The organism is Streptomyces sp. NPDC053048 (assembly GCF_044547045.1).
In the GTDB taxonomy this organism is placed as follows: domain Bacteria; phylum Actinomycetota; class Actinomycetes; order Streptomycetales; family Streptomycetaceae; genus Streptomyces.
Genome location: NZ_JBITZS010000001.1, coordinates 335,975 through 393,492 on the forward strand (window position 1 = coordinate 335,975; position 57,518 = coordinate 393,492).

General features: G+C 71.3%; 50 protein-coding genes and 2 tRNA genes (2 of these 52 running past the window's edge). 35 read left to right on the forward strand and 17 right to left on the reverse strand.

Annotated features, from left to right (window positions below):
- On the forward strand, window positions 1-513 hold the 3' end of the coding sequence (gene eccCa / locus ACIG36_RS01690; protein ID WP_399920180.1) for a type VII secretion protein EccCa. Its footprint begins 3,486 nt before the window's first position; only the last 513 of its 3,999 coding nucleotides appear in the window; the start codon falls outside the window, past its left edge; its stop codon occupies window positions 511-513.
- 3 nt (window positions 514-516) lie between these two features.
- Complete coding sequence (locus tag ACIG36_RS01695) at window positions 517-1,944, forward strand: DUF6177 family protein (protein WP_399920183.1); 1,428 nt, start codon at window positions 517-519, stop codon at window positions 1,942-1,944.
- An 87-nt stretch (window positions 1,945-2,031) separates the two neighbouring features.
- Here the strand turns inward: ACIG36_RS01695 and ACIG36_RS01700 are convergent, their stop codons facing one another.
- Entirely contained in the window at window positions 2,032-3,105 is a 1,074-nt protein-coding gene (locus tag ACIG36_RS01700; protein WP_399920186.1) for an acyltransferase family protein, read from the reverse strand.
- 326 nt (window positions 3,106-3,431) lie between these two features.
- Between ACIG36_RS01700 and ACIG36_RS01705 the strand changes: the two genes are divergently transcribed.
- Entirely contained in the window at window positions 3,432-3,626 is a 195-nt protein-coding gene (locus tag ACIG36_RS01705) for a hypothetical protein (RefSeq protein WP_399920189.1), read from the forward strand.
- 62 nt (window positions 3,627-3,688) lie between these two features.
- Here the strand turns inward: ACIG36_RS01705 and ACIG36_RS01710 are convergent.
- A tRNA-Gly gene (locus ACIG36_RS01710) sits at window positions 3,689-3,762 on the reverse strand.
- Between the two features lie 256 nt (window positions 3,763-4,018).
- Here ACIG36_RS01710 and ACIG36_RS01715 point away from each other — a divergent pair.
- The 5 genes from ACIG36_RS01715 (at window position 4,019) to clpX (ending at window position 8,924) form a co-directional block, all read left to right on the forward strand.
- A tRNA-Pro gene (locus ACIG36_RS01715) sits at window positions 4,019-4,095 on the forward strand.
- Between the two features lie 131 nt (window positions 4,096-4,226).
- Complete coding sequence (gene tig / locus ACIG36_RS01720; RefSeq protein WP_399920192.1) at window positions 4,227-5,600, forward strand: trigger factor; 1,374 nt, start codon at window positions 4,227-4,229, stop codon at window positions 5,598-5,600.
- Window positions 5,601-5,988: 388 nt separating this feature from the next.
- Complete coding sequence (locus ACIG36_RS01725) at window positions 5,989-6,594, forward strand: ATP-dependent Clp protease proteolytic subunit (protein WP_399922119.1); 606 nt, start codon at window positions 5,989-5,991, stop codon at window positions 6,592-6,594.
- A 156-nt stretch (window positions 6,595-6,750) separates the two neighbouring features.
- Window positions 6,751-7,446: an ATP-dependent Clp protease proteolytic subunit gene (locus ACIG36_RS01730; RefSeq protein WP_399920196.1), complete on the forward strand. Its 696-nt coding sequence runs from the start codon at window positions 6,751-6,753 to the stop codon at window positions 7,444-7,446.
- A 191-nt stretch (window positions 7,447-7,637) separates the two neighbouring features.
- A complete protein-coding gene (clpX, locus tag ACIG36_RS01735) occupies window positions 7,638-8,924 on the forward strand; it encodes an ATP-dependent Clp protease ATP-binding subunit ClpX (RefSeq protein ID WP_086566545.1) in 1,287 nt (428 codons plus the stop codon).
- A gap of 66 nt (window positions 8,925-8,990) precedes the next feature.
- Here clpX and ACIG36_RS01740 read toward each other — a convergent pair whose 3' ends face one another.
- Both ACIG36_RS01740 and ACIG36_RS01745 read right to left on the reverse strand, forming a co-directional pair.
- Entirely contained in the window at window positions 8,991-9,893 is a 903-nt protein-coding gene (locus tag ACIG36_RS01740) for a hypothetical protein (protein ID WP_399920199.1), read from the reverse strand.
- Window positions 9,894-9,944: 51 nt separating this feature from the next.
- Window positions 9,945-10,859 (reverse strand): S41 family peptidase, encoded by a 915-nt coding sequence (locus ACIG36_RS01745; protein WP_399920202.1) that lies wholly within the window; start codon window positions 10,857-10,859, stop codon window positions 9,945-9,947.
- A gap of 338 nt (window positions 10,860-11,197) precedes the next feature.
- Here ACIG36_RS01745 and ACIG36_RS01750 point away from each other — a divergent pair, with 338 nt between their 5' ends.
- On the forward strand, window positions 11,198-11,776 hold the full coding sequence (locus tag ACIG36_RS01750; protein WP_399920205.1) for a hypothetical protein: 579 nt from the start codon (window positions 11,198-11,200) through the stop codon (window positions 11,774-11,776).
- A gap of 7 nt (window positions 11,777-11,783) precedes the next feature.
- On the opposite strand, the gene ACIG36_RS01755 is transcribed toward ACIG36_RS01750, so the two are convergent.
- Window positions 11,784-12,401 carry a hypothetical protein gene (locus ACIG36_RS01755; protein WP_399920208.1) on the reverse strand — a complete coding sequence of 206 codons (618 nt, stop codon included), beginning with the start codon at window positions 12,399-12,401 and terminating at the stop codon, window positions 11,784-11,786.
- A gap of 146 nt (window positions 12,402-12,547) precedes the next feature.
- A complete protein-coding gene (locus tag ACIG36_RS01760; protein WP_399922121.1) occupies window positions 12,548-12,784 on the reverse strand; it encodes a GntR family transcriptional regulator in 237 nt (78 codons plus the stop codon).
- Window positions 12,785-12,952: 168 nt separating this feature from the next.
- Between ACIG36_RS01760 and ACIG36_RS01765 the strand changes: the two genes are divergently transcribed.
- Window positions 12,953-13,336, forward strand: a complete 384-nt coding sequence (locus ACIG36_RS01765) for a hypothetical protein (RefSeq protein ID WP_399920211.1) — start codon at window positions 12,953-12,955, stop codon at window positions 13,334-13,336.
- Window positions 13,333-13,569 carry a hypothetical protein gene (locus ACIG36_RS01770; RefSeq protein WP_399920214.1) on the forward strand — a complete coding sequence of 79 codons (237 nt, stop codon included), beginning with the start codon at window positions 13,333-13,335 and terminating at the stop codon, window positions 13,567-13,569. Before ACIG36_RS01765 ends, ACIG36_RS01770 begins: the two co-directional genes overlap by 4 nt.
- 627 nt (window positions 13,570-14,196) lie before the next feature.
- Here the strand turns inward: ACIG36_RS01770 and ACIG36_RS01775 are convergent.
- From ACIG36_RS01775 to ACIG36_RS01790, 4 genes are all read right to left on the reverse strand, one after another.
- Window positions 14,197-15,069 carry a hypothetical protein gene (locus tag ACIG36_RS01775; RefSeq protein ID WP_399920217.1) on the reverse strand — a complete coding sequence of 291 codons (873 nt, stop codon included), beginning with the start codon at window positions 15,067-15,069 and terminating at the stop codon, window positions 14,197-14,199.
- Between the two features lie 37 nt (window positions 15,070-15,106).
- Entirely contained in the window at window positions 15,107-16,078 is a 972-nt protein-coding gene (locus ACIG36_RS01780; RefSeq protein ID WP_399920220.1) for a hypothetical protein, read from the reverse strand.
- A gap of 135 nt (window positions 16,079-16,213) precedes the next feature.
- Window positions 16,214-17,239, reverse strand: coding sequence for a hypothetical protein (locus ACIG36_RS01785; RefSeq protein ID WP_399920223.1), 1,026 nt, complete (start codon window positions 17,237-17,239; stop codon window positions 16,214-16,216).
- Window positions 17,240-17,323: 84 nt separating this feature from the next.
- A complete protein-coding gene (locus ACIG36_RS01790) occupies window positions 17,324-18,250 on the reverse strand; it encodes a hypothetical protein (RefSeq protein WP_399920226.1) in 927 nt (308 codons plus the stop codon).
- A 175-nt stretch (window positions 18,251-18,425) separates the two neighbouring features.
- Here ACIG36_RS01790 and ACIG36_RS01795 point away from each other — a divergent pair, with 175 nt between their 5' ends.
- Window positions 18,426-21,074: a valine--tRNA ligase gene (locus ACIG36_RS01795; protein ID WP_399920229.1), complete on the forward strand. Its 2,649-nt coding sequence runs from the start codon at window positions 18,426-18,428 to the stop codon at window positions 21,072-21,074.
- 124 nt (window positions 21,075-21,198) lie between these two features.
- On the opposite strand, the gene ACIG36_RS01800 is transcribed toward ACIG36_RS01795, so the two are convergent.
- The 5 genes from ACIG36_RS01800 to ACIG36_RS01820 all read right to left on the reverse strand — a co-directional run bounded on the left by ACIG36_RS01800 (window position 21,199) and on the right by ACIG36_RS01820 (window position 27,120).
- Window positions 21,199-22,386 carry a hypothetical protein gene (locus ACIG36_RS01800; protein WP_399922125.1) on the reverse strand — a complete coding sequence of 396 codons (1,188 nt, stop codon included), beginning with the start codon at window positions 22,384-22,386 and terminating at the stop codon, window positions 21,199-21,201.
- A 154-nt stretch (window positions 22,387-22,540) separates the two neighbouring features.
- Entirely contained in the window at window positions 22,541-23,905 is a 1,365-nt protein-coding gene (locus ACIG36_RS01805) for a glycosyltransferase (protein ID WP_399920232.1), read from the reverse strand.
- 134 nt (window positions 23,906-24,039) lie between these two features.
- Window positions 24,040-25,170: a non-hydrolyzing UDP-N-acetylglucosamine 2-epimerase gene (gene wecB, locus ACIG36_RS01810; RefSeq protein ID WP_399920236.1), complete on the reverse strand. Its 1,131-nt coding sequence runs from the start codon at window positions 25,168-25,170 to the stop codon at window positions 24,040-24,042.
- A gap of 130 nt (window positions 25,171-25,300) precedes the next feature.
- Window positions 25,301-26,017 (reverse strand): response regulator transcription factor, encoded by a 717-nt coding sequence (locus ACIG36_RS01815; RefSeq protein WP_399920239.1) that lies wholly within the window; start codon window positions 26,015-26,017, stop codon window positions 25,301-25,303.
- The gene (locus ACIG36_RS01820) at window positions 26,014-27,120 is read right to left on the reverse strand and encodes a sensor histidine kinase (RefSeq protein WP_399920242.1); all 1,107 of its coding nucleotides are present in this window, start codon (window positions 27,118-27,120) and stop codon (window positions 26,014-26,016) included. The genes ACIG36_RS01815 and ACIG36_RS01820 overlap by 4 nt, the downstream gene beginning before the upstream one ends.
- A gap of 143 nt (window positions 27,121-27,263) precedes the next feature.
- Between ACIG36_RS01820 and ACIG36_RS01825 the strand changes: the two genes are divergently transcribed.
- From ACIG36_RS01825 to obgE, 15 genes are all read left to right on the forward strand, one after another.
- Window positions 27,264-28,820 carry a bifunctional folylpolyglutamate synthase/dihydrofolate synthase gene (locus ACIG36_RS01825; RefSeq protein WP_399920245.1) on the forward strand — a complete coding sequence of 519 codons (1,557 nt, stop codon included), beginning with the start codon at window positions 27,264-27,266 and terminating at the stop codon, window positions 28,818-28,820.
- A gap of 1 nt (window position 28,821) precedes the next feature.
- Window positions 28,822-29,163, forward strand: coding sequence for a DUF4233 domain-containing protein (locus tag ACIG36_RS01830; RefSeq protein ID WP_399920248.1), 342 nt, complete (start codon window positions 28,822-28,824; stop codon window positions 29,161-29,163).
- Window positions 29,164-29,304: 141 nt separating this feature from the next.
- The gene (gene ndk / locus ACIG36_RS01835) at window positions 29,305-29,718 is read left to right on the forward strand and encodes a nucleoside-diphosphate kinase (protein ID WP_399920251.1); all 414 of its coding nucleotides are present in this window, start codon (window positions 29,305-29,307) and stop codon (window positions 29,716-29,718) included.
- Window positions 29,719-30,004: 286 nt separating this feature from the next.
- The gene (locus tag ACIG36_RS01840) at window positions 30,005-31,024 is read left to right on the forward strand and encodes a rod shape-determining protein (RefSeq protein ID WP_004950903.1); all 1,020 of its coding nucleotides are present in this window, start codon (window positions 30,005-30,007) and stop codon (window positions 31,022-31,024) included.
- 135 nt (window positions 31,025-31,159) lie between these two features.
- Entirely contained in the window at window positions 31,160-32,092 is a 933-nt protein-coding gene (gene mreC, locus ACIG36_RS01845; RefSeq protein WP_399920254.1) for a rod shape-determining protein MreC, read from the forward strand.
- A gap of 3 nt (window positions 32,093-32,095) precedes the next feature.
- Window positions 32,096-32,794 (forward strand): rod shape-determining protein MreD, encoded by a 699-nt coding sequence (gene mreD, locus ACIG36_RS01850; protein ID WP_399920257.1) that lies wholly within the window; start codon window positions 32,096-32,098, stop codon window positions 32,792-32,794.
- On the forward strand, window positions 32,791-34,995 hold the full coding sequence (gene mrdA, locus ACIG36_RS01855) for a penicillin-binding protein 2 (RefSeq protein ID WP_399920260.1): 2,205 nt from the start codon (window positions 32,791-32,793) through the stop codon (window positions 34,993-34,995). The genes mreD and mrdA overlap by 4 nt, the downstream gene beginning before the upstream one ends.
- A complete protein-coding gene (rodA, locus tag ACIG36_RS01860; protein ID WP_399920263.1) occupies window positions 34,992-36,191 on the forward strand; it encodes a rod shape-determining protein RodA in 1,200 nt (399 codons plus the stop codon). The genes mrdA and rodA overlap by 4 nt, the downstream gene beginning before the upstream one ends.
- Window positions 36,192-36,283: 92 nt before the next feature.
- A complete protein-coding gene (locus ACIG36_RS01865) occupies window positions 36,284-37,819 on the forward strand; it encodes a CHAD domain-containing protein (RefSeq protein WP_399920267.1) in 1,536 nt (511 codons plus the stop codon).
- 99 nt (window positions 37,820-37,918) lie between these two features.
- Window positions 37,919-39,844, forward strand: a complete 1,926-nt coding sequence (locus ACIG36_RS01870; RefSeq protein ID WP_399920270.1) for a TIGR03960 family B12-binding radical SAM protein — start codon at window positions 37,919-37,921, stop codon at window positions 39,842-39,844.
- Window positions 39,845-39,990: 146 nt separating this feature from the next.
- Window positions 39,991-40,767, forward strand: a complete 777-nt coding sequence (locus ACIG36_RS01875; RefSeq protein WP_399920273.1) for a TIGR03936 family radical SAM-associated protein — start codon at window positions 39,991-39,993, stop codon at window positions 40,765-40,767.
- Between the two features lie 224 nt (window positions 40,768-40,991).
- Complete coding sequence (locus ACIG36_RS01880; RefSeq protein ID WP_399920276.1) at window positions 40,992-45,152, forward strand: ribonuclease E/G; 4,161 nt, start codon at window positions 40,992-40,994, stop codon at window positions 45,150-45,152.
- Window positions 45,153-45,406: 254 nt separating this feature from the next.
- Window positions 45,407-45,727 (forward strand): 50S ribosomal protein L21, encoded by a 321-nt coding sequence (rplU, locus tag ACIG36_RS01885; RefSeq protein WP_399920279.1) that lies wholly within the window; start codon window positions 45,407-45,409, stop codon window positions 45,725-45,727.
- Between the two features lie 14 nt (window positions 45,728-45,741).
- Entirely contained in the window at window positions 45,742-45,996 is a 255-nt protein-coding gene (gene rpmA, locus ACIG36_RS01890) for a 50S ribosomal protein L27 (protein WP_004950923.1), read from the forward strand.
- A 127-nt stretch (window positions 45,997-46,123) separates the two neighbouring features.
- Complete coding sequence (obgE, locus tag ACIG36_RS01895) at window positions 46,124-47,563, forward strand: GTPase ObgE (RefSeq protein WP_399920283.1); 1,440 nt, start codon at window positions 46,124-46,126, stop codon at window positions 47,561-47,563.
- A 116-nt stretch (window positions 47,564-47,679) separates the two neighbouring features.
- Here the strand turns inward: obgE and ACIG36_RS01900 are convergent, their stop codons facing one another.
- Entirely contained in the window at window positions 47,680-49,725 is a 2,046-nt protein-coding gene (locus tag ACIG36_RS01900) for a hypothetical protein (protein WP_399920286.1), read from the reverse strand.
- 304 nt (window positions 49,726-50,029) lie between these two features.
- Between ACIG36_RS01900 and proB the strand changes: the two genes are divergently transcribed.
- From proB to ACIG36_RS01925, 5 genes are all read left to right on the forward strand, one after another.
- On the forward strand, window positions 50,030-51,109 hold the full coding sequence (gene proB / locus ACIG36_RS01905) for a glutamate 5-kinase (RefSeq protein WP_399922128.1): 1,080 nt from the start codon (window positions 50,030-50,032) through the stop codon (window positions 51,107-51,109).
- Between the two features lie 186 nt (window positions 51,110-51,295).
- Window positions 51,296-51,748: a hypothetical protein gene (locus ACIG36_RS01910; protein ID WP_399920289.1), complete on the forward strand. Its 453-nt coding sequence runs from the start codon at window positions 51,296-51,298 to the stop codon at window positions 51,746-51,748.
- Between the two features lie 94 nt (window positions 51,749-51,842).
- Window positions 51,843-53,153, forward strand: a complete 1,311-nt coding sequence (locus ACIG36_RS01915; protein WP_399920292.1) for a glutamate-5-semialdehyde dehydrogenase — start codon at window positions 51,843-51,845, stop codon at window positions 53,151-53,153.
- A gap of 92 nt (window positions 53,154-53,245) precedes the next feature.
- Entirely contained in the window at window positions 53,246-53,872 is a 627-nt protein-coding gene (locus ACIG36_RS01920; RefSeq protein ID WP_399920295.1) for a hypothetical protein, read from the forward strand.
- 227 nt (window positions 53,873-54,099) lie between these two features.
- The gene (locus tag ACIG36_RS01925) at window positions 54,100-55,182 is read left to right on the forward strand and encodes a hypothetical protein (RefSeq protein WP_399920298.1); all 1,083 of its coding nucleotides are present in this window, start codon (window positions 54,100-54,102) and stop codon (window positions 55,180-55,182) included.
- 22 nt (window positions 55,183-55,204) lie between these two features.
- Here the strand turns inward: ACIG36_RS01925 and ACIG36_RS01930 are convergent, their stop codons facing one another.
- Complete coding sequence (locus ACIG36_RS01930; protein ID WP_399920301.1) at window positions 55,205-56,362, reverse strand: M48 family metallopeptidase; 1,158 nt, start codon at window positions 56,360-56,362, stop codon at window positions 55,205-55,207.
- Window positions 56,363-56,453: 91 nt separating this feature from the next.
- On the opposite strand from ACIG36_RS01930, the gene ACIG36_RS01935 reads away from it, so the two are divergent.
- The 3 genes from ACIG36_RS01935 to nadD form a co-directional block, all read left to right on the forward strand.
- Entirely contained in the window at window positions 56,454-56,624 is a 171-nt protein-coding gene (locus ACIG36_RS01935) for a hypothetical protein (protein ID WP_399920304.1), read from the forward strand.
- 143 nt (window positions 56,625-56,767) lie between these two features.
- Window positions 56,768-56,929: a hypothetical protein gene (locus tag ACIG36_RS01940; RefSeq protein ID WP_399920307.1), complete on the forward strand. Its 162-nt coding sequence runs from the start codon at window positions 56,768-56,770 to the stop codon at window positions 56,927-56,929.
- A gap of 55 nt (window positions 56,930-56,984) precedes the next feature.
- Window positions 56,985-57,518 carry the 5' portion of a nicotinate-nucleotide adenylyltransferase gene (gene nadD, locus ACIG36_RS01945; RefSeq protein WP_399920310.1) on the forward strand. Its footprint extends 78 nt past the window's final position, so the window shows 534 of its 612 coding nt (coding positions 1-534); the start codon lies at window positions 56,985-56,987; its stop codon lies off the right edge, out of view.

Here is a 57,518-nt window from a genome sequence, read left to right on the forward strand (position 1 = left end):
CTGCGCACGCTGGTGCCCGAGGAGTACCGCGGCGGCTACGCCCACAACTCCCGGCTCTGCGGCGCCCTGGCCACCGGCATCGCCACCGAGCTCGAGAAGCGCATGCCGGACGACACCCAGGACGCCCTGGCGTCCGGCACCTGGTACTCCGGTCCGCGCATCGTCATCCTCATCGACGACTACGACATCCTCACCACCGCCGGCCAGCAACCGCTCGCGCCCTTCCTGCCGTTCATCCCCTCCGCACAGGACATCGGCCTGCACTTCGTGGTCACCCGCCGCGTGGCCGGCGCCTCACGGGCGCTGTACGAGCCGTTCCTGATGACGCTCCGGGAGAGCGGCACCACCGCCGTCGTCATGACCGGCGACCGGCAGGAGGGCCAGCTCTTCCCCGGCGTCTACGCCGCGTACCAGCCCCCCGGCCGGGGCACGCTCGTACGCCGCGGCGAGCCGGTCCGGCTGATCCAGACGGCGCTGGCGGCCGACGACGACACCGACACCACGGGGGCGTAACCCATGACCAAGGACGTGATCGCGCTCACCGAGCGCATGCCGGACGCCTGGAGCGTCCTGGCCGGACTGCTCGCCGGCGGCCCGGACCTGCGGATCCACACCACCGCCGACGACGCCGTGGTCCAGCTCTGCGGCGAAGAGGGCCGGCCGCTGGTCTCCATCGAGGCCCCCTTGCTGCTGCGCGTCCCCGGTGAGGCCGCCCGCCTGCTCGGCGTCGACGAGCGGGAACTCGGCGACGGCCCCCTGTGGTGGATCGAGGCCCGCGCCTCCACGGCCGTACCGCAGGCCGAGCCCCTGGCCGGCGTGTTCGCCGCGCGTCTGGCCCACCTGCTCGGCGGCCGCGTCTGGCCGCCCGGAGCCCCCGGCACGGACGACGCGGGCACGCCCGTCGACACCTCGGGCATCACCGCCGTCCCCGGGCCCGCCGCCGCCCAGCCGGCCGTCGACGTGCTCACCGACCGGACGGCCGTCGTCCTGCAGGATCGTCCGGTCATCGCCATGACCACATGGCTCTCCGAGGCCCTGCGGGCCGCCACCGCCAGCGACCGGGGCCTGCAGATCGTCACCCCCGGCCACTGCCGACTCTCTCTGGCCACGCGCGCGTTGCTGACCGCACCGCCCTCGCGGTGGGTCGTGCAGGACGAGCGCATCGGCTACTACGACGGGCTGTCCGGCGCGGTGCTGCGCTGGCAGGACGGCGCCTTCGCCCCGGCCCGTGACGAGAACGGCGAGACGCCCGTCGCCCCCGCCTTCGGTGAGGTCGGCCCCACCGACGAGCGCCAGCTCCTGCTGTCCTTCCGCACCCGCCACCAGCCCGACGACGAGCTCGTCCTCGGCGGCGCCCTGGAGACCGCCTGGCAGGCCCTGACCGGCGGGCCGCCCGCCGGCTGGGGCACCGCCGAGCCCGCGAACCTGCCCTGGTCCCGCCGGCAGCTGACCCGACTGGCCCACGAGCGCGCCCCCCAGCCCACCTGGACGGTGGCCGTCGGCACCCCCGAGCGCCCCGCCCACGCGACCCTGCGCGTGGTGCGCACGGCCGAGGGTGTCGAGGAGGACGTCACCCTCGCGGTGGGCTACGGCCCCGGCGAGGCGCCGCCGCTCGAGGAGCTGCGGAAGCTGGCCGAGGTGCTGGTGACCGGGCACGGCGTGGAGTCCATGCTGTGCCAGCTGCGCGAGGCGCGGCGCGACCTGAGCGTCCCGCCCCGCTTCGAGCGGCCGCCGGTGCCGTTCGCGTTCGTCCTGGGCCCGGGGGAGGTCCGCACGGTGGGCCGCGACCACGCGAGCCGCACCCCGCTGGAGGAGCCCCCGGTGCGGCTCGGCCCGAGCACCCGGCCGGGCTTCTACTACCCGCTGGGCGACGGCTCCTCCGCTGCGGGCTGGACGGCCTTCGAGCAGCTGGTGCGCTACCTGCGGACGTCCGAGGAGAGCTGAGAAGACGGGAGGAGGCCCCGGCGTCGTCCGACGCCGGGGCCTCCTCCGCTTCCGCACACCTCTACTTCTTCACTTCTTCCGGCTTCGTCACTTCTTCCGGAACGCCCACTCCATCCGCGGCTCCATCACGAACCGGAACACCCGCCGCACCGGCTGGGTGCACAGCAGCGTCATCATCGCGATCGCCAGGACGGTCACCAGGACCTCGCCGACCGGCTTGCGGATCCAGTCGGCGGCGTCGTACCACTCCCACCACCGCGACAGCTTGATCAGGAAGCCGTGCAGCAGGAAGCCGTACAGGGTGCCGCCGCCCAGCGCGGTGAACCACATCTTCCGGCGGGGCACCCAGGCCAGGAAGCAGGCCGTGAGCACGGCGGCGACGGCGAAGAGGGCCAGGAGGACGAGCGGGGCGGTCCAGGCGGACTCGTGCAGGCCCTGGGCGCTGTCGTTGTGGAAGAACCACTCGGTGTTCAACTGCGGCGGGCTCCAGTACGCCACCGCGATCGCCGCGGCGAAGACCGGCACGGCCGCGATCCGCACCCAGCGCCGCCGCACCAGCTCGAAGTGCTCGCGCCGCATGTGCAGGCCCAGCACGAAGAACGGCAGGAACTGCAGCACCCGCTGCAGGTCGAAGTCGTTGCCGACCTCGGGGGAGACCGCGGCGAGCACGGCGATCACGCACGCGACCGGCACCGGCCAGCGGATCACCTTCCAGAGGGGCGTGGTCAGCCGCCAGACGAACAGCGCCGCCAGGAACCAGTTCAGGTACCAGGGGTTGGTCAGCGAGACGGGCTCCGGCGGGGCGTCGTCCTCCGCCCAGTGCTGGAAGTACGTGTAGCCGAACTCGAAGATCAGATACGGCACCACCACGCCCGTGATCAGGCGTTTCACCTTGGCGGGGCTCATGTCGAAGCTGCGCGAGAAGTAGCCCGATATGAGGATGAAGGCCGGCATGTGGAACGCGTAGACCGTGTAGTACAGCGCGGTCGCCGCCTGACTGGTGTACGTCAGCGGCTGCCATGCGTGCCCGAGGGCGACCAGGACGATCGCCAGGTACTTCGCGTTGTCGAAGAACGGGTCGCGCCCGGCCGGGGCGCCGGCCGCCGCGACCGGTGGCGTGGGAGCGGGGGCCACTGTGACAGGTGAGGCGGTGGGGGACATTCGAGGCACCCTAGCGGCGGATGCGGAGCCCGTAAAACCCCTGGCCGCCAGGCCCTACCCACGGCCGGACCTGCAGTTGCACCTCCAGCCGGAGCTTCAACCGGAACCAAACCGGAGCTTCAGCCGGAACCCTGCCGGGCCTTTAGTCGGACTTTTGCTCCGAACGCATGGAATCCGCCACTCCGCGCTGCCTGCGATTCCTGTCCACGTCGCTGACAGCGTCCCTGGTCCGAGCCGACGAATCGTCACGGCATCGCACCGGAGCGTGAGTTGATGGCACGATGGTGGTGAGCGGGCCGGTCGTCCTACCGAAGGTGTGATCAGTTGTGGCCATTTCGCTGTCAGTGGTGCTGCTTCTGGCGATCATCCTGGTGGTGATGATCCGCAGCAACAACATCAAGGCGGGGCCCGCGATCGTCGCCATCCTCTTCGGCTTCTTCCTGGCCTCCACGGGCATGGCGCCGTCCATCCAGCGGTTCCTGGACTCGATCGCCCAGACCATAAACGGCATCAAGTTCTGAGGGCACGCGGGGAAAATGCGAAACGCCTCCGGCGGAGCCGGAGGCGTCGTGACGCGCAAGCGTGGAGCGGGCGACGGGAATCGAACCCGCGTAGCCAGTTTGGAAGACTGGGGCTCTACCATTGAGCTACGCCCGCGTGCGCCGCCGAACGCCCGATCGCGTGGCGGCACGCAGTGCATCGTAGCGGGTCGGGGCCGTGCGCCGCACGCCACCCCCGCGACCGGGTCCCTGGCCCCCGTCGGCGACCCCGTCCGTGCCCCGTCGGTCATCACGTCCGTCATCCCGCCCGCGCGCCCCCGCGCCCCGGTCCGTGCTCCGCCCGCGCCCCGTCCGTACTCCGCTCAAGCGGCATCCGACACCCCCGGGGGCATGTACCCTACGTCTCGCACCGACGGGGTGTGGCGCAGCTTGGTAGCGCGTCCGCTTTGGGAGCGGAAGGTCGTCGGTTCGAATCCGGCCACCCCGACCAGCAAGATCACATTGTGGGGCCCATCCTGCTTGCGGTTACTATGCAAGCTGCGCGTCTGTGTGTCTCTCTACCGGGCGCGATCCGCTGAACATCAGCAGAATCCAAGAAGTCAGCCCCAAGGAGACCGAACCGTGAAGAGCGCCGTGGAGACCCTGAACCCGACTCGGGTTCGGCTCACTGTCGAGGTGCCCTTCGAGGAGCTCAAGGCCAGCCTCGACGCGGCGTACAAGAAGATCAACAAGCAGGTCACGGTGAAGGGCTTCCGCCAGGGCAAGATCCCGGCCCGTGTCATCGACCAGCGCTTCGGCCGCGGTGCGGTGCTGGAGGAGGCCGTCAACGACGCCCTTCCGAAGTTCTACACCGAGGCGGTCAACGAGGCCGACCTGAACCCGCTGGGCCAGCCCGAGGTCGACATCACCGAGCTGAAGGACGGCGAGCTGCTCTCCTTCACCGCCGAGGTCGACGTCCGCCCGACCCTGGAGATCCCGGACTACTCCGGTATCGAGGTCACCGTCGACGCCGTCGAGGTCAGCGACGAGGACGTCGAGAAGTCCGTCGAGCAGCTGCGCGACCGCTTCGCCACCACCTCCCCGGTCGAGCGCGCCGCCGCCGAGGGCGACATCGTCACCGTGGACCTCGAGGCCAAGGTCGACGGCGAGGTGCTCGAGGACGGCGTCGCCTCCGACGTCGACTACACCATCGGCTCCGGCCAGCTGCTCGAGGGCATCGACGACGCGGTCAAGGGCCTGGAGGCCGGCGGCTCCGCCACCTTCACCTCCCAGCTCAAGGGCGGCAGCGCCGAGGGCAAGGACGCCGAGATCAAGGTCGACGTCAAGGCCGTCAAGGCCCGCGAACTGCCCGAGCTGGACGACGACTTCGCCCAGCTGGCGAGCGAGTTCGACACCCTCGAGGAGCTCAAGGCGGACAGCCGCAAGCGCCTCGAGCGGATGAAGAAGTTCGACCAGGCCACCCAGGCCCAGGAGAAGGTCCTCGACGAGCTGATCAAGCTGGTCGAGGTGCCGATGCCCGAGAAGCTGCTCGAGGACGAGGTCAATACCCGCAAGCACAACCTCGAGCACCACCAGCTCGGCCAGATCGGCATGACGCTGGACAAGTACCTGGAGATGCAGGGCAAGTCCGCCGAGGAGTTCGAGGCCGAGCTCAAGGAGCAGGCCGAGAAGGGCATCAAGACCCAGTTCATCCTCGACGAGATCGTCAACAAGGAGAAGGTCTCGGTCGGCCAGGAGGAGCTCACCGAGCACCTCATGCGCCGTGCCCAGTCCTCCGGCATGAGCCCCGACCAGTTCGCGCAGGCCGTCGTCGAGCAGGGCCAGGTCCCGATGCTCGTCGGTGAGGTCGCCCGCGGCAAGGCCCTCGCGACCGTCGTCGAGGCCGCCACGGTCAAGGACTCCAACGGCGAGGTCGTCGACCTCGAGGACGAGGACGAGGCCGCCGAGGCCGTCGTCGAGGCCGCCGAGGCCGGCGACGAGAAGACCGAGGCCTGAGCCGAGCCGATCGGCCTCAGCTGATCCGCAGGGGGGCGTGAGGAATCCTCGCGCCCGCCCGGACGGAGCCTTTACGGACGGGCCCGGACGCCGTCCCCAGCCGCCACCCGGCGGAAGGGGACGGCGACCGGGCCCGCCGTGCTCCACGGGGGCGGCGGGCGTGGTGCCGCAGGGCTGTGGCCCCCGTCGAACCTGCGCTCAGAGCGAACAGTTCCTGATGCGGGATGGCGCCTGCCGACCAGCGCGTTAGGGTCCGTAGATACGAGGGCAGGGGAAGACTTGGCAGTGCGCCGGACGCGGTCCGGCCGTGCCGGCCCCGGTCCCCAGAGAAGACGCGGAGACGGCCCGTTGCCGTCAGAGACGAGCAGGTGGATACGTGACGAATCTGATGCCTTCCGCCGCCGGTGAGATCGCCATCGGTGGTGGCCTCGGCGACCAGGTCTACAACCGGCTGCTCGGGGAGCGGATCATCTTCCTCGGCCAGCAGGTCGACGACGACATCGCCAACAAGATCACCGCGCAGATGCTCCTCCTGGCCGCGGACCCGGCCAAGGACATCTACCTCTACATCAACAGCCCCGGCGGCTCGGTGACGGCCGGCATGGCGGTCTACGACACCATGCAGTACATCCCGAACGACGTCGTCACCATCGGCATGGGCCTCGCCGCCTCCATGGGCCAGTTCCTGCTGACCGGTGGCACCCCGGGCAAGCGCTTCGCGCTGCCCAACACCGACATCCTCATGCACCAGGGCTCCGCGGGCCTCGGCGGCACCGCCTCGGACATCAAGATCCAGGCCGAGCAGCTGCTGCGCACCAAGAAGCGCATGGCCGAGATCACGGCTCACCACACCGGCCAGACCGTGGAGACGATCATCCGCGACGGTGACCGCGACCGCTGGTTCACCGCCGAGGAGGCCAAGGAGTACGGGATCATCGACGAGATCATCACGCACGCCTCCGGCGTTCCGGGCGGCGGCGGCACCGGGGCCTGATCCCCGCGTTCCGGGCCTCGTCCCGGGCCCAGGGGCCCTTCAGGGGCCGCAAGGCCCTTCCAGGGCCCGCGCGGGGCTCCTTCCCGGGCCCGCGCGGACCCTCGTCCCGGCAGTACCGCCGTTCAGCCGTACCCCAGCCCACAGACCGCCACCAGGATGGTGAACACCCGCATGAACATCTCGTCCCCCAGCGGCCTCTACACCGGCCCCCAGGCCCAGGCCCAGTTCTCCGGCCTGCCGGCCGAGGGCCGCTACGTGGTCCCGCGCTTCGTCGAGCGCACCTCGCAGGGCGTGCGCGAGTACGACCCGTACGCGAAGCTCTTCGAGGAGCGCGTGATCTTCCTCGGCGTCCAGATCGACGACGCCTCTGCCAACGACGTCATGGCGCAGCTGCTGTGCCTGGAGTCGATGGACCCCGACCGCGACATCTCGATCTACATCAACAGCCCCGGTGGCTCGTTCACGGCCCTGACGGCCATCTACGACACGATGCAGTTCGTGAAGCCGGACATCCAGACCGTCTGCATGGGCCAGGCCGCCTCCGCCGCCGCGATCCTGCTGGCTGCCGGTACCCCCGGCAAGCGGATGGCCCTGCCGAACGCCCGCGTGCTCATCCACCAGCCCTCCAGCCAGACGGGCCGGGAGCAGCTCTCCGACCTGGAGATCGCCGCTCAGGAGATCATGCGCATGCGTACGCAGCTGGAGGAGATGCTGGCCAAGCACTCCACCCAGCCGATCGAGAAGATCCGCGACGACATCGAGCGCGACAAGATCCTCACCGCTGAGGACGCGCTGGCGTACGGTCTCGTCGACCAGATCGTCTCGACGCGCAAGTCGTCCGTGTCGGTCTGATCCGGATCCGGCCGGTCGGGCGTCGCCCACCGGCCGGAACGGTCTCGGCCACCGTGCCGCCGACGACGGGTTCTCCCTTGGCCGAGTAGGGCCAAGGGGGGCCCGCACGGGGGGCCCGGCAAGGTACCGTCGATAGGCAAGCACCCGGGTCCGCAGAGCAAGGCGGATCCCAGGCGAAGGGGAAGCACCTCGTGGCACGCATCGGTGACGGCGGCGACCTGCTCAAGTGCTCGTTCTGCGGCAAGAGCCAGAAGCAGGTGAAGAAGCTCATCGCGGGTCCTGGTGTGTACATCTGCGACGAGTGCATCGACCTCTGCAACGAGATCATCGAGGAAGAGCTCGCGGAGACCTCCGAGGTGCGCTGGGAGGAGCTGCCCAAGCCCCGGGAGATCTACGAGTTCCTCGAGGGCTATGTGGTGGGCCAGGAAGCGGCCAAGAAGGCCCTGTCCGTGGCGGTCTACAACCACTACAAGCGTGTCCAGGCCGGCGAGAACGGCGGCCACAACCGCGACGACGGCATCGAGCTCGCCAAGTCCAACATCCTGCTGCTCGGCCCCACGGGTTCCGGCAAGACGTTGCTCGCGCAGACGCTGGCCCGCATGCTGAACGTCCCCTTCGCCATCGCCGACGCCACGGCCCTGACGGAGGCCGGCTACGTCGGCGAGGACGTCGAGAACATCCTGCTGAAGCTGATCCAGGCCGCCGACTACGACGTCAAGAAGGCCGAGACCGGCATCATCTACATCGACGAGATCGACAAGGTCGCCCGTAAGAGCGAAAATCCGTCGATCACACGGGACGTGTCGGGCGAGGGCGTCCAGCAGGCCCTGCTCAAGATCCTGGAAGGCACGACGGCCTCCGTCCCGCCGCAGGGCGGCCGCAAGCACCCGCACCAGGAGTTCATCCAGATCGACACGACGAACGTCCTGTTCATCGTGGGCGGCGCCTTCTCCGGCCTCGAGAAGATCATCGAGTCGCGGGCGGGCGCGAAGGGCATCGGCTTCGGCGCGACCATCCGCTCCAAGCGCGAGATCGAGGCCAGCGACCAGTTCCAGGAGGTCATGCCGGAGGACCTGGTGAAGTTCGGGATGATCCCGGAGTTCATCGGCCGGCTGCCCGTCATCACCTCCGTCCACAACCTCGACCGCGAGGCGCTGCTCCAGATCCTCGTCGAGCCGCGTAACGCCCTGGTGAAGCAGTACCAGAGGCTCTTCGAACTCGACGGTGTGGAGCTGGACTTCGACCGCCCGGCCCTCGAGGCCATCGCCGACCAGGCGATCCTGCGCGGCACGGGCGCGCGCGGCCTGCGCGCCATCATGGAAGAGGTCCTGATGTCGGTGATGTACGAGGTCCCGTCGCGCAAGGACGTCGCGCGGGTCGTCATCACGGCGGACGTGGTGCAGTCGAACGTCAACCCGACCCTGGTGCCGCGCACGCGCGGGAACGAGCCGGGGGAGCGGCACGAGAAGAGCGCGTAGGTTTCTTACGAACTGAGGGGGCGCCCGGCCTGTTGGCGGGGCGCCCCCTCTTATGGTGCCGGTGTGTCAGAGCTCGTCGTTGAAGATGTCTTCGGCCTTGGAAACGACGAAGGCACGATCCATCCAGTCCGCCAGGATATCGAGGTAGGTGCAGGACGTGACGCGCTCTCGGATCTCATCAGGCACGGGGATCCCCCGCTTCTCCAGGACGTGCAGCACCATCTGCGCACGTTCTTCCACCCGTCCCTCTGCTCGTCCCTTGGCTTCGCCGTCCAGGAAGGTCTTCTCGATGAGGGTGCCACGTCCGGGGAAGTAGCTGCGGGGCATGAGGTTCCTCCAGATGTCTCCTGCCGGGGTTTCTCCCAGGCCGATTTCCAACAGTTCCGCGTAGTAAGCGACGGACTCCTCGTCGGCCATTGCCAGGGCACGTGCCAGCGCCTCCAGTATGGTCGGAGCTTCCTTACTGCGGGCGTGAGTCATGGCCGAGAACGTCGCCAGCGCCAGGTTCCGGGCGGCCCGCTCCGGGTCGGTGATGACCGGAACGTTCACGGGTCCAAGAACCAGAGGGTGTACGGACAGCGCGGTCCAGCCCTCGGGGCCGAGCCGGAAGGGACCGGCCGCCCAATTGGCCGTCGCCTTGTCGTGGCAGACCACGAGAAGGAGCGCGGGACAGGCGTACTTCGCCATCAGAAAGGACAGGTAGTACGCCCAGCTGACCGCCTTGGCCGGGTCGCGGCGCCCCTGTGCCTCGATGGCCAGGAGGAAACCGCTGCTGCCGTCGGGTGGCTCGATGCGCAGCACGCTGTCCACGCGCCGCTCCAGCGGTCTGATCTCGGTGGCATCCGCCGTGAGCACCTCCACTGATGCCTTCGCCGGAAACGGTACGTCCAGGAGCCGGAACACCGGCGCGAGCAGCTCCGGACAGTCCTGGAAGATCCGGTGCGCTGCCTCGTGGTGCGAAGTAACCATGGCCTGACGGTAGGACTGCCCGCGGAGGGCCGTCCGGCGGTCAGGGGGCGTTCACTCGTTCGAGTGCCCGATGTGTCGCAGAGCCTCGCTGTGTGCCGAGTCGAGCGCTTGGTCGGCGGGAACGGGGAGATCCGGTGCGACGCCGACGCCCTCCCAGTTGGTCCCGGTGACGGTGCTGATGGTGCGGGCGCTGGGAACGGTGACGGTGATGTGTTCCGTGACGGGGTAGCGGGCGGTGGGGTGGGCGCCGCCGCGGGTCGTCTCGCCGACGAGGACGGCGCGGCCGTGGGCCTGCAGGGTGTACGCGATGTCCTCGCCGGCGGAGAAGGTGGTGGCGCTGGTGAGGACGTACACGGGCCGGTCGAGGTAGCGCGGCGCGGGGAGGTGGGAGGAGGTCCAGTACTGGCGGGTGGTGCCGCCGGCGCGTTCGTAAATGTCGTTGAGGTGCGTCGAGTCGTCGGGGAAGAAGTAGCTGCACCACATGGCGGCGCCCTCGGGCGCGCCACCGCGGCACTCGCGCAGGTCGAGGACGAGCGCCCGGGTGCCCGCCACCATCTCCATGGCGGCGCCGATCGTCCGGGCCCCTTCGCTGGGATAGGCGACGCGCCGGACGTCGATGTACCCGACGCCCCCGTCCAGGAACTCGAAGCGCCGCACGCCCTGGTTCTCGTTCCGCATCAGCGCGAGAAAGGCGGCCTTCCCGTCGTCCTCGTCGACGGGGTCCATCGACTGCGGCTCGTCCTGCCACAGCAGCCGCAGGTGCCGGTCGGGGCAGGCCTGCTGGAGGTCGGCGGTGACGGTCTCGCAGAGGGCGGGGCCGGAGAGCCCGTCGTACGCCCCGGCGGCGAGGCGGGTGCGGAGGGCGGTGTCGATGGCGTCGACGCGGTCGGGGAAGACGTATCCGGCGGCTATGCGGTCGAGGGCGCGGTCGACTATGTGGGCGGGGGATGGGGCATCGGTAGGCATGGCCGGTGATCGTAGCTGGCCGGTCGGCCAGTGGGCTCGGGAATTTCTGCCAGGTCGCGGCCGCTGCCCTGGGTGCCTACCTACCAGTCGGCGGGCCACGGGAAAGCTGAGTAGTGGCCTGAGTAGGAGTGCTCAGGGCGGGGGACGGGGTCGGCGGGGATGCTGGGGGCATGACGACGCCCGCTCCCGCCCCTGCTCCTGCCCCCGCTCCCGTGTGCCCGCCGTCGTACCCGCCGCAGCCCGGGTACGCGCCCGGCTTCGGGCCCGCGTTCCCGTCCCCGTTCCCGCCGCCGGTTGCGGCACCGGTTCAGGCGGCGCGGCCAGGGAATCGCCGGGCGGTGGTCGCCGGTGTCGTGGCGGTGGTCGTTCTCGTGCTGGCGGCTGCCGGGGTGGGCGGCTGGTGGCTGACGCGCGGCGAGGACGGCCCGCTGGCCGGGCGGCCGCGGGTGACGGACGAGGCGGCAGGCCTCTCCTACGCGATACCCGATGGGTGGAAGCACGACGAGGGGAAGAAGCTCATCAATGCCTTCACGTCGTCGATCACGAGGAAGGGCGGGGACGAGAAGGGCGGGGACGAGAAGGGCGGCGCCGTGGTCCTCGCCGGCCGGGCCGGCGGGATCCCCGAAACGGACCTGCAGCGGCAGGCCGAGCGGGCGGCCCGCTCGAACGCCGAGTTCTTCTACCCGGACGGCAGCTCGACGAGGGAGGCGTCCCGGCCGACGGCCGTGAGCGGCCGCCCCGCGCACACCGTGGTGCTGAAGGTGAACGACGGCAGGGGCGGCGTCGCCCACCTCCGCATGACCCTCATCGCGGTCTCCGACAGCCGCTCCGCCTTCCTCCTCGGACTCACCCAGCCGGCCGGACCGGCCGAGCGCGAGCAGGTCGACGCGGTGCTGGAGAGCGCGGCGGTGAAGTGAAGGCGCCCTACTTCAGCGGCCCTTTGGCCTTGAGGTCGTAACCGCCCGCGATCACTGCCGCGTCGGGGGCCGGCGCCATGCACTTGGTGAGCTGCTCGCCCTTCCTGGCCCCGGACAGCCCGATCCGGCTCGGCTCGCCGCCCTTGCCGGCGACGTAGAAGCTGACGCCCATGCGGACGTTCGGGTCGAGCTCCTTCTGCCAGGGGTGATCGGGGCTGGTACGTACGAGCGTGCCGGTGACGGTCGCGTTGGGGCCGCCGGACGTCATGCAGTCCACCTTGAAGTCACCCCAGTAGACCTTCGGCCGCTCGCCGTTGAGCGGGTCCACCTTGTGGTAGATGCGGAACGTGCCCGAGGACTCGCTCGGGAGGGTATGGCCCGCTGAGGGGAACGTGCTGCGGGCGTCGACGGTGATCCTGATGTCGTGGCCGGGCGCGGGGAAGGCCATGCGGGCCGAGCCCTTGATGGAGGCGGTGGTGGTGGCCGTGGCCGGAACCGTGGCCGTGACGGCGGCCGGGGTGTCGCGGGCGGGGTCGGCCGACACGGCGGGGGCGACGCCCACGGTTGCCGTCACGGCGGCCGCTGCGGCGAGGAGGGTGGCGAGGCGAAGGGTCGTTCTGTTCACGTGGATGGCTCCGATCCGGGAGGCGTGCGCTGCTGAGAGATCAGTCGCCTTCGATCCTGGTCGTCGCCCCAAGTCACCTCATCCGTCGGCCGAATGACGTGCGTGGGTGGTCCTCCTCCGGATGGGGGAGCGTTGCCGCCTTGGCGCTAGGTGGTGGAGTCCTGGGCGGTGACGAACGATCCCATGCCGGGAGTCGTGACGATCAGGCCTTCCTTCCGAAGGGCTGCGGTCACCTTTCGAATCGTCACCCGAGCAACGTCGAACTCCTGCTCCATCCGCACCTCGGAGATCAGGTGGTTCGGCGGGTACTCGCCAGTGCTGATACGCCGTCGGATGACGTCGGCGATCTGAATCCACTTGGGACGCGTCGGGTCGTACTCCATCACGGCAGGGACTGTATATGTTCGCACTCAATCGAACATATAGACCCGAACGGGTAGCTGGCTATATATAGGGGCCTCAAGGTGGCTACCGTGGCACTCGTCACAGGACCCCCGCGACCGTCCGACCGGCCCGGGGGCATGGCCACCAGTTTCCAAGGAGCTGATGACATGCGGGACTCTATCGCTCGCCTCTTCCGCCGGGTAAGGGTCGCGTTGGCGCCCACACCGGCGGCAACGGTCGAGGTTCCAGCCGCAGCGCCGCCGCCGCAATCGTCGGCGGTCCACGTCCTGGTCACCGCCCACGGCATCGACGTCCGGCGCCGCCGCGCCGAACCGGTCGTCTGCCGCTGCCCTGCCCCCGAGCGTCAAACCGCCCTCGAGCTGGGTGCGTTCGTCGTGGACGCGCGCCGCGACAAGGTCGGCCAGGTCATGGGGCACGAGGGGCCGCGGCTGCAACTTCGTCCGCCGCGGGGTGGACTGGAGTGGGAGGCGGCACCCGAGGACGTGCGGCCCGTGACCCTCGTGGAGATGGCCGGAAGGTGGGAGAAGTGAGCGCTCACACCGTGATCCGGTGGGCCGACTGGACGATCGGCCCGGACGTGGCGCCGGAGGCCCCGGCCGTCGACTTCGAGATGCAGTGCATCGCGTGCGGCGCCTCGTCCGGGCCGGGGGAGGAGTTCGAGGCCGCGCGGGACTGGGCCTTCCGACACGTCGGCCGCAGCCCCTCCCACACGGCGTTCCGCGAGGTCATCCACCGGCCCTGGCGGGCGACGCTCGTCAGGTGAAGCGAACGGCCGCCGCGACCACGTGATCGTGGTCGCGGCGGCCGTCCGGCCTATTTCTCCTTGCGGACTGCTGCTGCAAACTCGGCAGTCGCCTACGTGGCGGAGGAGACGAACTACTGAGGCTTAGTGATACCGGCAAGCGAAAATCACGTCGTCGTACTTGACTCCGAGCAGTCTCAGGCCCTCTTGGCAGTGCATGTTGCTCTGTATCACGTCATCCATGGGACTGTTGGAGGCTGAAGCGCATGCGGCTTTGATGTTGGGGCCGACGATGTAGCCCTCTGACTGCAAATACGACCGACACTGCGCGGGCGTGGCCTGGGCTTCAGCGGTCACAACGAGCTGTAGCGCCCCTGCAGCCAATATCGTGCCTGCAGCTACTGCCATTCGACGTATTCCCCTGCGCATCTGCGGCACCCTCGCTTCTGTCCATCTGCGCCCAGCCTGACGGTATCGCCAGGTCGACGAAGAACTTGATCAACCCGGAGGAAGCTACTTGCGCCTGGTAAAGGCGGCCAGTAGTGATTGAGCCAATTGATGGCTGTTGGTGGTGAGTGGCTCGTGCAGCAGCGGCTGCGGGTAACGGCCGTTGCGACGGCAGGTTGGCTGCCGCAACGGCCGTGACGGTCACTTCTCCTTGCGGACCGCGTTGCGGATCTTGGCGGCGGCCTCGGAGAGTTCCTTGGCGGACATGACGTTGCCGCTCGCCGAGGTGGCCGTGCCGGCGAAGCCGCCCGTGGTCTTGGTGACCTGGTGCTCGACGATGCCGATCGCGCTGCTGTCACCCCAGATGCACGTGCTGACCTCGGTGTGCGTCGACGTGCTGCTGTAGGACTTCTCCGCCTTCTGCGTCAGGCACTTCATGACCGCACCGTCGAAGTCGCCCGGGTGGTACACGGCGGTCGGGGAGACGAGGACGGGCTTCATCCCATACGTGGACGCGCTCCGCGACTGGTTCTCGTCCATCTTCGCCAGCATGGCGTCGACCGACTTGTTGGGATCGGCGACCTCACCATAGACGCCCGTCACCCGCAGCTTCTGCTTCTCGGGGTTGGCGTACGAGCCCTTCACGCCCGTCCCGTTGACGATGCCCATTTCCTTGATCTTGGCATCGTTGCTGAGGTTCTCGGGCGACCGGGATCCCGTCTTCGACTTCGTGTACTTGCCGTCGAACAGCGTCTCCGGCATCTCCATCGTGTACGGCTTCACCTTGCCGTCACCGTCGCCACCGGACGTGAAGAACAGGATTCCGCCCACAAGCGCGCCGACCACGACGACCGCGCCCACCGCGATGCCGATCGCCCTGCCCTTGCCGCCGCCCTGCGGCGGCACCGGCGGCGGATACGGGCCCGGCATGCCCGGGTACTGACCCGGCATCCCCGGCTGCTGGCCGTAGTACGGCGCCGGCTGCTGCTGCGGGCCCCAGGCTCCCGCCTGCGGTTGCTGAGGCGGTATCGGCGGTTGCGGCGGGCCGTACGGACCCGGCTGGTTGTAGCTCATTTCAGACCCCCGTCTGTCTTTCTCGAGACCCTCAGGCCTACTTCTCCTTGCGGACCTCGTTGCGGACCTTGGCCGCTGCCTCGGAGAGTTCCTTGGCCGACATGACGTTGCCGGTGGGCGAGCCCGCGCCGCCGGTGAGGCCGCCCGAGCTCTTCGAGACCAGGTGCCGGACCATGCCCACAGCGCTCTTGTCACCCCAGATGCAGACGCTGACCTCGGCGGAGCTGGTCATGGTGCCCACGGAAACGGTGGACTTCTTGGTCTCGCACTTCATGACAGCGCCGTCGAAGCCGCTCGGGGTGAAGGCGGTCCACGGAGTGACGGTTTCGACCTGTGCCTTGAACTGGGACTCGTTCTTCTTCGCGCCCTCGTCCATCTTCGCGATCATGGCGTCGACCGTCTTGTTGGGGTCGGAGAGCTCGCCGTACGCACCCACCACGCCAAGGATCTGCTTCTGGCCGTTGGTGTAGGTGCCCTTGACGCCGATGCCGTTGGAGATGCCCATCTCCTTGGCCGTCTTGTCGTTGGTGATGTCCTCGGTGTCCTTGGCGGTGTCGGCGCCGGGAGCGGTGTTCTTGGAGTACTGGCCATCCAAGAGCTTTTCCGGCAGCACCATCGTGTACGGCTTCACATCACCGTCACTGCCCCCGCCGCCCATGAAGAACACGATCCCGCCCACGATCGCGCCCACCACGACCAGCGCGCCCACCGCGATCCCGATCGCCTTGCCCTTGCCGCCGCCCTGCGGCGGCACCGGCGGCGGGTACTGGCCCGGCATCTGGCCCGGCATCTGGCCCGGCATGCCGGGGCCCGGCTGCTGGCCGTACGGGCCGGGGGGCTGCGGCTGGCCCCAGCCGCCCGGCTGCGGCTGCTGCGGCGGGGCGCCGTACGGCGCCGTCGGCGCCGGGGGCTGCTGCGGGTAGCCGTAACCGGGGGCGCCGGGCTGGCCGTACGGGTTCGGCTGCTGTGGGGGCTGGCCGTAGGGGCCCGGCTGCTGGGGGTAGCTCATCGTGTCCTCTTCGGATGGGGGTGTGCGCGACAGTGGTGGGGGCTCACGCGACAGATGGGCAACATCCTTCCCGATGGCTTATCCCAGCCTTACCTCGGGGCGGCAACGGTTTCGGAACAGTCCGGTCCGCGGCCGCTACGGAATCTCCACCCGCGTCTCGCGGCGCAGCTTCGCCGTCGTCTCGGCGGCGTCGGTGAGCGGAATGTCCTCGTTGTTGAGGACCTTCGACGCGTCGACCACGAAGACGCTGCCGACCGTGCTGTGGTCGGCCCAGATGCACAGCGGCATCCTGACCGCCCTGGTCGCCGACGCGCTCTCCTTGAACTCCGTCTTCTGGCACTTCATCACGGCGCCGTCGTCGAGCCCCGACGGGGTGACCTTCTCCGGCTTGCCCTCGAGCTTGGTCTTGCTGTCGTCCTTCGACGCGAGCGAGACGCTCAGGAACATGCTGTCGACGGTGGACTCGGGGTTGTCCACCTGACCCCAAATTCCGCTCAGCCGAAGCGCCTTGCGGGTGAGGGCGGTGCCGTCGTTCTTCCACGCGCCCGCCATGCTCTGCGCGTCCTTGATGCCGACGATGGCCAGGCTGCTCTTGTCCTTGCCCGCGAAGCCGTCGTTGCTGCCGCTGGCGTCGTACTTGTACTCGCCGAGCACCGTGTCCGGCGTGGTGAGCTTGTAGCGCTTGCCCGCCGCCGGAGTCGCCGACGGGGCGGCGCTGCTCGCGCTCGCCGACGGGCTGTTGCTGCCCTTGGCCTTGGGGTCGTCGGAGCCCTTGTCGTCCTTGTCGCCCAGCAGGACGAAGCCGCCGCCCACGATCGCGCCGACCAGGACGACCGCGCCGATCGCGATGCCGATCGCCTTGCCCTTGTTGCCGCCGCCGCCCTGCGGCGGCATCGGCATCGGCGGCGGGTACTGGCCCGGCATCTGGCCCGGCATGCCGGGGCCCGGCTGCTGGGCGTACGGGTTGGGGGTCGCGCCCGGCTGCCCGTACGGGTTCGGCTGCGGCTGCCCGAAGCCGCCCGGCTGCGGCTGGCCGTAACCGCCGCCCGGCTGCTGCCCGTACGGGTTCGGCTGCTGCGGCGGCATCGGGGGCTGCTGCGGCGGTTGCTGGGGCTGCTGGGGAGGTATGCCGTCGTACGGGTTCGGCTGCTGATCGGTCATCGTTGCCTTCACGCTCTCCCCGCCACGAGGGTCGCGGCGGAATGTTGCGCGCCATCCTCTCCGATGGCGCGGCCCTTTACCGCATCACTTCTTCGGGATCTCCACGCGCACGTCCTGGCGGACCCTGGCGGCGAGCGCGGCCGCCTCGTCCATCGAGACCTCCCTGCCCCCCATCGCGGCCCCCATGTCGACGGAGAACACGGTCGCCGTGGTGCTGTGGTCGGCCCAGACACACAGGTGCATCACCAGCGGCTTGCCGGTCGGCGTACTGGCGGAGACCGCGCGGGCCTTCTGGCACTTCATCACGGCGTTCTCCAGACCACTGGGGGAGACCGCCTGCGGGCTGCCGGTGAGCTCCAGTGTGGCGTCCTTCTTGGCGTTCGCCACGCGCATGGATGTGAACATGTTGTCCACCACGGCTTCCGGCTTCTTGATCCGGCCCCAGGCGCCCATGAACCGCATCTGCTTTCCGGTGAGTTTGGAGCCTGATGTCTGGTATGCGGCCGAGAGGGGCTCGGCGTTGGCCACGCCCATCGTCCGCAGGTCCGCCTCCGCTTCCGAGCCGAGCACCGGCAGCCGCGCGTCGGGGTCCTTGCGGTACTCCCCGGCGGCCACGTCCGGCGCCGTCAGCTTGTACCGCTTGCCGTCGTCGGGGACCGAGCTGCCGCCCGCGAAGAAGAGGAAGCCGCCGATCACGACCGCGCCCACGACGATGACTGCGCCGAGTGCGATGCCGATGGCCTTGCCCTTGCCGGAGCCGTTCGGCGGGATGGGTGGCGGGTAGGGGGCCGGGTGCGGAGCCGGGTGCCCCGCCGCCGGGTAGCCGTACGCCCCGGGCTGCTGACCGTACGCCCCCGGCTGCTGACCGTAGGGCCCCGGCTGCTGGGGTACCCCGTACGGACCAGCCTGCGCCGGATAGCCGTACGCGGGGGCGCCGGCCTGCCCGTAGGGGTTCGGCTGCTGCTGCGGCAGCGGCGGCTGGCCGTACGGGCCCGGCTGCTGGTGGCTCATCGTTGCCTCTGCGTCTCGATGCGTCTCGACTGACATGGGACTGACGTGGGACCGACATGGGACAGATATGGGTACGCCATCCTTCACGATCGTTTGCGCGCGCTGCGCGGCGGGGCGCGGGCGGGCTGGGAAACGGGTTCGTGAGCTGTCACCCCTGCCCCGTAGAATTCCGTCCGTGACCGAGAACACTCAGCAGACGCCAGACAGCACCCCCGGACTGCCGACCCAGTACGCGCCGGCCGCGGTAGAGGGACCGCTGTACGAGCGCTGGGTAGAGCGGGGCTACTTCGAGGCCGATGCGAAGAGCGACAAAGAGCCGTACACCATCGTCATCCCCCCGCCGAACGTCACAGGCTCCCTCCACCTGGGCCACGCCTTCGAGCACACGCTGATCGACGCCCTCACCCGGCGTAAGCGCATGCAGGGCTACGAGGTCCTGTGGCAGCCCGGCATGGACCACGCCGGTATCGCCACGCAGAACGTGGTCGAGCGCGAGCTGGCCAAGGAGGGCAAGTCCCGCCACGACCTCGGCCGCGAGGCGTTCGTCGAGCGCGTCTGGCAGTGGAAGGCCGAGTCCGGTGGTCAGATCTCCGGGCAGATGCGTCGTCTGGGTGATGGTGTCGCCTGGTCGCGCGAGCGGTTCACCATGGACGAGGGCCTGTCCAAGGCCGTCCAGACGATCTTCAAGAAGCTCTACGACGACGAGCTGATCTACCGCGCCGAGCGCATCATCAACTGGTGCCCGCGCTGCCTGACCGCCATCTCCGACATCGAGGTGGAGTACCAGGACGACGACGGCGAGCTCGTCTCCATCCGCTACGGCGAGGGTGACGCCTCCATCGTCGTCGCCACGACCCGCGCCGAGACGATGCTCGGCGACACCGCCGTGGCCGTCCACCCCGAGGACGAGCGCTACAAGCACCTCGTCGGCACCGAGATCGAGCTGCCGCTGACCGGCCGCCGCATCCCGGTCGTCGCCGACGAGCACGTCGACCCCGAGTTCGGCACGGGTGCCGTCAAGGTCACCCCGGCCCACGACCCGAACGACTTCGAGATCGGGCGGCGGCATGATCTGCCGTCGATCACCGTTCTCGACGAGCACGGTGTCATCACCGCCCACGGGCCCTTCCTCGGCCTGGACCGCTTCGAGGCCCGTTCCGCGATCGTCGGCGCCCTGCGCGCCGAGAGCCGGATCGTCGCCGAGAAGCGCCCGTACACCCACTCCGTCGGCCACTGCTCGCGCTGCAAGACGACGCTGGAGCCGCGTCAGTCCATGCAGTGGTGGGTGAAGACCGCCCCGCTGGCCAAGGCCGCCGCCGACGCCGTCCGCGACGGCAAGGTCAAGATCCACCCGCAGGAGATGGAGAAGCGGTACTTCGACTGGGTCGACAACCTCCACGACTGGTGCATCTCGCGCCAGCTGTGGTGGGGCCACCGCATCCCGGTCTGGTACGGCCCGGACGGCGAGATGGTCTGCGTCGGCCCGGACGAGCAGCCGCCGGCCGGCGAGGGCTGGCACCAGGAGACCGACGTCCTCGACACCTGGTTCTCCTCCGGCCTGTGGCCGTTCTCCACGCTCGGCTGGCCCGAGAAGACCGAGAGCGTCGAGAAGTTCTACCCGAACTCCGTCCTCGTCACCGGCTACGACATCCTCTTCTTCTGGGTCGTCCGGATGATGATGTTCGGCCTGTACGCGATGGACGGCACCCCGCCGTTCCACACCATCGCCTTGCACGGCATGGTCCGTGACCAGTTCGGCAAGAAGATGTCGAAGTCCTTCGGCAACGCGGTCAACCCGCTGGACTGGATGGACAAGTACGGCTCCGACGCCGTCCGCTTCACGCTCGCCCGTGGCGCCAACCCCGGCGTCGACGTGCCGATCGGCGAGGACTGGGTCCAGGGCTCGCGCAACTTCGCCAACAAGATCTGGAACGCCACGCGCTTCGCGATGATGAACGGCGCGACGGTCGAGGGCGAGCTGCCGCCGGTCGAGCAGATGTCGGCCACCGACCGCTGGATCATGTCGCGCCTCAACGCGACGGTCGCCGAGGTCGACGCCCACTACGACGACTACCAGTTCGCCAAGCTGTCCGACGCCCTCTTCCACTTCGCGTGGGACGAGGTCTTCGACTGGTACGTCGAGCTGTCGAAGACGACCTTCATGGCGGGCGGTGAGCAGGCCAAGGTCTCCGCGCGCGTGCTCGGCGAGGTCCTGGACGTCACCCTGAAGCTCCTCCACCCGGTCGTGCCCTTCGTCACCGAGACGCTGTGGACCACGCTCACCGGCAAGGAGTCGGTCGTCATCGCCGACTGGCCGAAGGCTGTGTCTGTTCCTGGGGCTGAAGCCCCGGGCGGTTTCCGTGACACCGCCGCCGAGGCGGAGATCGAGCAGCTGCAGCAGGTCATCACCGAGGTCCGCCGCTTCCGCGCCGACCAGGGCCTCCAGCCCGGCCAGCGCGTCCCGGCCCGGCTCGACCTGGCGGGCACGACGCTCGCGGCCCACGAGGACGCGATCCGCCAGCTGCTGCGTCTGCAGCCGGCCGAGGACGGCTTCCAGGCCACCGCGACCCTTCCGATCGCCGGTGCCACGGTCGCCCTCGACCTGTCCGGCACGATCGACGTCGAGGCCGAGCGCAAGCGCCTGACCAAGGCGCTGGCCGCGGCCGAGAAGGAGAAGGCGCAGGCCACGGCCAAGCTGGGCAACGAGGCCTTCCTGGCCAAGGCCGCCGAGGTCGCCGTGGAGAAGATCCGCACGCGCCTGGCGACGGCCGAGTCCGACATCGAGCGGATCAGCGCTCAGCTCGCATCGCTCCCGGGCGCCTGAGGCCCCGAGGCCTGACGCCCGACCACTGATACAGCTGATACAGCGCGGCCGGGTCGTCCCCACACTGGTGGGGACAACCCGGCCGCGGCTGTATTCCGGCAGATCGGGCCGTGTCAGCGCTCCCTCATCGGCCGCGCCGCGCCTCCCACGGCTTCGTACGCCCCGGATCCCACATGGGCCCCCACGGCCCCTCCACCGGCTCCTCCTCCACCCGGTCGAGGGGCCTGTGCTGGTTCCGGTCCCGGCGGTCGCGTACGGGCGCGAAGAGCACGTACGCCGTGGAGACCACCACGAACCCCAGCCGGATCAGGCCCTTGGCGGACTCGTCGGGCACCACGAACACGCTGCCGTAGAGCACGATCAGCGCGATCCAGCTCCACCACGGCACCAGCCGCCGCTGGCCGCACACGTCCCACAGCAGGGTGCCCAGCAGCACGGAGGCCGTGTAGTAGGTGTAGACGCTGGGGTCGAGGACGATGCGGGCGTTGGCGCCCAGCAGCACCACCGCCGCCCACCGGCCGCGCCAGACGGCGATCGCGCCCAGCCCCAGGCCGAGCGCGGCCTGCGCGGGCCGGGCCCAGTCGGGGGTCTCGGGGGTGTTGCCGCCCAGCCAGCGCAGCGCGGACGCCGGGCTGTTGGGGATGGTGAACTTCGCGGCGGCGAAGGACTGCGGGTCGACGAGGAAGAACGGCAGCCAGGCGACGGCCACCAGGCCCACGCACCACAGGCCCGCGCGCAGCCAGCGGTCCCTGGGCAGGGCGAGCAGCAGCGGCAGGAAGGCCAGCGCGGTCGGCTTGGAGTCCAGGGCGAGGGCCATGCAGATGCCGGTGGCGGCGGCGTTGCAGCGCGTCAGGTAGCGGACGGCGAGCGCGGTGAAGAACAGCGCGAGGACGTCGTCCAGGTGCGCGAAGCGGACCGAGACCTCGATCCACATGGGGATGAAGGCCAGGCCCGCGATCAGGACGCGCTGCCGCAGCCGCTGGTGGTTGGTGCCGGTGCCCAGGAAGTGGCGGGCGGCGCTGCGGCCGGCGAGGACCAGGATCACCAGGCCCAGCGCCGACATGAACGCCTCGGCCAGCACCTGCCCGACCTCGGCCGGGAAGGGGTTGAACAGCCCGGCCACCAGGAAGCTGACGGGCCCCATCTGCAGCTCGGGGTGGCGGGCGTAGAGGTTGAGCCCGCCGTCGCCCGAGGAGCCGCCCTCGTAGATCAGCTCGCCGCCCGTGCGCAGGTAGTGCCAGGAGAAGCCGCCGCTGGGCTCGACCACGACGAACCAGAGCGCCGCCCACGCGGTGAGCAGCAGCAAGTGCATCCGCGAGCTGAGTTCCGGTATTCGCACAACGCTCCGTTCCGCCACCCGGAACCGTTCCGGGCATGGATATCACCGGCGGTCAGATGGCGGAAGCGGACGTAAAGTTGTGCGATCGGACGTTTCTGTGATGGATCTCATCGGGCCCCGCGGGGCGTCAGGCCTCGATGGCGACCGGGCCCGACTCCACGTGCTCGGCGTTGCGCCGGGTCTTGGCCCAGCCGTTGCGGCCGCGCAGCATCCGGACGAAGCCGCGCGCGGACGCCGGGAAGAGGTGGTACGCGTACAGCCACAGCGCCAGCCCCCACAGCAGGGCGGTCAGCATCGAGCGGTCGGACGCGCGCTCGCGCCGGTAGACCGGACCCCAGAGCACGAACGGCAGCACCGACACCACGGCCAGCGCCAGCACCAGCGGCCACAGGGCCAGCATGCCGCCGAAGGCCTCGCCCACGCCGTCCCGGGCGGCACTCAGGCCGAGGAGGACGAACATCACCGCGCACAGCGCCAGGGTGACGAGATGGGCGACGGGCTGCAGGAAGGTGTAGAGCGTCTCCAGGACGCCCTTGCCGCCGTAGTGGCGGGAGGAGACGATGCGCGGCGCGTAGCGGACGCACTGCAGGTTGCCCTGCGCCCAGCGGGTGCGCTGGGTCAGGAAGCGGCGGCCGTGCGGCAGGCCCTCCTGGGAGACCCAGGTGTCGGCTATGTGGGCTATCCGGTCGCCGGTGAGGATCATGTGCAGGCCCAGCTCGTAGTCCTCCAGCAGCGCGCCGCGCTGCCAGGGGCGGCGCTCGGCGGCGGCGATGCGGTCCAGGGAGGCGAGGCGGGTGAACTGGCCGTTGCCGCCCAGGCCGACGGAGCCGGTGCGGCCGCGCAGCAGCTGCATGCCGGCGTTGGAGACGGAGAACTCCATGTCCTGCATGCGCACCAGCAGCCGGGCGAAGGCGTTGCGCACCCGGCCCCGGTCGGCCAGCGGCCGCGGGTCCTCGGTGTTGCGCATCCGGACGCTGACCTGCACCCCGCCGATCTCCGGGTCGCCGAAGCCCTGCGGGCCGCCGACGCGGGCCAGGGCGTGCGGGTCGAGCTGCCCGTCGGCGTCGATGACGCACACGACGACGCGCTCGCGGTCGGTGTCCTTGGACAGGAACTGGTTCAGCTCGTCGTAGGCGGCGTTCAGCGCGGCGCCCTTGCCCTGACGGGCGTTGGGGCGGTGGCGGCGCACCAGGTGCACGCGGCGGTCCTCGTCGGCGAGGCGGGCGACGATGGCGCCGGTGGCGTCGTCGCTGTCGTCGTCGATGACCCACACGTGGGCGGCGGGGTGGTCGGCCCGCAGCCGTTCCACGGTCGTGCCGACGACGGCCTCCTCGTCCCGGCACGGGACGAAGAAGTGCCAGTCGAACGCGTCGGGGTTGCCGTTCTCGACGGCGGGGCGACGCGTGTACGCGTGCCGGGCGCCGGCCCAGTAGAGCAGGAAGCAGAGGAGGAGGAAGAAGGGGAAGGCGAGGAGGAGGGGGTGGGAGAACATGAGGGTAGCTCCGTGGGCGGGCTTCAGAACACAGCAGCCCGTCCGGCGTTCGAGGACCGGGGTCCGGGGCGGAGCCCCGCCACGCGGCGGAGCCGCACATTGTCACTGCGGGAAGGGGCGGGGTGGGGGAAGAATCAGGCGGCGGCAACCAGCCGCTGCGGCGCGGTGATCGCGGCCAGCAGCCCGGCGATCCGCTCCGACGCCAGCCCGTCCCCGAAGGGGCTCGGCAGCGACGCCAGCCGGGCCAGGCCCGCAGGGCCGGCGGCGAGCCGGCGCCGCGCCGCCTCCCCGATGGCGGGCCCCGGCTCCACCAGGTCCGCGAAGTCCCCCATCGCCTCCGGCCGCTCCGTCGAGCGCCGTACGACCACCAGCGGCCGGCCCAGCACCGTGCACTCCTCCTGGATGCCGCCGGAGTCGGACACCAGCAGCGCGGAGTGCCGGGCCAGGGCCAGGAACTCGGAGTAGCCCAGCGGGGCGCTCACCGTCAGGGGGGCCAGCAGGTCCGTCAGGCCCGCCGCCTCGATGCGGGCGCGGGTGCGCGGGTGCAGCGGCAGCACGACCGGCCGCTCGGCGGTGGCCAGGGCGGCCAGCTCGGTCAGGATGGCGCGCAGGGCCTCGGGGGAGTCGGTGTTCTCGGGGCGGTGCACGGTGGCCAGGACGTAGCCGTCGGCCGCCAGGCCGTGCCGTGCCAGGAGCGCCGCGCGCTCGTCCGCGCCGGGCAGCTGGTTGCGTACGGCCTCGACGACGGTGTTGCCGGTCACGGCGATGCGGGTGTCGTCGGTGCCCTCGGCGAGCAGGTTGGCCCGGTTGTCCCCGGTGGCGGCGCACAGCACGTCGGCGATGCGGTCGATCAGGACGCGGTTGTGCTCCTCGGGCATGTCGCGGTCGTGGCTGCGCAGCCCGGCCTCGACGTGCAGCAGGGGTATGCCGCGGGCGTTGGCGGCCAGGGCGCCGGCGAGGGCGGCGTTGGTGTCGCCCTGGACGACGACGGCCAGCGGCGGCTCGGCGGTGAACAGCTCGTCCAGCTGTGCGAGGGCGGCGGAGATCTGCACGGCGCGCGGCTGCCCGCCGACGCCGGTGAGGAAGGTCGGCTCGGGCAGGCCCAGCTCGGTCAGGAAGCGGCCCGACAGCTCCTCGTCGTAGTGCTGCCCGGTGTGCACCAGGTGGGCCGCGGGGCCCAGCAGGCGCACGAGGTCGGTGAGCTTGACCAGCTCGGGACGGGTACCGAGGACGATCGCGACACTGCGCGGGGGCAGGGGCTGCACGGGGGACTCCTGGGGCTGCTGGCATGCGGTGACAGCACCAGAGCCTGGGGTGCCTCGGTTGCACCCGTGGGGGGCCTTCGGTTGCCGGACGGTTGCGACCCGATGATCGGTGACCTAGGTCCCGGCCGGGTCAGGGACCTTCGTCCCGCGCGCCGCCGTCCTCCCCGCCCCGGTAGCGGTAACCCAGGCCGCGCACGGCCTCCAGCGGGTCGGCGGCCTCGTCCCCGGCGGCCTGGCGCAGCTTGCGCCGCAGCCGCAGCACCGCGAACTTCACCCGCTCCCGCCCCGTGCCCTCCGGGTCGTCCCACACCCGGTCCAGCAACTGGTCGGTGGTGATCACCCTGCCCCGGTTGCGGACGAGCACCTGCAGCAGCCGGTACTCGATGTCGCTGAGCCGTGCCTCGTGGCCCTGCCAGACCGCCGAGCGCCGCTCGGGCACCAGGCGCAGCCCGTCGCCGCCGTAGGTCTCGCCCGCCCAGCGGGTGGGGGCGCTGCGGCGCAGCAGCGCCTCGACGCGGGCCAGCAGCTCGTCGTTGCCGAACGGCTTGGGCAGGTAGTCGTCCGCGCCGGCGCGCAGGCCGCGCACGCGGTCGCTCTCGGCGCCGCGCGCGGTGAGCAGCAGGACGGGCAGGTCGCTCATGTCCCGGGTGCGCTCGAGCACCTCCCAGCCGTCGAGGCCGGGCAGGCCGATGTCGAGCAGCATCAGGCCCGGTCGTTCGGCGAACAGCAGCCGCAGGGCCTCGCGGCCGTCGTCGGCGAGCGTCACCTCGTAGCCGGCGCGGGTGAGCAGCACGCGCAGGGCCAGCCCGAGGTCCGGGTCGTCCTCGACGACGAGGACGCGCGTCACGGCGCGGCCTCCCCGCCGGAGGGTGCGTCTTCGGCCGGGGCCCGGCCACCGGCCGCCGCGTCCCCGGACGGGCCCGCCACCGGCCCCCCGATCGGCAGCCGGATGCGGAAGACCGCCCCTTCGCCCTCCCGGCCGCCGGCCGAGATGGTGCCGCCGTGCTGCTCGACGACGCTGCGGCCGATGGCCAGGCCCAGGCCCGTGCCGGGGTAGCCGCCGGAGCGGGCGTTGGACGCCCGGACGAAGCCGGTGAAGATCTCGTGGCGGGCCTCCTCGGGGATGCCGATGCCGGTGTCGGCGACCTCGATGTCCCAGTGCGCGCCGCGAGGCGCGGCTGTGACGGTGACGCGGCCGCCTGCGGGCGTGAACTTGGCGGCGTTCTCCAGCAGATTGCCCAGCACGTGCTGGAGGCGGTGCCGGTCGCCGCGCAGGGCGGGGCCGCGCTCGCAGTCCAGTACGGCGAACAGGCCGGCGCGCTCGATGGCGCCCATGTGGTCCAGGAGGGTGTCCTCCAGCATGTCCGGCACGTCCACGGGCGCGAACTCCAGCTCGGGCCCGGTGGCCCGCAGGCGGGTGGTCAGCAGCAGGTCGGAGATCACCCGCTGCATGCGCTGGGCGTTGCGCCGGATGGCGTCGAGGAAGGAGGTCTGCTCGGCGGTCAGCGTGCCGAAGGCGGGGTCGGCGAGGAGTTCGCCGAAGCTGCTGATGGAGGAGAGCGGGGTGCGCAGCTCGTGCGAGGCGGCGGCGGTGAAGGTGTTGCGCTGCCGGGCCAGCTCCGTCAGCGCCCGGTTGTCGCGCTCGAGGTCCCGCTCGCGCCGTTTGGCGTCGCTGATGTCCGTGAACATCCACAGGGCGCCCAGATACTCGTTCCCCTTGCGCAGCGGCTCCACCTCGCGGCGCAGGACGCGCCCGTCGTCCAGCGCGATCTCGGCCACCCGGTGGACGTGCCGGCCGGGGGAGAGGCCGGGCCGGCCGTCCGTGCCGAACATCGCCTCGAACTTCCGGTTGACCGCGAGCACCTCGTCGGACGGGCTCTGCAGCAGCGCTCCCGCGGGCAGCGCCTCCAGGACCGCCTGGAGCCGGTCCCGGTCCTCGGAGGACGTCATGGCTCTCACCCGCCGAAACCTCGCTCAACGGACTCTTCCCGGAAAGGACAACAAAACCGTATGCCACGGTGGACGCACGCGCTCCCGGTGTCGTGGCGGGTGCCCCGGGCCTCCCCGCGCCCCCGGTCCGTAGACTGGGCGGCGTGAGCGAGCGCCCCCTGAACGACGACAACGGCGATACCGGCCCCGACGAATTCGCCGAAACCGGTGCAAACGGTCCGGCGGACCGCTTCGACGAGATCGTCGAGGCCGAGACCGACCGCGACCCCGACCTCGCCGTGATCGAGGCCGGCAGCCGCACCCTGCGCACCCAGGCCGGGCCCCCGCAGGGCGACGGCGTGCCCGCCCGCCCGGAGGACCCCGAGGTCGACCGGGCGCTGCGCGAGGTGGAGGCCGAGCTGGCCGACCGCTGGGGCGAGACGAAGATCGACCCGTCGCTGGCACGCGTCGAGGCCCTGATGGACATCCTGGGCCAGCCGCAGCGCTCGTACCCCGCGATCCACATCACCGGCACCAACGGCAAGACGAGCACCGCGCGCATGGTCGAGGCCCTGCTGGCCGCCTTCGACCTGCGCACCGGCCGCTACACCAGCCCGCACGTGCAGTCGATCACCGAGCGGATCAGCCTGGACGGCGCCCCCATCGCGGCCGAGCGCTTCATCGAGACCTACCGCGACATCGAGCCGTACGTCCGGATGGTCGACGAGCGCGAGGAGCACCGGCTCTCCTTCTTCGAGGTGCTCACCGGCATGGCCTACGCGGCCTTCGCCGACGCCCCCGTCGACGTGGCCGTCGTCGAGGTCGGCATGGGCGGCACCTGGGACGCCACCAACGTCGTCGACGGCAGCGTCGCCGTCGTCACCCCGATCGCGCTCGACCACACCGACCGGCTCGGCTCCACCCCCGGCGACATCGCCGCCGAGAAGGCCGGGATCATCAAGTCGGGCGCCACCGTCGTGCTCGCCCAGCAGCCGGTGGACGCCGCGCAGGTGCTGCTCAAGCACTCCGTCGAGGTCGACGCCACCGTCGCCCGCGAGGGCATGGAGTTCGGCGTCACCGGCCGCGAGGTCGCCGTCGGCGGCCAGCTGCTGACGCTGCGCGGCCTGGGTGGCGAGTACGAGGAGGTCTTCCTCCCGCTGTACGGCGCCCACCAGGCGCACAACGCCGCCGTCGCGCTGGCCGCGGTCGAGGCGTTCTTCGGTATCGGCTCGCAGCACGCCCGCACGCTCGACATCGACACCGTCCGCCGTGCCTTCGCCTCGGTCACCTCCCCCGGCCGCCTCGAGGTCGTCCGCCGCAGCCCCACCGTGGTGCTGGACGCCGCGCACAACCCGGCGGGCGCCGCCGCCACCGCCGACGGCGTCACCGAGGCCTTCGGCTTCAGCCGCCTGATCGGCGTGGTCGGCACCAGCGCCGAGAAGGACGTCCGCGGCGTGCTCGAGGCCTTCGAGCCGATCTTCGCCGAGGTCGTCGTCACCCGGAACTCCACCCCGCGCGCCATGGACGTGGACGAGCTGGCGGCGCTGGCCGTGGAGGTCTTCGGCTCCGAGCGCGTCCAGGTCGAGCCGCGCCTGGACGACGCCCTCGAGGCCGCGATCACCCTCGCGGAGGAGGAGGGCGAGTACGCGGGCGCCGGTGTGCTGGTGACCGGTTCGGTCTTCACGGTCGGCGAGGCCCGGCTGCTGCTGGGAAGGGGCTGACATGAGGACGCTGTGCGCGAGCACCCTGATCGGTGAATTCTTCGTCATCGGCTTCGCGGGCCTGGTCGCCATGCAGACCTCGGACCTGTCCACGGGCACGGTGTGGGCCGTCAGCGGCACGGCGATGGTGCTCAGCGTGCTGCTGTGCGGGATGCTCACCCGGCCCGGCGGCGTCCAGCTGGGCTGGCTGCTGCAGATCGGCCTGATCGCCAGTGGCCTCGTCGTCCCGATGATGTTCATCCTCGGCGCGGTCTTCGCCGGCCTGTGGTGGGCGTCGGTCCACTTCGGCCGCAAGATCGACGAGGCGAAGGCCCGCTTCGCCGCAGCGGCTGACGCCGCCTAGGGCCTGTCGTCACATTGCCGTCGTCGCCCGCGGGGCAGACGGGAATGTGACGACAGGTCCTAGTCCTGGTTGTGGGTGGGCGGGGGCACCCCTGTACCCTTCGCCCACCGCATCTTTTGCCTGCCTGCAAGGAGCCGCAGTATGAGCCAGCGCACCCTCGTCCTCCTCAAGCCCGACGCGGTCAAGCGGTCGCTGGTCGGCGAGATCGTCGGCCGCATCGAGCGGAAGGCCGGCTGGACGATCGCGGCACTGGAGCTGCGCACCCTGGACCGGGCCACGCTCGAGCAGCACTACGCCGAGCACGTCGGCCGTGAGTTCTACGAACCGCTGATGGGCTTCATGTCCTCCGGCCCCGTTGTGGCCATGGTCGTCGAGGGCGAGCGCGTCATCGAGGGCGTGCGCGCGCTGGCCGGGCCGACCGACCCCATCTCGGCCGCTCCCGGTTCCATCCGTGGTGACTTCGGCACCATCACGCGCGAGAACCTCATCCACGCCTCGGACTCCGAGGAGTCCGCCCAGCGGGAAATCAAGATTTTCTTTCCCGGCCTCGCCTGATAGCCGATCAGCCGAACGTCCATTCTGATCAGGGGCGACCGATTTTCTTTTCGGTCGCCCTCTGGCATATGCGCGCCGAACGAGGGAACCTCTCACTCCGACACGACGTCACCATTACTGGGGCCAGCTCGTGTTCCGCCGACAATGGCGGAGGAACCCTCGCACCGCGTTCGAGTGGGCGAGACTACGATGAAGCTTCCGCGCCCCGCAGCGCACCACACCTGCCGACCTCAAGTAAGCAATCGCTCAAACTGGGAAGGCCAGACGTATCCTCATGGGGAACAACATGTCGTTCATCGGCCGTGACATGGCTGTCGACCTCGGGACCGCCAACACGCTGGTGTACGTCAGAGGCCGCGGGATCGTCCTCAACGAGCCGTCAGTCGTCGCGATCAATACCAACACCGGTGGGATCCTCGCGGTAGGTGCCGAGGCCAAGAAGATGATCGGCCGAACCCCGGGGAACATCGTCGCGGTCCGCCCGCTCAAGGACGGCGTGATCGCGGACTTCGAGATCACCGAGCGGATGCTCCGCTACTTCATCCTCAAAATCCACAAGCGCCGCTGGATGGCCCGCCCGCGCGTCGTCGTCTGCGTGCCCTCCGGCATCACCGGCGTCGAGCGCCGCGCCGTGATCGAGGCCTCCACCCAGGCCGGCGCCCGCCAGGTGCACATCATCGAGGAGCCGATGGCCGCGGCCATCGGCTCGGGCCTGCCCGTCCACGAGGCCACCGGCAACATGGTCGTCGACATCGGCGGCGGCACCACCGAGGTCGCCGTGATCTCCCTCGGCGGCATCGTCACCGCGCAGTCCATCCGGGTGGCCGGCGACGAGCTCGACAACGCGATCATCCAGCACATCAAGAAGGAGTACAGCCTCCTGCTGGGCGAACGCACCGCCGAACAAATCAAGATCACCATCGGCTCGGCCTACGACCTGGAACAGGACGAGCACACCGAGATCCGCGGCCGTGACCTGGTCAGCGGACTGCCCAAGACCGTCGTCATCTCCGCCGCCGAGGTCCGCAAGGCCATCGAGGAGCCCGTCAACTCCATCGTCGACGCGGTCAAGACCACCCTCGACAAGTGCCCGCCGGAGCTCTCCGGTGACGTCATGGACCGCGGCATCGTTCTCACCGGCGGCGGCGCTTTGCTGCGCGGCCTCGACGAGCGGCTGCGCCGGGAGACCGGCATGCCGATCCACATCGCCGAGGACCCGCTGGACTCCGTCGCGCTGGGTTCCGGCAAGTGCGTGGAGGAGTTCGAGGCCCTCCAGCAGGTGCTGGACGCCCAGCCCCGCCGCTAGCCGGCAAGGGGGCGCACGCCCCCGGCTCCCGGCGCGCCGAAGGCGCCCGGACAACCTGATATACAGGCAGAACGCTTCCGACGACCGCCCGGTCCCGCAGCCGGGCGGTCCCACGAGAAGGGCCCGCCGCCGCACGTGAGGGACACACGAGAGAGCCGGCTGCTGCTGGTGCTGCTGATCGCGATCGCCTTCGCGCTGATCACGGTCGACATCCGCGGCGGTGAGCAGTCCCCGCTCGACGGCGCCCGGCACGCGGCGGCGTCCGTCCTCGGCCCGGTGGAGGAGGGCGTGGCCGCCGCCGTCGACCCGGTGGGCGACGCCGTCGCCGCCGTCCGCGACTCCGGCGACCGCAGCAGCCGCATCTCCGAGCTCGAGCGCGAGAACACCGCCCTCAAGCAGCGCCTGGGCAGCGACGACCGCAACCGCGGCCGGCTGCGCGAGCTCGACGCCATGCTCAAGACCGCCGGCCGCGGCCAGTACGGCATCAAGGGCGCCCAGGTCATCGCCATAGGAGCCGCGCAGGGCTTCTCCTGGACCGTCACCATCGACATCGGCAGCAACGACGGCATCCACCGCGACATGACCGTCCTCAACGGCGACGGCCTCGTCGGCCGCGTCACCACCGTCGGCCCCTCCACGGCCACCGTGCTGCTCGCCAGCGACCCCAAGTTCACCGTCGGCACCCGCATGGAGAAGAGCGGCGAACTCGGCTTCGCCAACGGCCAGGGCGACCGCTCCCTGCGCGTCGAACTCCTCAACGGCAAGGCCTCCGTCCACGAGGGCGACCGGCTGGTCACCTTCGGCTCCAGCAGGGACAAGCCGTTCGTCGCCGGCGTCCCCGTCGGCGTCGTCACCCGCGTCGACCCCGCCGGCGGCGGCCTGACCCGCACCCTGCAGGTCCGTCCCTTCGTCGGCTTCAGCAAGCTCGACATCGTCGGCGTCGTCGTCGAGGCCCCCCGCGAGGACCCGCGCGACACCGTCCTGCCGCCCAAGCCAGAGGCCCCCAGACCCGCCCCCACCGTGACCGTGACCGTCACCCCCTCCCCGAGCGCCAAACCCCAGGACTGACCGATGCGCCTGAACCGGATCCTGCTCTCGGCCGCGCTCGTGATGGTGGCCCTCGTCGTACAGGTCAGCGTCTTCGCCCGGCTCCACCTCCCCGGCGCCGTCCCCGACCTGCTCCTGCTCGTCGTCGTCGGCCTCGCCCTCGTCTACGGGCACACCGCCGGCGCCCTCGTCGGCTTCGGGGCCGGCCTGCTCGCCGACCTCGCGCCGCCCGCCGACCACGCCACCGGCCGCTACGCCCTGGTGCTGTGCCTCATCGGCTACCTCGTCGGCCTGGTCCGGCCGGACAACGGGCAACTGCGCTCGGTCGCCGTACCCATGCTGGCCGTCGTGGGCGCCGCCATCACCTCCACGCTGCTGTACGCGGGCGTGGGCTCCCTCGTCGGCGACACGGCGGCCCGTCATGTGGGCCTGACCGGACTGGTGTTCACCGCCGCGCTCTACGACCTGCTGCTCGCGCCGTTCACCGTGCCGCTGATCATGGCCCTGGCCCGGCGCACCGTCGCCGACCCGCTCACCGGGGACGGCACGGCCGTCGCGACCGCCGGCGAGGGCGCGTACAACCGGATGTCGGGCGGCAACTTCCGCATGGGCCGCTTCGGCCGCAAGGGGCGCCTGGGCGGCCGCACCAGCCGGATGGGCGCACAGCGCACCGGGCTGCTGCCGAGGCCGGCGAAGAAGCTCAAGGGGGTCAAGCGGCTTTGACCAATCTCCCCGAGACCGGCCGGGCCTCGCGCATCACCATCCGGCTGGTCGTCATCCAGATCCTGGTCTTCTCGCTCCTGCTCACGCTCGGCGGGCGCCTGTGGTACCTGCAGATCCGCAACGGCGACCAGTACACCGCCGAGGCCGCCGACAACCACATCCAGCAGGTCGTCGCCCCCGCCACCCGCGGCTCGATCCTCGACGCCCGCGGCGTGCCGCTCGCCGACAACGAGACCCGCCTGGTGGTCTCCGCCAGCCGCACCGACCTGATGAAGATGAAGGACAAGGGCCGGACCGTCCTCGCCCGGCTGGCCGGGGTCCTCGCCATGAAGCCCGAGGACGTCGCCGCCAAGGTCCGGCTGTGCGACGCCAAGACCCCCAAGCCCTGCTGGGCCGGCTCGCCGTACCAGCCCATCCCCATCACCGACGAGGCCACCACCCAGCAGGCCCTGCAGATCCGCGAGCGCCAGGAGGACTTCCCCGGCATCACCGCCGAGCCCACGGCGGTGCGCCGCTACGCCGGGCCCGGCGGCTCCAACACCGCCCAGGTCCTCGGCTACCTCTCGCCCGTCACCGACGAGGAGATCGCCAAGGCCAAGACGTCCCGCTCCCCGCTGCTGCGCTCCGATCAGATCGGCCGCTCGGGCCTCGAGCGGCAGTACGACGCGGAGCTGCGCGGCAAGGCGGGCGTCACCCGCTACGAGGTGGACAACCTGGGCCGCGTCATCGGCAAGGCCAGGAGCGACAAGGCCGTCCCCGGCGCCAACATCGTCACCAGCATCGACGCCCGCGTGCAGGCCATAGCGGAACGCGAGCTGGACCAGGCGATGAAGGACGCCCGCAAGGAGATGGACCGCAACACCGGCGTCCCCTACAAGGCCGACGCCGGCGCCGTGGTCGTCCTGGAGTCCAGGACCGGGCGCGTGGTCGCCATGGCCTCCAACCCCACCTACGACCCCAACGCCTGGGTCGGCGGCATCTCCGGCAAGGACTACAAGGAACTCACCGGCAAGGACTCCAACTACCCGCTGCTCAACCGCGCCATCCAGGGCCAGGCGGCCCCCGGCTCCATCTTCAAGGTCATCACCACCACGGCCGCGGTCAACGCCGGGTACGCCTTCGACGACGGCTACAACTGCTCCAGCTCGTACAGCATCGGCAACCAGGTCTTCAAGAACTTCGAGTCCCAGAGCCACGGCTCCATCAACCTCGGCCGGGCGCTGGAGGTCTCCTGCGACACCGTCTTCTACGACCTGGCCTACCGCCAGTGGCAGAAGGACGGCGGCAACAAGCCCAAGAACCCCGCCGACTGGTTCTACAGGACCGCCCACCAGTTCGGCCTCGCCAAGGAGACCGGCATCGACCTCCCCAACGAGGTCCGCGGCCGCGTCCCCGACCGCGAGTGGAAGAAGAAGTACTGGGAGGCCAACAAGGACGCCTGGTGCAAGCAGGGCGGCAAGGACGACAGCTACGCCGGGAAGATCGCCAAGGAGAACTGCGAGTCCGGCATGCGCATGCGCGCCGGTGACTCCGTCAACTACTCCATCGGCCAGGGCGACACCCTCGTCACCCCCATCCAGATGGCCACCATCTACGCCGCCATCAGCAACGGCGGCACCCTGTGGAACCCCACCGTCGGCAAGGCCGTCGTCAGCCCCGACGGCCGGAGCGTCCACACGATCAAGCCCGTCTCCCACGGCAAACTGCCGTTCGACGGCAGGACCCGTGACCAGATCGACGCGGCCCTCGAGGGCGTCGCCACCCGGGGCACCGCCGCCTGGCGGTTCGAGGGCTGGCCGCAAAAAGAGATCCCCATGCACGCCAAGACCGGCACCGCCGAGGTCTACGGCAAGCAGACCACCTCGTGGTTCGCCACCTACACCTCGGACTACACGATCGTGATGACGATCTCCCAGGGCGGCACCGGCTCCGGCGCCTCCGGACCGGCCGTACGCAAGATCTACAACGGCCTCTACGGGGTCGACGAGAAGGGCAGGATCGACAAGGAGAAGGCGCTGCTGCCGCGCCCCGAGGCCGGGCTGCCGAAGATCGAGAAGGACGGCACCATCGAGGCCCAGCCCATCGCCTCGCCCACGCCCAGCCCCTCGGCGTCCGCCTCGGACGGCTCCTCGGCCCCGCCCTCGGACGCACCGGCCTCGCCCGAGCAGTCCCCGTCCCGGAAGGAGGACGAGGACCGGTGAGTACCGCCGGCGGCTACCGCGTCCGCCGCTTCAGCCCCGAGCGCGGAGCCTGGTCCAGGCTCACCGCCCGCGACTCCGTCCTGCGCCGGCTCGACTGGGTCATGCTGCTGGCCGCCCTCGCCCTGTCCGGCATCGGCACCCTGCTCGTCTACTCCGCCACCCGCAACCGCACCGAGCTCAACCAGGGCGACCCGTACTACTTCCTCCTCCGCAACCTCCTCAACACCGGCATCGGCCTCGCCCTCGCCGTCGGCGCGGTCTGGCTCGGCCACCGGGCACTGCGCGGCGCCGTGCCGATCCTGTACGCGATCTCCGTGCTCTTCACCCTCGCCGTGCTCACCCCGCTCGGCGCGACCATCAACGGCGCCCGCTCCTGGATCCAGCTCGGCGGCGGCTTCTCCATCCAGCCCTCCGAGTTCACGAAGATCACCATCACCCTCGGCATGGCGATGCTGCTGGCAGGCAAGGTCGACGCGGGCGACCGCCGCCAGCCCGACCACCGCACCGTCATGGAGGCCCTCGGCCTCGCCGCCCTGCCCATCGTGATCATCCTGCTGATGCCGGACCTCGGCTCGGTCATGGTCCTCGTCGTCATCGTGCTCGCCGTGCTGCTGGCCTCCGGCGCGTCCAACCGCTGGATCCTGGGCCTGGTCGGCACCGGCGTCCTCGGCTGCGTCCTCGTCTGGCAGCTCGGGGTCCTCGACGAGTACCAGATCAACCGCTTCGCCGCCTTCGCCAACCCCGCCCTCGACCCCGCCGGCGTCGGCTACAACACCAACCAGGCGCGCATCGCCATCGGCTCCGGCGGCCTGATGGGCGCCGGCCTCTTCCACGGCTCCCAGACCACCGGCCAGTTCGTCCCCGAGCAGCAGACCGACTTCATCTTCACCGTGGCCGGCGAGGAACTGGGCTTCGTCGGCGCGGGCGCCATCATCGTCCTGCTCGGCGTGGTCCTCTGGCGCGCCTGCCGCATCGCCCGCGAGACCACCGAGCTCTACGGGACCATCGTGGCCGCCGGGATCATCGCCTGGTTCGCCTTCCAGAGCTTCGAGAACATCGGCATGACCCTCGGGATCATGCCCGTGACCGGCCTCCCGCTGCCGTTCGTCTCCTACGGGGGATCGTCGATGTTCGCCGCCTGGATGGCGGTCGGCCTGCTCCAGTCGATCAAGGCCCAGCGCCCGATGTCGGCCTGACCGGACGGGGCCGGACGGGGCCGGACGGGGGGCCGCGACCAGGCCGGGAAACCACCTGGTCGGCCCCCGGATCGCGCACTAGATTCGGCTGTATGGCGGACACCCTGAGGGAGATCGAGCGGAAGTACGAAGCCAGGGGCGACGCGGGCGGCACGGCCCGGCTGCCCGACCTGAGCGGGGTGGCGACCGTCGCCACCGTCACCGACCAGGGCACGGCCGAACTCGACGCCGTCTACTACGACACCGCCGACCTCCGCCTCGCCGCGGCCGGCATCACCCTGCGCCGCCGGACCGGCGGCAGCGACCCCGGCTGGCACGTCAAACTGCCGGTCGCCCCCGGCGTACGGGACGAATTCCACGCCCCGCTGAGCAACGGCCTGCCCCGCTCCCTCGCCGCCCTCGTCCGCTCACGGACCCGCGACGTCCCGCTCGCACCCCTGATACGCATCGCCTCCCGCCGCGACGTCCGCCACCTCCTCGACAAACGGGGCACGCTCCTGGCCGAGGCCGGCACCGACGCGGTCACGGCCACCCTCCTCACCGGCGACGGGGCGAGCACCGCCTGGACCGAGGTCGAGGTCGAACTCGCCCAGGACGGCGACCCCGCCCTGCTCGACGCCCTCGAACCGCACCTGCGCAAGGCCGGACTGCGCCCCTCGGACGCACCGAGCAAGCTCGCGCGAGCCCTCGCGGAGACGGGCGTACGAGCCCCCGCGCGCAGCGTGAAGCAACCGGGCGGCAAGGCCTCGGCGGGCGACCACCTGCTGGCCTTCCTGCGCGAACAGGCCGAGGCCGTCGCCGCCCTCGACCCCGGGGCCCGCCGGGGCACCGAGGACGCCGTCCACCAGATGCGCGTCGCCACCCGCCGGCTGCGCAGCGCCTTCCGCACCCACCGTAAGCTCCTCGACCGCCGGATCACCGACCCGGTCGGCGAGGAACTGAAGTGGCTGGCCACCGAGCTGGGCGTCGACCGCGACCGCGAGGTCCTCACCGAGCGGCTGCGCGAACGCCTCGACGAGATCCCGCGCCCCCTGGTACGCGGCCCCGTGCGGGCCCGGCTGCGCACCTGGTCCCACGGCAGCCGCACCGGCTCCCGCCGCCACCTGACCGCCGTCCTCGACAGCAAGCGCTATCTGACGCTCCTCGACACCCTCGACGCCCTCCTCGCCGACCCGCCCCTGCGCGCCGCGGCCGCCGGCCCGCCGCGCCCGGCGTTCGCCAAGGCCGTGCTCGCCGACTACGCGCGCCTCGCCGGCCGCGTCGAGCACGCCCTGGCCACGGAGCCCGGCCAGGCACGGGACATCGCCCTGCACGAGGCGCGCAAGGCGGCCAAACGCGCCAGATACGCGGCGGAGGCGGCGACGCCCGCGCTGGGCGGGCCGGCCAAGCGCTTCGCCAAGCAGATGAAGGCCGTCCAGACGCTGCTGGGCGACCACCAGGACAGCGTCATGGCGCGGGGTGCCCTGCTCACGATCGCCGCTCAGGCGGAGGAGGCGGGGGAGTCCGCCTTCACGTTCGGGGTGCTGTACGGGCGCGAGGAGCAGCAGGCGGCCCAGGACGAGCGGGAGCTGCCGGCCCTGTGGGAGAAGGCCTCGGACCGGCGGTGGCGGGAGGGGCTGGGGGCGTGACCTGGCCTCTCGGGCCCGGGGAAGATCGCGTGCAAGGGGCGATTCCAGGCACGTTACGCTTGAGAGTCGCCCTTTGCCCGCTCACGAAGGTTCGCCCAGATGACTGCCGAATCGGTCTTCCCACAGCTCGAGGCCCTGCTCCCGCATGTGCAGAAGCCCATCCAGTACGTCGGCGGAGAGCTCAACTCCACGGTCAAGCCCTGGGACGAGTGTGACGTCCGCTGGTGCCTGATGTACCCGGATGCCTACGAGGTCGGGCTGCCCAACCAGGGCGTCATGATCCTGTACGAGGTCCTCAACGAGCGCGAGGGCGTCCTCGCCGAGCGCACGTACAGCGTGTGGCCGGACCTCGAGGAGCTGATGCGCGAGCACGACGTGCCGCAGTTCACCGTGGACAGCCACCGGCCCGTCTCGGCGTTCGACGTCTTCGGCCTGAGCTTCTCCACCGAGCTCGGCTACACCAACATGCTCACCGCCCTGGACCTCGCGGGCATTCCGCTGGAGTCCAAGGACCGCACGGTCGACCACCCGATCGTCCTGGCCGGCGGCCACGCGGCGTTCAACCCCGAGCCCATCGCGGACTTCATCGACTGCGCGGTGATCGGCGACGGCGAGCAGGCGGTCCTGGAGATCACCGAGATCATCCGGGCCTGGAAGGCCGAGGGCCGTCCCGGCGGCCGCGACGAGCTGCTGCTGCGCCTCGCGAAGACCGGTGGTGTCTACGTGCCGCGCTTCTACGACGTGGAGTACCTGGCCGACGGCCGGATCGCCCGTGTCGTCCCCAACCGCTCCGGCGTGCCGTGGCGCGTGTCGAAGCACACCGTCATGGACCTCGACGAGTGGCCGTACCCGAAGCAGCCGCTGGTCCCGCTCGCGGAGACCGTTCATGAGCGGATGTCGGTGGAGATCTTCCGCGGTTGCACGCGCGGTTGCCGTTTCTGCCAGGCCGGCATGATCACGCGCCCCGTGCGGGAGCGAAGCATCACCGGCATCGGCGAGATGGTGGACAAGGGACTCAAGGCCACCGGATTCGAGGAAGTGGGCCTTCTTTCCCTCTCCTCCGCCGACCACACCGAGATCGGCGACATCGCCAAGGGCCTGGCCGACCGGTACGAAGAGGACAAGATCGGTCTCTCCCTGCCCTCGACCCGAGTCGACGCATTCAACGTCGATCTGGCGAACGAGCTGACCCGTAACGGCCGCCGTTCCGGTCTGACGTTCGCCCCCGAGGGCGGCTCCGAGCGCATGCGCAAGGTCATCAACAAGATGGTCTCGGAGGAGGACCTGATCCGGACCGTCGCCACCGCCTACGGCAACGGCTGGCGCCAGGTGAAGCTGTACTTCATGTGCGGCCTGCCCACCGAGACCGACGAGGACGTGCTGCAGATCGCCGACATGGCGATGAACGTGATCCAGAAGGGTCGCGAGGTGTCGAAGTCCAACGACATCCGCTGCACCGTCTCCATCGGTGGCTTCGTGCCCAAGCCGCACACGCCGTTCCAGTGGGCGCCGCAGCTCTCCGCCGAGGAGACCGACGCCCGTCTGGAGAAGCTGCGCGACAAGATCCGCGGCGACAAGAAGTACGGCCGCTCGATCGGCTTCCGCTACCACGACGGCAAGCCCGGCATCATCGAGGGCCTGCTCTCGCGCGGTGACCGCCGCATCGGCGCCGTCATCCGCGCGGTCTACGAGGACGGCGGCCGTTTCGACGGCTGGCGCGAGCACTTCAGCTACGACCGCTGGATGAAGTGCGCCGAGCGGACGCTGCCCGAGCAGGGCGTGGACGTCGCCTGGTACACCACGCGCGAGCGCACCTACGAGGAGGTCCTGCCCTGGGACCACCTGGACTCCGGTCTGGACAAGGACTGGCTCTGGGAGGACTGGCAGGACGCGCTCGACGAGACCGAGGTCGAGGACTGCCGCTGGACGCCGTGCTTCGACTGTGGCGTGTGTCCTCAGATGGACACTTCCATTCAAATCGGACCCACGGGTAAGAAGCTCCTGCCGCTCTCGGTCGTCAAGTAACCGAGGGGACGTATGTTCGAGCAAGGGCCCTGCCGGGTTGGCGGGGCCCTTGTTGCACGTACTCTAGGTAGCAGTACGACCGCACTCACGAAGGAATCAGACCACTGGGCAAGCGACAGCCCGAAGGCCCGCCGCCCGCACCCGCGGTGCAGCGCATTCGCCTGCGTTACACCAAGCGCGGCCGCCTCCGGTTCACCAGCCACCGCGATTTCCAGCGCGCTTTCGAGCGGGCGCTGCGCCGCGCCGAGGTGCCCATGGCGTACTCGGCGGGCTTCACCCCGCACCCCAAGGTCTCGTACGCCAATGCCGCACCCACCGGCACGGGCAGTGAGGCCGAGTACCTGGAGATCCAGCTCGCCGAGGCCCGCGACCCCGCAGTTCTGCGGGAGCTGCTCGACGAGTCGCTGCCGGACGGGCTCGACATCACGGACGCGGTGGAGGCGCACACCTCTTCGTTCGCCGACCGCCTGCAGGCGTCCGTGTGGGAGCTGCGGCTGGAGGGCGTGGAGCTCGCCGACGCCGAGAAGGCCGTCGAGGCCTTCCTGGCGGCGGAGACCGTGGAGGTCCAGCGCCGGACGAAAAACGGGTTGCGGACCTTCGACGCGCGTGGAGCGGTGACCCGACTCGAGGCGCTCGAAGCTCCGGCCGATAGGCCCGGCGACGGTGCCTGTGCGATACTGCGGCTGGTTGTTCGGCATTTGACACCTGCCGTTCGACCCGACGACGTCCTGTCCGGTCTCCGCGCCACGGCCGACCTGGCGCCGCCGGTCCCCGCTGCGGTGACCAGGCTGGCGCAGGGGCTGCTCGACGATGAGACCGGCACGGTGACCGATCCGCTCGCGCCCGACCGCGACGCCGCCCCGGCCGCTCCATCCACGGCCGCCGGGCCGAGTGCCGCGCAGGTGCCGGAAGGTTCCGCGTAAGGACGGCCGTCGAAGCGCTGCCGCGCCACCAGGGAGCCACCCGGTCCGGCAGGCGCACTGACCAGGAGACTTTCGCCGGTGCCGTGACACATTCGGACCCGGCGAGCGAGACGACAGCTCCCGTGCGGCGACCGCGCCCCGGACGCCGGTTACGCGCTCATCACGCGGACCGGCGGGCCGGAACACGGCGTGGCGCCCGGGAGCGTGACGGGAGAACCGCCCGCATGCTCGAATCCATTGAGCCCACCGAGTCCGGGACGCAGAGCGTTCCCGGCGACAACGAGAACAGCCCCAGCGACACGCTGCCGCCGCGGCGCCGCCGCCGTGCGGCGTCCCGCCCGGCCGGTCCGCCGGCCGCGGAGGCGGCCGTGAGCGCTGCCGACACCTCCGCCGAGCCGGCCGCCGAGGCAGCCGCCCCGGAGACCCCGGCGCGTCCGCGTCGCCGGGCCGCCCGCAAGACGGCGGCTCCCGCCGTCGCCACCACCGAGGCCGCCGAGGCGCCCGAGAGCGCCGCCGAGGAGACCCCGGCGCGTCCGCGTCGTCGCGCCACCCGCAAGGCCACCGCGCCCGCCGGTGCGCCGCAGGTCGCCGAGGCCGCTGCCGAGCCGGTCGCCGCCGAGGCCGCTCCGGCCGAGGAGAAGCCCGCCCGTACGCGTCGTCGTGCCGTCCGCAAGGCCACCGCGCCCGTGACCGAGGCCGCTGCCGAGGCGCCCGAGGCCGCCGCCGAGGAGGCTCCGGCCGCTGCCGCGGCGGAGACCCCGGCGCGTCCGCGTCGCCGTGCCACGCGCAAGGCCACCGCGCCCGCCGGTGCGCCGCAGGTCGCCGAGAGCGTCGTGGAGCCGGTCGGCGCCGAGGCCCCGGCCGAGCCGGTCGCCGCCGAGGAGGCCCCGGCCGCCGCTCCGGCCCGTACCCGCCGTCGCGCCACGCGCAAGGCGACCGCGCCCGCCGGTGCCCCCAAGGCCGCCGAGCCGGCCGTCGAGGCCGTCGCCGAGCCGGTCCCGGCCGCCGAGCCCGTCGCCGAGGCCGCTGCCGTCGAGGAGAAGCCCGCCCGTACGCGTCGCCGTGCCACCCGCAAGGCCACCGCGCCCGCCGGCCCGCCGCAGGTCGCCGAGGAGATCCCGGCAGAGGAGGTCGAGGGCGAGGAGCTCGAGGCCGAGGAGGCCGCCGAGGTCGTCGCCGAGGCTCCGGCCGCCAAGCCGGCCCGTGCGCGTCGTCGCGCCACGCGTGCCGTCAGCTCCCCGACCGGTGAGCCGCTGGCGGCCGCGCCGGTCGTGGCCGAGGAGACCGCGCCGGTCGCCGCCCTCGCCGAGACGGCCCCCGCGGTCGTCCCGGGTACCGAGGAGGCCCCGGTCGCCAGGCCCGCGCGGGTCCGCCGCCGTGCCACCCGCCAGGCCGGTTCCGCCGGTGCGGAGGAGGCCGTCGTCGAGGCGCCGGCCGCCGAGGAGGCCCCGGCCACCGCCGAGGCGCCCCGTGCGCGCCGTACCCGCCGCCGTGCGGTCGCCGCGACCACGGCTCCCGAGGCCGCCGCCGAGGCCCCGGCCGAGGAGGCCGCGCCCGCGCGGTCCCGTCGTCGTGCCGTGCGTCCGCCGACCGCCGTCTTCCAGGCGCCGGTGTTCACCGAGCCGATGTTCCAGACGCCCGAGACGGCCGCTGCCGCCGCCGCGGCCGCCGCCGTGGAGGAGCGCGAGCAGCAGGAGGAGGAGCGCGCCGCCGAGGCCGCGCCGCCCGCCGGCCGTCGCCGCCGCCGTCGCCGTGGTGAGCCCGCCGAGGTCGTCGAGGCCCCGGTCGAGGCCGCCGTCGAGCCGGTCGAGGAGGAGCCGGAGGCCGCCGAGGAGGAGGCCGTCGCGTTCGAGGACGAGGAGCAGGGCGAGCGTCCCTCGCGCCGTCGTCGCCGGGGCGGCCGTCGCCGTCGTCGTGGCGAGGCCGCCGAGGCGGACCTCGAGGCCGGCGAGGAGGAGGCCGCCGCCGAGGAGGCCGCCGCCGAGGCCGAGGCCGCCGAGGAGGAAGAGGAGGAGGCCGAGGAGGCCGCCGCTTCGTCCGCGGGCAGCCGTCGCCGTCGCCGTCGTCGCCGCCGCAGCGGTGAGGCCCTGGAGACCGAGCCGGGCGCGGACGAGCCGGAGCGCACGGTCGTCAAGGTCCGCGAGCCGCGCGAGCGTGCCCGCACCGAGGGCGGCACCGGCTTCGACGAGGTCCAGTCCATCAAGGGCTCGACCCGTATGGAGGCGAAGAAGCAGCGCCGCCGTGAGGGCCGTGAGCAGGGCCGCCGCCGGGTGCCGATCATCACCGAGGCCGAGTTCCTGGCCCGCCGCGAGGCCGTCGAGCGCGTGATGGTGGTCCGGCAGAACGGTGACCGCACCCAGATCGGCGTGCTCGAGGACAACGTCCTCGTCGAGCACTTCGTCAACAAGGAGCAGGCCACCAGCTACGTCGGCAACGTCTACCTGGGCAAGGTCCAGAACGTGCTGCCGTCGATGGAGGCCGCGTTCGTCGACATCGGCAAGGGCCGCAACGCCGTGCTGTACGCGGGCGAGGTCAATTTCGAGGCGCTCGGCATGGGCAACGGCCCGCGCCGCATCGAGACCGCGCTGAAGTCCGGCCAGTCCGTGCTGGTGCAGGTCACCAAGGACCCGATCGGTCACAAGGGCGCCCGGCTGACCAGCCAGGTCTCCCTGCCGGGCCGCTACCTGGTGTACGTGCCCGAGGGTTCGATGACGGGCATCAGCCGCAAGCTGCCCGACACCGAGCGCGCCCGTCTGAAGCAGATCCTCAAGAAGATCGTCCCCGAGGACGCGGGCGTCATCGTGCGCACCGCCGCCGAGGGCGCGAGCGAGGACGAGCTGCGTCGTGACGTGGAGCGGCTGCAGGCGCAGTGGGAGGACATCCAGAAGAAGTCGAAGCAGATCTCGACGAGCTCGCCGAGCCTCCTGTACGGCGAGCCGGACATGACCGTCCGGGTCGTGCGCGACATCTTCAACGAGGACTTCTCCAAGGTCATCATCAGCGGTGACGACGCCTGGGAGACCATCCACGGCTATGTCTCGCACGTCGCGCCGGACCTGGCCGACCGGCTGCAGCGCTGGACGTCGGACGTCGACGTCTTCGCCACGTACCGGATCGACGAGCAGCTGATGAAGGCGCTGGACCGCAAGGTCTGGCTGCCCAGCGGTGGTTCGCTCGTGATCGACCGGACCGAGGCGATGGTCGTCGTCGACGTCAACACCGGCAAGTTCACCGGCCAGGGCGGCAACCTGGAGGAGACGGTCACCAGGAACAACCTGGAGGCGGCCGAGGAGATCGTGCGCCAGCTGCGGCTGCGCGACCTCGGCGGCATCATCGTGATCGACTTCATCGACATGGTGCTGGAGTCCAACCGGGACCTGGTGCTGCGGCGCCTGCTGGAGTGCCTGGGCCGGGACCGTACGAAGCACCAGGTCGCCGAGGTGACGTCGCTGGGTCTGGTCCAGATGACCCGCAAGCGGGTCGGCCAGGGCCTGCTGGAGTCGTTCTCCGAGTCCTGCGTCCACTGCAACGGCCGCGGTGTGCTCGTCCACATGGACCAGCCGGCGACCGTGGGCGGCGGCGGTGGCGGCGGCAAGCGCGGCAAGAAGAAGGGCAAGGGTGCCGTCGAGGCGCCCGAGCCGGCCGCGGCGCCCGTCGCCGAGGCCGCGCCCGAGGCCGTCGAGGCTCCGGAGCTGGAGCCCGTGCCGGTGGCCGAGGCGGAGCTGGTGCCGTCGGTCGGCGGTGACGAGGAGTGGTTCGGCAGCCCGGCCGAGGCCGAGGCGGCCGCGGGCGCCCGGCGTGGCCGTACGCGTCGCCGGGCCACCCGCAAGGTGACCGCTCCGGCGGGTGCGCCGAAGGCGGTGGCGCCGGTGGAGCCGGAGGTCGTCGTCGAGGCGCCCGCCGAGGCGGCCCCCGAGCCCGAGCCGGCCCCCGTGCCGGTGGCGGAGCCCGAGGTCGCCGAGCCGGTGGCCGAGGCCGTCGTGGCGGCCGAGGCCGCGGCTCCGGCCCGGCCGCGGCGCCGGGTGACCCGCAGGGCGTCCGCCCCGGCGGGCTCGCCCTCGGCGGCCGAGGAGGCCGTGGTCGTCGTCACCGCGCCCGCCCCGGCGGAGCCGGTGGCGGTCCCGGAGCCGGCCGCGGAGTCCGTGGTGGAGGCCGTGGAGGCCCCCGCCGAGGAGGCTCCCGCCAAGAAGACGGCCCGTAAGACGGCCGCCAAGAAGGCTCCGGCGAAGAAGGCCACCAAGGCCGCCGCGACCAAGAAGGCCGCCGCCAAGAAGACCACGACGGCCAAGAAGACGGCCGCCAAGAAGACGGTCAAGAAGGCGACGACGAAGAAGGCGGCGGCGAAGAAGACCGCGGCCGCCGCCGAGTCCCCCTCGGAGGACTGAGCACCGCCCGGTGGTCCGGGCCCCGCCACGGGGCCCGGACCCCGGTTTGACCCCCCGGTCAAGGCCCCGTAACCTTGACCGTCGGCGTCTGTGTGACGCCACACCACTGAGCAAACACCTCCCGGCCCGCGCGGTTCCGTGCGGCGGGGAGAGGCCGCTCGTCCACTTGGATTGCTCGGGCCCCGGCCCGTGCGAGGCCCGTGCGAGCGGCTGGCATCAGAGGTCCCGTTTACTAGCGAGAGAGTGAGATCCGCGTGTACGCAGTCGTGCGTAGCGGTGGTCGCCAGCACAAGGTTGCTGTCGGCGACATCGTCGAGGTTGACAAGATTTCCGACGCCAAGGTGGGCGACTCGGTCGAGCTCTCGACGCTGCTCGTCGTCGACGGCGACTCCGTCACCAGCGACCCCTGGGTCCTGGCGGGCATCAAGGTCCAGGCCGAGATCGTGGACCACCACAAGGGTGCCAAGATCGACATCCTGAAGTACAAGAACAAGACCGGTTACCGCAAGCGCATCGGTCACCGCCAGCAGTACACCGCGGTGAAGATCACCGGCATCCCGACGGCTGCGAAGTAAGGGACTGAGAACACATGGCACACAAGAAGGGCGCATCGTCCACCCGGAACGGTCGCGACTCCAACGCTCAGCGGCTCGGCGTGAAGCGCTTCGGCGGTCAGGTCGTCAGCGCCGGTGAGATCCTCGTCCGCCAGCGCGGCACCCACTTCCACCCGGGCGCCGGTGTCGGTCGCGGTGGCGACGACACCCTGTTCGCGCTGAACGCCGGTGCGGTGCAGTTCGGCACCCACCGTGGCCGCAAGGTCGTCAACATCGTTCCGGTCGCCTGATCCTTCGGATCACGGCGCCGTAGAGCGATCAAGCGAGGGCGGACCTCCCTTCCCCTACGGGGAAGCGGGGCCGCCCTCGCTGCGTTACAACAGAGACATCCCCGTCAGTATCTGGAGGCACACCGCTATGACCACCTTCGTGGACCGCGTCGAGCTGCATGTCGCCGCGGGTAACGGAGGCCACGGCTGCGCCTCCGTACACCGTGAGAAGTTCAAGCCGCTCGGCGGCCCCGACGGCGGCAACGGCGGCCGGGGCGGTGACGTGACGCTGGTCGTGGACCAGTCCGTCACGACGCTTCTGGACTACCACCACAGCCCGCACCGCAAGGCCACCAACGGCAAGCCCGGCGAGGGCGGCAACCGCTCCGGCAAGGACGGCACCGACCTGGTGCTGACGGTCCCGGACGGCACTGTCGTCCTCGACCGGCGCGGCAACGTCCTGGCCGACCTCGTCGGCGAGGGCACCACCTACGTCGCCGCCCAGGGCGGCCGCGGCGGCCTGGGCAACGCCGCGCTGGCCTCGGCCCGCCGCAAGGCGCCGGGCTTCGCGCTGCTGGGCGAGCCGGGCTACGAGCAGGACATCGTCCTGGAGCTGAAGACCGTCGCCGACGTGGCGCTGGTCGGCTACCCGAGCGCGGGCAAGTCCTCGCTGATCTCGGTCCTCTCCGCCGCCCGGCCGAAGATCGCCGACTACCCCTTCACCACGCTGGTGCCCAACCTGGGCGTGGTGACGGCCGGCTCGACCGTCTACACCATCGCCGACGTCCCCGGCCTGATCCCCGGCGCCAGCCAGGGCAAGGGGCTGGGCCTGGAGTTCCTGCGCCACGTCGAGCGCTGCTCGGTGCTCGTGCACGTCCTCGACACGGCGACGCTGGAGTCCGAGCGCGACCCGCTGTCCGACCTCGACGCCATCGAGGCCGAGCTCAAGGAGTACGGCGGCCTGGAGAACCGGCCGCGGATCGTCGTCCTCAACAAGGTCGACATCCCCGACGGCAAGGACCTCGCCGACATCATCCGTCCGGAGCTCGAGTCCCGCGGCTTCCAGATCTTCGAGGTCTCTGCCGTCTCCCGGGAGGGCCTGAAGGAGCTGTCCTTCGCGCTGGCCGGCATCGTCGGCCAGGCGCGCGCCGCGAAGCCGAAGGAGGAGGCGACCCGCATCGTCATCCGCCCGAAGGCCGTCGACGACGCGGGCTTCACGGTCACCCTGGAGGAGGACGGCCTCTACCGCGTGCGCGGCGAGAAGCCGGAACGCTGGGTGCGCCAGACCGACTTCAACAACGACGAGGCCGTCGGCTACCTCGCCGACCGCCTCAACCGCCTCGGTGTCGAGGACGAGCTGATGAAGGCCGGTGCCCGCGCGGGCGACGGCGTGGCGATCGGCGCCGAGGACAACGCGGTCGTCTTCGACTGGGAGCCCTCGATGGCCGCCGGCGCCGAGATGCTCGGCCGCCGTGGCGAGGACCACCGCTTCGAGGCGCCCCGCCCGGCCGCGCAGCGCCGCCGCGACCGCGAGGCCGAGCGCGACGAGGCGACGCGCGAGTACGAGGGCTTCGACCCCTTCGCGTAGGCCCCGGGTTCGCGCAGGCCCTGGGCGGCACGCGCGAGCCGCGGAACGGACATGACGAAGGCCCCGGGAGGATCTCCTCCCGGGGCCTTCGTGCTGTGGCGTTCACGCCGTGGGCGTCACGCCGTGGTGACGGGCTCCCCGGCCGCGCCCTCGCGGGGCGAGGGGATCTCCGAGGTGCGGGTCTCCATACGGGCCCTGCGCTCGTCCGCCTTCGCGCACAGCGCCAGCGCCGCGGCGTTGAAGCGGACCAGCGACGGCGGGTCGGACGGGCCGAGCAGCTGGACCTTCAGCTCGGCGCGGGCCGCCGCGAGGCCGTCCAGGCCGGGGTCGCGGACCGCGGCGAGCAGGCCGGGCACCTCGCCGGCCTCGGGGGTGAGGATCGTCGCCGCGCTGACCGTGGGGAAGTTCGCCCGGAACTCCTCCTCGCCCATGCCGCTGGTGTTCGCGACCGCGTACGGCTTCTCGCTGATCAGGTAGTCCGACACGACGCTGGAGACGTCGCTGATCAGCAGGTCGGACTCGTTGAAGCAGCTGAAGAGCGCGGGGCGGGCGGTGGTGATGATCTGGTGCTCCCACTCCGGCAGCGAGGCCCAGTACGCGGCCTCCCAGGCGGCGGTGGCGGCCTCGACGGTCGCGGCGCGGCCCTTCTCCGGGGTGCCCTGCAGCAGCATCCGCTCGATCTCGTCGGCGCTGTCGCGGAACGTGCTGGTGGTGAGCTCGTCCAGCTCGGCCGTGCGGCGCGCGAGCTCCGCCGCGGCGTCCGCGCCGGGGCGCGGGCCGGAGCGGCGGGTGTTGGCCTCGCGGATCATGGCCTGGATGCGCTCGTTGGCCTGGCCGGCGCGCGGGTCGACGGAGCCGGTCATCGGGTGCGGCTTGTACAGCAGGCGCACGGCCGGGTCGGCGAGCAGCGCGCGGACGATGTTCTCGCCTGCGAGCATGACCGAGGTGTTGCCGGGGTTGCCGTCCCAGCCCTCCCACGTGGGGGCGTACAGAACGGTCGTGTACGCGCGCGTGGCCGCGCCGGTGTACGGCTTGATCGGGGCCAGCTGCGGGCGGCCGACCTCGACGACGTCCTTGTCCTCGACGCCGATGTCGGCGAGCTGGTAGCGGTCGCGGGCGGCGGGGCCGGCGACCCAGATCTCGTCGTACGCCTTGGAGTAGGGGTTGCAGCTGGAAAGCTTGTCGCTCTCGCCATGGTTGATGAACGCGTGCTTGATCGAGGGCATGCGCAGCACCTGCGAGGTCTTACCGGAGTTCGCGGGGTGCAGCATCATCTTGAGCGAGGACTTCTCCAGGGCCATCAGGTGGACGACCTTGGGGATGCAGACGATCGGCACGTCGGTGGCCTCGATCTTCTGCATCATGAAGCGCTCGCGGAGCACGATGACGGGGTTGCCGTCCAGCTCGGCGAGGGTGGAGAGCCACATGTTGGCCTGGTAGGCCGAGGTGGTGCCGCCGGAGAAGTACATGCCGACGGTCGGCCGGTAGTCGGCCAGCCAGCGGTCGAGCCATTCCAGGGCCTGCTGCTCGCGGGCGATGCGCTTCTTGGGGCGCAGCCAGCCGGCGAGGTACAGCGTGCCGCCGAGGGCCAGCAGCAGGGAGACGCCGGTGCCGATGCCGGCCCACAGGGCCCGGTGGGTGCCGGCGGTGACCAGCAGGCCCACCGTGGCGGGGACCGCGAAGCGCAGCAGCCGGCGGCCGTGCTGGCGGGCCAGCAGGCGCGGCGGCGCGGCGGTCAGGCGCAGGCCGGAGGTGTCGATGTTCCGGGTGAGGAACGGCAGCGTGCGGGTGCGCCGGACGAGGATGGCGGTGGCCTGGCAGGCGAGGTGGGCGGCGTAGAAGAGCACGAGGCCGACGACCACCGGCGCGTAGCCGCGCAGCGAGCCGTCGCCGTGCAGCCGCACGAGCCCGATCAGCAGCAGCATGTCGCGCAGCAGCTGCCGCACCATGACGTCGAAGCGGATCTTGCCGAGGACCGCGACGAGACCGGGGTCACGGTGCTGCAGGTAGAGATCGAGCGCGAGACCCGCCGCCGAGGCGGAGATGAGAAGCGGCACATTGGGCAGCAGCGAGCCGACGAGCTGGGTGGCGAAGAACACCAGCATCGCGAGCAGCGCCGCGAGCTGTACGGCTCGGCGGGAGGCTGTTCCGGCAGAAGGCACTGGACGGGCTCCTGGCAGGAGTACTAGGGGTCAGGGGGGAAACCGTCGTGGCGCGCGGAGCCCGCGGTGGACAACGGTCGACCACCGACCGTATGCCGGTCGCTGGTCCAGGAGCAATCTTCCCTCACGGCAACCAGCACAAAATAGGGTCGAACGACCACAATCGTCAGGCGGTAGATTTGCGGGCCTGAGCAGGCATGGAACAGGCACGAACAGGCATGGCGATCACAAGGGTGTGCGTACGTTGACAGGGGCAGGCGAGCTGCACGAGGTCCGGCACGAGGTCGTGGCCGCCCGCAGGATCGTGGTCAAGGTGGGGTCCTCCTCGCTCACCACCGCGGGCGGGGGACTGGACGCGGACCGCGTTGACGCGCTGGTGGACACGCTGGCCAAGGCCGGAGGGGACAAGGAGATCGTGCTGGTCTCCTCGGGAGCCATCGCCGCCGGGCTCGCGCCACTGGGCCTGGAGCGCCGGCCGCGCGACCTGGCCCGGCAGCAGGCCGCCGCGAGCGTGGGCCAGGGGCTGCTGGTCGCCCGTTACACCGCGTCCTTCGCCCGTTACGGCCGCCGGGTGGGCCAGGTGCTGCTGACGACGGACGACACCAGCCGTCGGGCGCACTACCGCAACGCCCGCCGGACGCTGGACCAGCTGCTGGCCATGGGTGCGGTGCCGGTCGTCAACGAGAACGACACGGTGGCCACGGACGAGATCCGCTTCGGCGACAACGACCGGCTGGCGGCCCTGGTCGCCCACCTGGTCCGGGCCGACCTGCTGGTCCTGCTGTCGGACGTCGACGGTCTGTACGACGGCGACCCCAGCCTGCCGGGCACCTCGCGGATCGCCGAGGTCACGGGCCCGGCCGACCTGGAGGGCGTCTCCATCGGCAGCGCGGGCAAGGCCGGCGTGGGCACGGGCGGCATGGTCACCAAGGTGGAGGCGGCCCGGATCGCGGCCGCCGCCGGGATTCCGGTCGTGCTGACCTCGGCCAGCCACGCCGCCGACGCCCTGCGGGGCGCCGGCACGGGCACGTACTTCCACCGCACCGGCCGCCGCTCGGCCGACCGGCTGCTGTGGCTGGCGCACGCCTCCACCCCGCGCGGCGCCCTGACCTTGGACGACGGGGCGGTGCGGGCCGTGATCGAGGGGACCGCCTCGCTGCTGCCGGCGGGCATCGCGGCGGTCGAGGGCGAGTTCAGCGCGGGCGACCCGGTCGAGCTGCGCGACCACGCGGGCCGGGCCGTGGCGCGCGGACTGGTCACCTACGACGCGGCGGAGATCCCCCAGCTGCTCGGCCGCTCGACCCGTGATCTCGCCCGTGACCTGGGGCCGGGCTATGAGCGCGAGGTCGTCCACCGCGACGATCTCGTCGTGCTGCATCGCTGACGGGCGTTACGCAGGGGCGAGAAAAGCCCGGTAAGGCCAGCCTTTCCATGGGGCCTTTCCGTAAAACGGTCACGCGGCCGCCCCCGGACTGGTCAACTTTGATGCAGGGGACCGTGATGGACGCACGGCCCCTCGGCACCACGGCTCCGCCGCACGCGCGCGGAGCAGCGAGCAAGGAGGCCGCCGGTGAGACGAGGGCGCCCAGGGGCGCTGCCCCGAGGGACGGCTGGGCGGACACTGACCAGCGTCGGGACAGGCGACACGGGGGATCGGGCAGGGGACGCCGCCGATGACACGGCCGCCCGGCTGTGGCACGTCACCCTCAGCGTCTCGGGTGCCGAGGCCCCGCTGGGGGAGGTGCGGCGGGCGCTGGAGCAGCTCGCCCACGACCATCCCTTCCTGCTGACCAGCCGCTACGCCAACGACCACGCCGAGATCCGCTACTGGGAGGAGGCGCGCGACCTGCACGACGCGGCGGCCGTGGCGCTGCGGCTGTGGGGCGAGCACCGCTCGACGGCCCGGCTGCCGCCGTGGGAGATCGTCGGTCTGGAGGTCATCGACCGCGAGACCTACCACCAGCGCGTCGCCGAGGGCTACGGTCCCCTGCCGGCCACCCCGGTCGGGGTGCACCCTTTTTGATCGCGTCCCGGAGTTCGCGTCGTGGGCGACTGATCGCGTCCCGGAGTGTGGAATACCGGATGGCCGCGGCCCCCGGCCCGGTTAGGCTGCGGCCATGAGCAGCGTTTTCCCCTCCCCCCTCGCCGACCCGATGCCGCAGTCCCCGGTGCTTCGTGCCGCCTATCGCGCCCGCGCCGCGGCCGCCGAGCTGGCGCCGCTGCCACGGTCGGCGAAGGACGAGGCGCTGCTGGCCATCGCCGACGCGCTGGAGGTCCGTACCCGCGAGATCCTCGAGGCCAACGCCGAGGACGTCGAGAAGGCCCGTGCGGCGGGCACCAGCGAGAGCGTCGTCGACCGGCTGACCCTGACCCCCGAGCGGGTGCGGGCCATCGCCCAGGACGTACGGGACGTGGCGGCCCTGCCCGACCCGGTGGGCGAGGTGGTGCGCGGCTCCACGCTCCCCAACGGCATCGACCTGCGCCAGGTGCGGGTGCCGCTGGGCGTCGTCGGCATCATCTACGAGGCCCGCCCGAACGTGACTGTGGACGCCGCCGCCCTCTGCCTGAAGTCGGGCAACGCCGTCCTGCTGCGCGGCTCCTCCTCCGCGTACGCCTCCAACACCGCCCTGGTGCGCGTGGTGCGCGACGCGGTCGGCGGCGCCGGGCTGCCGGCGGACGCCGTGCAGCTGGTGCCGGGCGAGAGCCGGGAGTCGGTGCGCGAGCTGATGCGGGCCCGCGGCATGGTCGACGTGCTGATCCCGCGCGGCGGCGCCTCGCTGATCCGTACGGTCGTCCAGGAGTCCACCGTCCCGGTGATCGAGACGGGCACCGGCAACTGCCATGTGTACGTCGACGCCGAGGCCGACCTCGACATGGCCGTGGAGATCCTGATCAACTCCAAGGCCAGCCGGGTGAGCGTGTGCAACGCCGCCGAGACCCTGCTGGTGCACCAGGACATCGCCGAGCGCTTCCTGCCGAAGGCGCTGGCCGCGCTGGCCGAGGCGGGCGTGACGGTGCACGGCGACGAGCGCGTCCTGGAGCTCGCCGAGGGCGCGGGCACGTCCGCCACGGTCGTGGCCGCGACGGCCGAGGACTGGGAGACGGAGTACCTCTCGTACGACATCGCCGCCGCCGTCGTGGAGGACCTGGACGCTGCCGTGCGCCACATCCGGCTGTGGACCTCCGGGCACACCGAGGCGATCGTGACCACCTCTCAGGCGGCCGCCCGCCGCTTCACCCAGTTGGTCGACTCCACCACGGTCGCCGTGAACGCCTCCACGCGGTTCACCGACGGCGGCCAGTTCGGCTTCGGCGCCGAGATCGGCATCTCGACGCAGAAGCTGCACGCCCGGGGCCCGATGGGGCTGCCGGAGCTGACGTCGACCAAGTACATCGTCACCGGCGACGGCCATGTGCGCGGGCGGTAGCGCGGGAGGCGGGCGCGGGCGGCAGCGCTTGCGGTAGGCCTAATTCCCGTACCGGCCGCGCGGATTGACCGGTTCGGGTCTACGCTGGACGGGTGCCGGACGACGTGGGGGGCAGGCCGTTCCCGGACGGCGAGGAGCCCGACAGCCACCGCCACGGAGACGCGGACGACGCGTTCGCCTCCGTGGTCTTCGACGAGGAGTTCGTGCGGTCCGCCGCGATCCATGAACCCTCAGCGGTCGAGCGGATGCTCGCCGCCGACCGGGCCCGCGCCGAGGCCGACTCCGCGCGGTCCCGGCCCGGCGGCGGCCCCGCCGACGACGACCCGTACGACGAGGACCGGGCGCCCTCCGGGAACGGCCCGGCCGAGCGCCACACCGACCGGCTGGGCGAGCTGCACGGCCTGACCCGTGATCTGGACCCGGACGACGCCTACGGCCCCTACGGGCGCTACGGCACCGCCCGCGGCCCCTACCGGGGGCATGCCCGCTGGCACCGCCCGGTGGCCTGGGTGCTGGCCGTGGTCATGGGCATAGGCGTGGTGGCCCTCGCCTTCACCGCCGTCTACCGGGGCGCCTCCTCCTCGGAGGGGCAGGACCCCGCCCCGCCGCACGCGACCACCGGGGTGGACGTCCCGGCGGGGGAGCGCCAGGGGCCGTTGCCGTCGGTTTCGGCCGATTCCGAGCCACCGGTGGCCTCCGCCGTGCCTCCGCAGCGCTGACGCCGGCAGGCGGTCGCTTTCGGTCACCCTGGGGCCATCGAAAGGGCCCTGGAGGCCCGCCGAGTGCCATTACTTTCGGTGGTCGGCAGTGACGTTCCGTTGATCTGCGACGGAGTGTGACGGTCGTGGCCACACCTGTGGCGATGCCGCCCACGGCTTGAGATTTCGTCGGAACTTGTCGCGTACCAGGGCGTTTACCAGCGGCTCCGCAGACCTACTCTTGAGATATGAACGGGCCTGGAGACCCCCCTGAGGGCACGCCCGAGGGCCCCCAGGGAGGTGGCGAGGAAGAGTACCGATCCGTCGTCTTCGACGAATCGTTCGTCCGTGCTGCCCGGCTCCAGGAGTTCTCCGCCCGGGAGCGCATGGACGACCACGCACCGGCCGTCCGCACCCGCCATGCCTGGGCGCGCGTCAGCGCCTCCCGGCAGGTGCTGCTCCTGGTGATCCTGATCGCCCTCGCCTTCGGCACGGCGGTCTACATGGGCCTGCGCCACCCCTACAAGGAGCCGAGGCCGCCCTCCGCCGAGCCGCTGAAGATCTCGCTCGTCCCCCTCGCGCCCCGCGATCCGGTGCCGGGAGCGGCCTCCGCGAAGGACCTCTTCGCCGCCAGTCCCGCCGCCCAGTTCCGCAACGGAGCCGAGGGCGTCACCCTTCCGGCCGCACGCCGCACCCAGAATTTCTCCGAGAGCCTGGTGATGGCCGCCCTCGCCACCGCCAAGGAGTACACGGTCAAGTCCGCGCTCGACCCGGCCGTGCTCACCGGCGGCGGCCACCGCAGCGTCCGCCTGCTGCTCGCGCCCTCCCAACTCGAGCAGTTCGACCGCAGCTTGGCCCGGCCGGCCGACGACGGCCGGCACGCGGCCACCGGCTGGCTGGTCCGCTTCGACCCGGCCCAGGTGGCCCTCGCCGACCCGGTCGTACGGACCCACGGCACGTTCTCGATCACCGAGGCGTCCCCGGCCGCGCTGGAGGTCACCTCGGACCACACGTTCGTCTACGCCGTCCGCGCCGCGCAGGCGGCCGGGCCCGCCGACGTGTCGCTGTTCACCGTGCGGCGCACGATGCACTTCCGCCTCGACCGCGACGACCTGCAGGAACACCATGTGCAGGTGCTGCAGAGCAGTCTGCAGGCCGGCCCCGAGTCCTGCTCGGCGGACGACGCGCCCTACCTGCGGCCCCTGCTGGCCGGCCAGAAGGCCGCCCCCGAGGGCCCGGCGGGCACCGACCCGTACGCCACGGGCCCGGCGACCGCCGACCTCTGCGGCACGCTGGCGCCCTCGGCCCTGCCGAGCCCACCGCGCGGCTAGCGAGCGAGCCGGGCCCGCGGAACTACGGCAAGGGGGAGTCGTCCGGGCCGGTGGTCCTCCCCGGCCCCGGCCCCGGCTCGTCCGGGCCGTTCTTCGGCTCCTGGCCGTTCTTCGGCGGGGACGGCCTGCGCCCCGCGAAGGTGTCCCGCAGCCGGCCGCCCAGGTCGCCGGCGCCGCCCGCGATGTCGCGCACCAGCCCCATCAGCGGATCCTTGCTCGAGCGCACCGACTCCGCGTAGTGGCCGGCCGACTCGCGGAAGGAGTCGGACACCGAGGCGTCCTTGTCCTCCGCCCGGCGCGGGTAGTGACCGTCCAGGATCCGCTGATGGTCGCGGCTCTCGGACCACTTCTTCAGCTCCGCCGCCCGCACCGTCGTGAAGGGGTGGCTGCGCGGCAGCATGTTCATGATCTTCAGGACGGAGTCGCGCAGGTCGCCGCCCTTCTCGTACTCGTCCGCCTGGGCGAGGAAGGCGTCCACGTTCATCTCATGGAGGTGGTTCCCCCCTGCGATCTTCATCAGCCCGCGCATCGAAGCCCGCAGGTCCTGGCCCACCAGCAGCCCGGCCCGGTCCGCCGACAGCTCCGACTTGCGGAACCACTCGCGCAGCGCCGTCACGATCGCCATCACCGCGATGTTGCCCAGCGGGATCCAGGCGACCTTCAGCGCCACGTTCGTCAGGAACAGCAGGATCGTCCGGTAGACGGCGTGCCCGGAGAGCGCGTGGCCCACCTCGTGGCCGATGACGGCCCGCATCTCCTCCTCGTCCAGCAGCTCCACCAGGCCCGTGGTGACCACGATGATCGGCTCGTCCAGGCCGATGCACATGGCACTCGGCTGCGGGTCCTGCGTGACGTACATCGCCGGGACCTTCGGCATGTCCAGGACGTAGCAGGCGTCGAGTAGCAGGGTGTGCAGGTGCCCGAACTGCTGCTCGCCCACCCGCACGGAGTCGGACAGGTACAGCAGGCGCAGGCTGCGCTCCGGCAGCAGCCCGCTCAGTGCCTTGAAGACCGTGTCGAAGCCGCTCAGCCGGCGCAGCGCCACCAGGGCCGAGCGGTCGGCGGGGTGTTCGTAGGCGCGCGAGGAGATGTCCGGGAACCGCCTGCGCTCGCCGCCCGGTGGACGCTCCTGGCCGCCGGCCCCGCCGACGCCGTTGCCCGCGCTGTTGCTGTCGCTCATCGCTGACCCCCTCAGTGGGCTGACCGTGGCCCGTCCCCCGGCTTCAGGACCCCAGCCTAGGCCGTGCCACCGACAGGGCTACCGTGGGCACATGCCCGCAATCAACGCTTTCACCACCAGTCCCGCGGTCACCGAGCTGCTCGCCGTTTCCAGGGACGACACCGGCCCCGGCTGGGTGCTGCGCTCGATCCTGATCGTCGGTGTGGTGGGCGTCGTGCTCATCGCCTGGTTCCTGCTGCGCGGCTACCGCGACAAGGACTGAGCGAGGAACTGAGCGACGACCGGACCGGGACCGGACGAGGGCCGGTGGCGACCGGCCGCGGAGTCGGGGTGAGCTTGCCGAGCGCCCCCGCATACGATGTGGCAGAAGTCTCCACCCGATACCGTCCCGGATAAGGTCCTGCCGTGATCATCGCTTCCGCCCACAGCGCCCTCGTCGCCCTCGCCTCCGAGGGCGAGCACGTGGACACCCACAAGAGCATCAGCCCTTACATGACCGGTGGCGCCGCGCTGGTCATCCTGCTGCTCCTGCTCTGGATCACCACCCGCTTCAACCGCGACCGCTGATCCCACCGGTCCCCGGAGAATCGGCGTGTCATCGCGCCCAGTAGGGTCTGCACGCATGGGAGAGCAGACAGGGCCCGTGAAGCGGCGGCTCGGCGTGATGGGCGGGACGTTCGACCCGGTCCACCACGGCCACCTGGTCGCCGCGAGCGAGGTGGCCTCGCAGTTCCACCTGGACGAGGTGGTCTTCGTACCGACCGGGCAGCCGTGGCAGAAGAGCCACAAGCAGGTGTCCCCGGCCGAGGACCGCTACCTGATGACGGTGATCGCCACCGCGTCCAACCCGCAGTTCTCGGTCAGCCGGATCGACATCGACCGCGGCGGCCCGACCTACACCACCGACACGCTCCGCGACCTGCGCGCCCTCAACGAGAACGCCGACCTGTTCTTCATCACCGGCGCCGACGCGCTGGCGCAGATCCTGACCTGGCGGGACACCGACGAGCTGTTCTCGCTCGCCCACTTCATCGGCGTCACCCGGCCGGGCCACATACTGGCCAACCCCGGACTGCCCGAGGACCGGGTCTCCTTCGTCGAGGTCCCCGCCCTCGCCATCTCCTCCTCCGACTGCCGCGCCCGGGTGGCGCAGGGC

Bases quoted from the DNA above. Each gene is read 5' to 3' on its own strand.
- ACIG36_RS01745 (WP_399920202.1), bottom strand. From the start codon at position 10,859: ATGCCTACCGATGCCCCATCCCCCGCCCACATAGTCGACCGCGCCCTC.
- ACIG36_RS01700 (WP_399920186.1), bottom strand. From the start codon at position 3,105: ATGTCCCCCACCGCCTCACCTGTCACAGTGGCCCCCGCTCCCACGCCA.
- ndk (WP_399920251.1), top strand. From the start codon at position 29,305: ATGAGCCAGCGCACCCTCGTCCTCCTCAAGCCCGACGCGGTCAAGCGG.
- ACIG36_RS01840 (WP_004950903.1), top strand. From the start codon at position 30,005: ATGTCGTTCATCGGCCGTGACATGGCTGTCGACCTCGGGACCGCCAAC.
- ACIG36_RS01930 (WP_399920301.1), bottom strand. From the start codon at position 56,362: ATGAGCGACAGCAACAGCGCGGGCAACGGCGTCGGCGGGGCCGGCGGC.
- ACIG36_RS01790 (WP_399920226.1), bottom strand. From the start codon at position 18,250: ATGAGCCACCAGCAGCCGGGCCCGTACGGCCAGCCGCCGCTGCCGCAG.
- ACIG36_RS01800 (WP_399922125.1), bottom strand. From the start codon at position 22,386: ATGCACTTGCTGCTGCTCACCGCGTGGGCGGCGCTCTGGTTCGTCGTG.
- ACIG36_RS01730 (WP_399920196.1), top strand. From the start codon at position 6,751: ATGGTGAACACCCGCATGAACATCTCGTCCCCCAGCGGCCTCTACACC.
- obgE (WP_399920283.1), top strand. From the start codon at position 46,124: ATGACCACCTTCGTGGACCGCGTCGAGCTGCATGTCGCCGCGGGTAAC.
- ACIG36_RS01765 (WP_399920211.1), top strand. From the start codon at position 12,953: ATGCGGGACTCTATCGCTCGCCTCTTCCGCCGGGTAAGGGTCGCGTTG.
- ACIG36_RS01935 (WP_399920304.1), top strand. From the start codon at position 56,454: ATGCCCGCAATCAACGCTTTCACCACCAGTCCCGCGGTCACCGAGCTG.
- ACIG36_RS01925 (WP_399920298.1), top strand. From the start codon at position 54,100: ATGAACGGGCCTGGAGACCCCCCTGAGGGCACGCCCGAGGGCCCCCAG.
- ACIG36_RS01830 (WP_399920248.1), top strand. From the start codon at position 28,822: ATGAGGACGCTGTGCGCGAGCACCCTGATCGGTGAATTCTTCGTCATC.
- ACIG36_RS01805 (WP_399920232.1), bottom strand. From the start codon at position 23,905: ATGTTCTCCCACCCCCTCCTCCTCGCCTTCCCCTTCTTCCTCCTCCTC.
- ACIG36_RS01820 (WP_399920242.1), bottom strand. From the start codon at position 27,120: ATGACGTCCTCCGAGGACCGGGACCGGCTCCAGGCGGTCCTGGAGGCG.
- ACIG36_RS01870 (WP_399920270.1), top strand. From the start codon at position 37,919: ATGACTGCCGAATCGGTCTTCCCACAGCTCGAGGCCCTGCTCCCGCAT.
- mreD (WP_399920257.1), top strand. From the start codon at position 32,096: ATGCGCCTGAACCGGATCCTGCTCTCGGCCGCGCTCGTGATGGTGGCC.
- ACIG36_RS01740 (WP_399920199.1), bottom strand. From the start codon at position 9,893: ATGGTTACTTCGCACCACGAGGCAGCGCACCGGATCTTCCAGGACTGT.
- ACIG36_RS01785 (WP_399920223.1), bottom strand. From the start codon at position 17,239: ATGACCGATCAGCAGCCGAACCCGTACGACGGCATACCTCCCCAGCAG.
- rpmA (WP_004950923.1), top strand. From the start codon at position 45,742: ATGGCACACAAGAAGGGCGCATCGTCCACCCGGAACGGTCGCGACTCC.
- ACIG36_RS01725 (WP_399922119.1), top strand. From the start codon at position 5,989: ATGCCTTCCGCCGCCGGTGAGATCGCCATCGGTGGTGGCCTCGGCGAC.
- ACIG36_RS01695 (WP_399920183.1), top strand. From the start codon at position 517: ATGACCAAGGACGTGATCGCGCTCACCGAGCGCATGCCGGACGCCTGG.
- ACIG36_RS01780 (WP_399920220.1), bottom strand. From the start codon at position 16,078: ATGAGCTACCCCCAGCAGCCGGGCCCCTACGGCCAGCCCCCACAGCAG.
- ACIG36_RS01865 (WP_399920267.1), top strand. From the start codon at position 36,284: ATGGCGGACACCCTGAGGGAGATCGAGCGGAAGTACGAAGCCAGGGGC.
- ACIG36_RS01880 (WP_399920276.1), top strand. From the start codon at position 40,992: ATGCTCGAATCCATTGAGCCCACCGAGTCCGGGACGCAGAGCGTTCCC.
- ACIG36_RS01915 (WP_399920292.1), top strand. From the start codon at position 51,843: ATGAGCAGCGTTTTCCCCTCCCCCCTCGCCGACCCGATGCCGCAGTCC.
- ACIG36_RS01760 (WP_399922121.1), bottom strand. From the start codon at position 12,784: ATGGAGTACGACCCGACGCGTCCCAAGTGGATTCAGATCGCCGACGTC.
- ACIG36_RS01775 (WP_399920217.1), bottom strand. From the start codon at position 15,069: ATGAGCTACAACCAGCCGGGTCCGTACGGCCCGCCGCAACCGCCGATA.